Below are 54,107 nucleotides of genomic sequence, written 5' to 3'. Positions count from 1 at the left end.
CATCGGGCCGGTCGGCAACCCCGGGCGGGTGGCCGATTTCGAGCTGCATCCGATGCCGGCGGCCGGGGAGCCGGACCCGCGCGGAAGCGAACTCCTCGAGAACGCCATGCGCTCGACCGGCCCCGCCCTGCCGGTGCGGGTGACCCACAATGGCCGGGACGGGCAGTCGATCCTGTCGGTGCAGATCGACCCGCAGCGCTGGTTGTGGCTGCCGATGCCCGACCTGCCGGTGCCGCAGGGCGTGCCTTTGGCCTTCGCCGGCTGGATGCTGCTGCTGGTGCTGGGGGCGATCGGCATCGCGGTGATCGCCGCCGGCACGCTGATCCGCCCGCTGGCGCTGCTGGAGGCCACCATCGCCCGGATCGGCCCGGACGGCGCGCTGCCGGAGCTGCCGGAGACCGGCCCGGCCGAGATGAAGACCACCGCGCGGGCGCTGAACCGCCTGTCGGCCCGGCTGCGCGTGGCGATGGAGAGCCGGATGCGCCTCGTCGCCGCCGCTGGGCACGACCTGCGGACGCCGATGACACGGATGCGGCTGCGCGCCGAGTTCCTGCCGGACGAGGAGCGCGAGCCCTGGCTGAGGGATCTCGACGAGCTCGACCGCATCGCCGACAGCGCCATCCGGCTGGTGCGCGAGGAGGTCGAAGGCGGCGACGCGGAGCGTCTGCGCCTCGACCGGCTGGTCGAGACGGTCTGCACCGAGCTGGCCGAGCAGGCGCTGCCGGTGACGCTGGTCCGGGCCGAGCCGGTGTCGATCAAGGCCGGGCCGCTGGCGCTGAAGCGGGCGCTGCGCAACCTGGTGATCAATGCCGCCACACACGGCCAGGGAGCGGAGGTGGTGCTGGACGCCGCCGAGGGCGAGGCCCGGATCACCATCACCGACCGCGGCCCCGGCATCCCGCCGGAGCTGCTGGCCCGGGTGTTCGAGCCCTTCTTCCGGGTCGACCCGGCCCGGCGCCAGACCGTGCCGGGCGCCGGCCTCGGCCTCGCCATCGCCAAGGAGATCATCGACCGCACCGGCGGCCGCATCGAGATCGCCAACCGGCCCGAAGGCGGACTAATCCAGACCGTGACGCTGCCACGGGAGGTGGACGCCTGATCTGCCCGCTATTGTTGATCATCGAATTTTGATAAGATTGCGCTAAGTAATAAAGAAAATTTTATTCAGATTACTGCCTTCTCTTCACCTGCTTTTCATTGATGCCGCCCCCGACCTGTGCCTTAATTCCTACAGATCGATGAAAAGAGCCTGGGGGGATGGCGCCGGGGACGATCGTCGGAGTCCAAGAGGAGATTTTCTGATGAGGGATACGACCACGACCATGGATTCGATCCAGCGATGGCTCGTCGACTATGTCGCCCGCCTCCTGAAGCTTCCCGCCCACGGCATCGATGTCGACGAGCAGCTGGTCTATCTCGGCGTGTCCTCGAGCCAGGCCATGACGCTGACGGCGGATCTGGAGAAGCATCTGGGGCGCCCGATCGACCCGGCGCTGCTGTGGGAATTCCCGACCATCCGCCGGCTGGCGCAGCACCTGGGGCAGGAGACGTGAGGCCGCCGGGCACGGGGGAGAACGGAGATGGATAGCCCGGCATCCGCCATTGCCCGGGACGTGGGCAGGCCCGGGCTCCAGCACATTCTGCGAGAACGCGCGCGGTCGACGCCGACCGCGACCGCCGTCTCGTTCCTCAGCTATCCCAACGGGCAGCAGCAAACCCGGATTCTCAGCTACAGCCAGCTCGATCGCCGCGCCGGTTCCATCGCCGCCCGGCTGCTGGAGCGGGCCGCCCCCGGCGACCGGATCCTCCTGGCCCACGATCCCGGCCTGGCCTTCGTCGAGGCGTTCTTCGGCTGCCTCTACGCCGGCCTGGTCGCGGTCCCGCTCGCCCCGACCCATGCGCGCGATCCGGTGCGGATGGCGGCGGTCGCCAGGGACGCAGGCGCGCAGGTCCTGCTGCTGACCGGCGCACAGGTCGCCCGCTTCTCCGTGCCGGAGGATTCTCCTCTGACGATCCTGGACAGCGAGAGCCTGGCCGAGACGGAAGGCCACGCCTTTCTGGAGGCGCATCCGGACCGGGATCCCCTGGCCTTCCTGCAATACACCTCGGGCACCACCGGCGCCCCGAAGGGCGTAATGGTGCGCCAGAGCGGCCTGCTGACCAATCTCGGCCAGATCTGCGCCGCAGTCCAGATCGAGGTGCAGAGCTCAGGGGTCAGCTGGCTGCCGCATTATCACGATATGGGGCTGATCGCCGGGATCCTGACGCCGATCTACGCCGGCTATCCGGTCGCGCTGATGTCGCCCCTGAGCTTCCTGCAGCATCCGATCCGCTGGCTCAGGGCCATACACCATTACGGCCGCCGCTACGGCGAGATGATCTGCGGCGGGCCCAGCTTCGCCTACCAGCACTGCGTCGAGCGGGTGCCGGAGGAGTTGCGGAGCGGCCTGGACCTGTCCTGCTGGCGCATCGCCTTCTGCGGTGCCGAGCCGATCCGGGCCGAGACGCTGGACCGGTTCAGCCGGAGCTTTGCCGCGAACGGCTTCCGCGCTTCGAGCTTCTATCCTTGTTACGGCATGGCGGAGGCGACGCTCTTTCTCAGCGGCGGCCGGCCGGGCCAGGGAGCGCCTGCCGGGGACTTCGACCCGGTCGCGTTGGAGCAAGGGGAGGCCCGGCTGCACGATCCCGCCGCCGCCTCGGCACCGCGCCGCCTGGTCGGCTGCGGCGTCCCGAGCCCGGACACCGATATCCGCATCGTCGACGGCCAAAGGCAGGAGGTGCCGGAGGGGCGGATCGGCGAGATCTGGGCCAGCGGCCCCGGGATCGCCTCCGGCTACTGGGGCAAGGACGAGGCGACGCGCGAGACCTTCGCCGCCGCCCTGCCGCAGGCCCCCGGCAAGACGTTCCTGCGCACGGGCGATCTCGGCTTCCTCCATGAGGGCGAGCTGTTCATCAGCGGCCGGGCCAAGGACCTGATCATCATCGCCGGCCGCAACATCGCGCCGCAGGATCTGGAATGGACCGCCCAGGCGAGCCACCCGGCCGTGGTCCAGGCCGCCGCCTTCCCCGTGCTCCGCGACGGGACGGAGGGAGCGGCCATGGTGGCCGAGGTCGAGCGTCGCGGCACCGCCGTGGATGTCGTGGAGGTCAGCGCCGCGATCCGGCGGGCGGTCGCCGCGGCCCATGACGTGCCTCTGGCGGCGCTGGCCCTGGTCCGCCCCGGCCTTCTGCCCCGGACCACCAGCGGCAAGCTGGCGCGCCGCCAGTGCCAGCGCGACTACGCCGAAGGCCGGCTCAACCTGCTCCATCGCTGGCAGCCCGGCGCCGCTGCGACCGGAACCGGCACGGCGCTGCCGGAGACGCCCTGGCTGCTGCGCCGGGCGCCCCATCCCGGCCCCGCCCTGCGGCTGTTCTGCTTTCCCTATGGCGGCGGCAGCGCCAGCGCCTATGCCCGCTGGTTCCGGCATTTCGGCGAGGATGTCGAGGTCTGCCCGATCCTGCTGCCGGGCTGGGAGACCCGCCTCGCGGAGGAGCCGATCCGTCGTATCGAGCCCCTCCTCGCGCTGTTCGAGGATCTCGCGCCGAGGCAGGCCGGAATCCCCTTCGCCTTCTTCGGCTTCTGTCTGGGGGCGCACACCGCCTATGCCGTCGCCCGCCATCTGCAGCGCAAAGGTCTTCCGGGACCAGCCAGCCTGATCCTCGCGGCGAAGCACGCGCCCTCTCGGCGCCCGAAGCCGGCGGTCCCGACCCACCGGCTCGACGACCGGGGTTTCCTCGAGCACACCCTGCGGCTGATGCAACCGCCGCCCATTATTCTCAACAATCCCGACGCCCTGCATCGGTCACTGAATCTGCTTCGGGCATCGGCCGAGGCGGACGAGACGATGGAGTTCGCGGAGGGGCCGCCGCTGGACTGCCCGGTCACGGTCATCGGCAGCCGGGAGGACTGGTGGGTAACGATCGAAGACCTTGTGCCATGGATAGAGGCCAGCACGGGCCGCTTCACGCTGCAGATGGTCGACGGCCCGCACAACTTCTTCTACGAGCAGCAGGACACAATCCTGGCACAGGTCGTCCATGAATTGGCGCTGCTGAAAGCGTTTCAGTCGCAGAGGGCGCAGGCATGTTGAGGTATATGAACCCCGTCTCCTCCCGAGACCTGCCGGAGAGCTTCTTCCGGACCTACGACCACCACACGCCGGACTGCATACGCGAGCTGCACAACATGGCCCGGCAGGCGCATGAGAGGTGCCCGGTCTTCCGCTCCGACAGCCATGGCGGCTTCTACGTCGTCACCCGCTACGACGACATCATGGAGGTCGCGTGCAACCCGGCCATCTTCTCGTCGCGGCGCGGCTTCGAGATCCCCGAAGCCCGCGCGCCGATGCTGATTCCGCTCCACTGCGATCCTCCAGAGGTGACCGAGTACCGGCGCCTGCTCCATCCATACCTCACGGCCAGTGCTGTCGAGGGCCTCAGGGAAGACTTGCGGACCATCGTCATGCAGCGGATCGAGGACAGGCTGGGGCAAGGACGGCTCGACGTCATTCCAGACCTCGCCTTGCCGGCATCCGCCTCCATGGCCCTGAAGATCATCGGCTTCGATCCCGAACTCTGGGACGAATACGCGATGGCCTATCACAACCATATCTTCCGTCTGGTGCCGCCGGACCTCTCGTTCCATCAGATCTACCGGCTTTCATTGCGCATCATCGAGGATATCCGGCGGTTTCGAGAGGCACCCGCTGCCGGAACGCTCCTCTCCGATCTCCTGACCAAGAAATTTCGAGGGCGCCCGCTGACCGATGGGGAACTGACGGCCATCGTCAGCGCGCTGATCGTCGGCGGCACCGAGACCGTCCAGGCGACGATCGGCATGATGCTCGTCTATCTCGACGAGAACCCCGAGCAGCGGCAGCGATTGATCGAAAATCCGGGTCTGATTCCGAACGCGGTCGAGGAGCTTCTGCGAGTTCTGGCTACGCAGCCCGGCATGGCCCGCACGGTCACGAAGGACTACGTGCTCGGCGGCGTCCCTTTGAGCAAGGGGGACAAAGTCCTTCTCCTCTGGGCGGCGGCGAATTTCGACGCCGACAAGTTTCCCTCACCCTTCGAGGTCGATTTCTGCCGCCCCTCCAACTCACACCTGACCTTCGGGGCAGGAAGCCACAAATGCATCGGCCTGCACCTCGCCCGGATGGAGCTTGCGGTGTGTCTCGAAGTCATTCTCCAAAGAATCCCGAACTATCGCGTAAGACGCGATCAGTTGCGCGCGGCGCCGGGTTGTTCGCTGATCTTCGGCTTCGAGAGCGTCCCGATCGAATTTGAAGCGGAGCGGTCACCCGAACGACACGTTGTCTGCCCCAATCGCACAGGGGGCAGGTCGCAGGCAGCGCCGACATGCTGAGGTTCATGAACCCTTTCTCCTCCGAGGACCTGCCCGAGGACTTCTTCCGGACCTACGACCACCACGCGCCGGATCATGTGCGCGAACTGCAGACCATGGCGCGGCAGTCGCACGAGAAGTGCCCGGTCTTCCGTTCCGACAGCCATGGCGGCTTCCATGTCGTCACCCGCTACGACGACATCATGGAGGTCGTGCGCAACCCGGCGGTGTTCTCGTCCCGGCGCGGCTTCGAGATCCCGGAGCACCGCGCCCCCAGCCTGATCCCGTTCCACTACGACCCGCCGGAGGCGACCGAGTACAGGCGCCTCCTCAACCCGCATTTCTCGCCGAAGGCGGTCGCGGATCTTCGCGACGAGGTCCGCTCGATCGTGCTGCGCCGGATCGAGGACAAACGGCACCAGGGCCGCCTCGACGTCATCGCCGACTTGGCGCGGCCGGTCACCGCATCGAGCATCCTGACGATCATCGGCTTCGACCCGGAGCTCTGGACCGAATACGCCGTTCCCTATCACGATCTCGTCTTCCGTCTGGTGCCGCCGGATGTCGCCTATCGGCAGCTCTATGCCCTGTCGCAGCGCATTGCCGCGGATATCCGGCGGTTCCGGGAGGCGCCTCTCCCGGGGACCCTGATGGCGGATCTCCTGGTCAAGGAGTTCCAGGGGCGGCCCCTCACCGACGAGGAGCTCGGCTCGATCGTCGCCACCCTGCTCAGCGCCGGGTCGGAAACGGCCCAGGCCTCGATCGGCACCGCGGTCGTCTATCTCGACGAGAACCCCGACCAGCGCCGCCGGCTGCTCGCCGAGCCAGCGCTGATCCTGGGCGCGGTCGAGGAGCTCCTGCGCGTCCTGGCGGCGCAGCCCTGCATCGCCCGCACGGTGACGGCGGACACCACGCTCGCCGGCGTCAGGCTGAGGAAGGGCGACAAGATCCTCCTGTCCTGGGCGGCGGGCAATCTCGACGGCACCAGGTTCCCGTCACCCTTCGAGGTGGATTTCCGTCGCCGCCCCAACCCGCATCTCAGCTTCGGCGCGGGGATCCACAAATGCCTCGGCATGCACCTGGCGCGCATGGAGATCGCCGTGTGCCTCGAGGAGATCCTCGACAGGCTTCCGGAGTATCGAGTGCGGCACGACCAGCTGCGCCCGGCCCCGGACTGCTCGGTCGTCTTCGGCTTCGAGAGGGTGCCGATCGAGTTCGACGCCGCGTGAGTCGCCACGCCCTGCGCAGCAACGCAGCGCCCGATCCGCAAGGCTGCTCCCGGCCATTCGCCGCCCTCCCCGCTCCCTTGAGCCGCTAGGATGGCGTGCCCCGACTCGCGCGGGGCGGGAGGAAGCGGCAAGAATGAATCTCAGCCAGTCCGAGATCCACACCATCGTGCTCGGCGCCCTGCTGGCGCTGTTCCTGTCGGCGCTGGACCAGACCATCGTCGCCACCGCGCTCCCGTCGATCGGGCGCGAGCTCGGCGATTTCGAGCTGATCTCCTGGGTCGTCACCAGCTACCTGCTGACCTCGACCTGCGCCACGCCGATCCTCGGCAAGCTCAGCGACCTGTACGGCCGCCGGCTGATGCTGCTGGCCTGCCTGGTCGTGTTCCTGATCGCCTCGGCGCTGTGCGCCCTCTCCTCCTCCATGACCATGCTGATCGCGGCCCGGGCGCTGCAGGGGCTGGGCGGCGGCGGGCTGCTGACCCTGGCGCAGACCGTGATCGCCGACGTGGTGGCGCCGCGCGAGCGGGGCCGCTACGCCGCCTACTTCGCCACGGTCTGGGCCGGCTCCGCCCTGATCGGCCCGACGCTGGGCGGCGTCCTGACGCAATATGCCGGCTGGCCCTGGATCTTCTGGATCAACCTGCCGCTCGGCCTCGTGGCCCTGGCCATCGTCGAGCGGTCGCTGCGCAAGCTGCCGGTGCCGCGGGTGCGGTCGCGGATCGACTTCACCTCTGTCGGCCTGCTCTCCCTCGGCACCGTGGCCCTGCTGCTGGGCCTGTCCTGGGGCGGCACGGCCTTCCCCTGGGCCTCGACGCCGGTCGTCGCCGCGGCAGCGGTGGCCGCCGGCGGAAGCTGGCTGTTCTTCCGCCGCCAGGCGCGGGTGGAGGAGCCGGTGCTGCCGCCCCGCTTCCTGGGCGACGCCGTGGTCGGTCCGGTGCTGCTGTCGGTCTTCCTGGCCTTCGGCGGCTATCTGGCGCTGGCGGTGCTGGCGCCGACCTATCTGCAGGTGGCGCTGCGGGCCGAGACCGGCGAGGTCGGGCTGATGATGATCCCGCTGATGGTCTCGACCACCGTCACCGCCTCGCTGTCGGGCCGCTACATCACCCGCACCGGCACCTATCGCCGGCCGCCGGTGATCGGGCTGCCGGTCGCGATACTGGCGGTGCTGGCGCTGGCCGCGGTGGCGACCCAGGCCACGCCGCTCGTCGCCTCCGGCCTCCTGATGATCGTCGGGCTCGGCGTCGGGCCGATCTTCCCGGCCAGCATGGTGGCGGCGCAGAACGCGGCGCCGGTGCGCGACCTCGGCGCGGTGACCGGCGCCGTCGGCTTCTCCCGCGCCCTCGGCGGCGCCGTCCTGGTCGCCGCGGGGACGACCCTGGTGCTGGGGCTGATCGTCGCCTGGAGCCCCTCCGTCGCCTCGGTCTCGGGGCTGGAGGAGCTGGTGCGCCGGCCGCTGACCGAGGCCGAGCGCGGCGACGTGGCCCGCGCCTTCGCCGTGCTGTTCGCGGCGGTGGCGGCGGTCTTCGCGCTCAGCATGTTGGCCTATATGCGGGTGGAGCATCGGCCGCTGCGCAGCCAGACCCATAGCGGCAGCGAAGGCGGCGGGGCGGGTCAGGGCTGATACCGACGAGCCGGGCCTGTTGAAAAATCCACAACTTCGTCATCCCCGCGCAAGCGGGATCTCGTCACGCACTGACCGGAAGAGATTCCCGCTTTCGCGGGAATGACAGCAAAGGGAGGGAGCACGACCCGCGGCTCTCAACGCACCGGCCGCCTCTCCCAGATCGGCTCCCTGGCGAAGCGCTCGACCAGGAAGTCCACCACCGCGCGCACCTTGGGCGCCAGGTTGCGGTTGTGCGGCCAGACCGCATAGATCGCGCCGAACGGGTTCTCGTAGTCGGTCAAGAGCGGTACCAGGCGCCCGGCGGCGATGTCGGGGCCGACGATGAAGTCGGGCGACAGCGCCACCCCCGCGCCGGCCAGCAGCGCCGCCAGGGTCACCTCGGCGCTGTTGGCGCGCAGCCTTCCGTCGACCCGCACCGTTTCCACCCGGCCATCCGGGCCGACGAACTCCCATTCATTCTGGTCCGTGGCGTAGCTGTAGAGGACGCAGTCGTGGCGGGTGAGATCGGCCGGCACGCGGGGCACGCCGTGCCGTTCGAGATAGGCCGGCGCGGCGCAGACCAGCCGACGGCAGGGGGCGAGGCGACGGGCCACCAGGCTCGAATCCTGCAGCCGGGTGATGCGGATCACCAGGTCGAAGCCTTCGGCCACGACGTCGACGAAGCGGTCCTCGAAGATCGCCTCGACCCGCAGCTCGGGCCAGCGCGCCAGCATCTCCGGCACCAGCGGCGCCACATATTCCCGGCCGAAGCTGGCGGGCGCGTTCAGCCGCAGCACGCCGCGCGGCTCGGCCGAGAGATGGGTGATCGCCCGCTCCGCCTCCTCCACCTCGCGGGCGACGCGCAGGCAGCGTTCGTAGAAGTCCTGCCCGGCGTCGGTCGGGCTCAAGGTGCGTGTGGTGCGGTTCAGCAGCCGGGCGCCCAGCCGGTCCTCCAGCTTGGCGATCTGCTTGCTGACCGCGGATTTCGACAGGCCGAGCCGCGCCGCCGCGGCCGAGAAGCTGCGGCTGTCGACGACCTGGGCGAAAACGATCATGGCGCCGGGCATGTCCATGGTTCGCAAGCTCCATGAGCCGCGCTCCGGGGTCAATGATCGAAAGACCGGTCCGTTCGCAACGCAGCGGAGCGATCCGGCACGGCGTGATAGAATGTCTCTCTAGAGCATTGTAATTTCGTGACTTTTGCCCTTGAAAACCCACCCTGTCATCCCCATGTATTGGTCACGCCGGTTGCCTGCCCTGCCGGGGACCGGCGGTCCTGAGGGAGCTCCGGCTCTCCGGACCACCCTCAGCCCATGTTGCTCGTGTCGAGGATATGGAAGGAGGACCAAATGATGCGTGATCTGATTCCGTGGGGCCGCGGCGGCCGTTCGGCGATGCCCTATCGCGAGGACGAGAGCCCGCTCCTGTCGCTGCATCGGGAGATGAACCGTCTGTTCGATGAGGCTTTCCGCGGCTTCGATGCGCCCTCGCTGTTCGGCCGCACGGCTTGGCCGAACCTGGAGGTGACCGAGAATGACAAGGCCGTGACCGTGTGTGCCGAGATTCCCGGCCTGACCGAGAAGGATGTCGAAGTCACCCTCGCCGAGGGGATCCTGAGCATCCGCGGTGAGAAGAAGTCCGAGGTCGAGGACAAGGAGCGTCACTTCAGCGAGCGCAGCTATGGCCGCTTCGAGCGGCAGATCGCGATCGGCCGCGAGGTCGATGAGGATAAGGTCGAGGCGACGTTCAGGAACGGCGTCCTGACCGTCACCCTGCCGAAGACCGCGCCTGCCCAGAGTAAGATGCGCCGCATCACCGTCAGCGGCGAGAAGAAGGCGGGCGAGAAGAAGGCGGGCGAGAAGAAGGCGGCCTGATCAACTGATGCCAGATAGCGCCGGACGGTTCGCGCCGCCCGGCGCTTTCCTATGAGCGCTCCGCTGCCGCCTGCTGCAGCGCCGCGATGGTCTCGCGCAGGCCGCGGGCCAGCGGCTTGTCGCGGCGCAGCACCAGGCCGAGACGGCGGTGGAGCCGCGGCGACAGCGGATGGGCGGTCAGCCCCGGCGCCTGTGCCACCGCCATGCTCGGCAGCACGGCGCAGCCGAGGCCGGCGCCGACCAGCTCCTTGATCGCCTCGACGCTGCCCAGCTCCATCACCGGCTTCGGGCTGATCCCGGCCCGCGCGAACCAATCGTCGACGATGCGCCGCGTGTGCCCGCCCGGCTCGTACAGCACCACCGGGCGGCCGGCCAGCGCCGCCGGGGTCACCATCGGCGGCAGGTCGTCGGCCTCGGCCGGGGCGACGGCGACGAACTCCTCCTCCATCAGCGGCGTCACCGAAAAGGCGCGGCCCGGCGCTGGCAGGGTGACGAGGCCGAGGTCGAGCGCGTTCTCCTCCAGGAGGCGCAGGATGCCGGCCGTGTTGCCGGTGCTGACCACGATCTCCAGCGACGGCAGCCGCCGCCGCAGCGCCCGCAGCACCGGCGGCAGCAGATAGATGCAGGCGGTGGCGCCGGTGCCGAGACGCACCCGCCCGGCGGCGCCGCTGGCATGTTCCGCCATCGCGTCGACGGCCGCCGCGACCTCGGCCTCGATCCGCCCGGCATGGACCAGCAGCTCACGCCCCGCCGCGGTCGGCGTCGCCCGCCGCCCGACCCGCTCCACCAGCCGGACGCCGAGCCGGGCCTCGAGCTGCCGGATCTGCAGGCTGACCGCCGGCTGGGTCAGGTTCAGCCGGGCCGCGGCGCCGGAGAAGCTGCTGGCCCGGACCACCTCGGCGAAGGTGCGGAGCTGGTCGAGGTTGAGTTCGCGCATTCAAAGAAACCCTTATCATCTGCATTGAATATCCAAATTTCCCTTATCCGTCACAAAGCTGCAATCTCGTCGCGTCCGCCACCACGGCCGTGTCCGATGCCTTGCCTGTCCTTATCCGAGATGCTGCACTGGCTCGCCGGGTCGCCGCAGTCGCGCCGGCGCCAGGTCGAGATCCTGCGCGGGCTCGACGACCGGCGCCTCGCCGATCTCGGCATCACCCGCGGCGAGGCGCTGCGCGGACGCCCCGACCCCGACCGAGAGACCGAACCGATCATGCCCGACCGTCACCTCGCCTTCCCGCCCACCCCGATCATCGTCCGCGACGCGGCCGAGGCGGACCTGCCGGCGGTGCAGGCGATCTACGCCCGCCACGTGCTGCACGGCCTGGCCAGCTTCGAGGAGACGCCGCCGGACGTGGCCGAGCTGGCGGCGCGGCGGGCGGCGGTGCTGGCCCAGGGCCTGCCCTATCTGGCGGCCGAGATCGAGGGCTGGCTGGTCGGCTATGCCTATGCCGGCGCCTATCGGCCGCGCCCGGCCTATCGCTACACGGTCGAGGATTCGGTCTATGTCGCCGACGGCCAGGCCGGCCGCGGCATCGGCCGGGCCCTCCTGGCGGCGCTGATCGAGCGCTGCGAGGCGGGCCCCTGGCGGCAGATGGTCGCCGTGATCGGCGACAGCGGCAACACCGGCTCGATCACGCTGCATGAGCGGCTCGGCTTCCGGCGGGTCGGCCTGCTCCCGTCGGTCGGATTCAAGTTCGGCCGCTGGGTCGACAGCGTGCTGATGCAGCGGGCGCTCGGCCCCGGCGACGCCACCCCGCCCCTGTCGGGCCGCGGGGCGTGATCCGCCGCAGCGCCGTGCTGTGCCTCGGCCTGGCGCAGCTGATCAGCTGGGGCACCACCTACTACCTGATCGGCGGCTTCGGCCCGCGGATCATCGCCGAGACGGGCTGGAGCCACACCCTGGTGCATGGCGGCTTTTCCGCCGCCCTGCTGGTGATGGGGCTGTCCTCCGCCCGGATCGGGCGGTTGATCGACCGCCTGGGTGGCCGGGCGGTAATGACGGCGGGATCGGTGCTGTCGGCCCTCGGCTGCGTCGGCCTCGCCCTGGCGCGCGACCCGCTGCCCTATTACGCCGCCTGGCTGGTGCTCGGCCTGGCGATGCGCTGCACCCTCTACGACGCCGCCTTCGCCGCGCTGGCGCGGATCGGCGGGCCGGAGGCACGCAGGCCGATGGCGCAGATCACCCTGCTCGGCGGCCTGGCGTCGACCGCATTCTGGCCGATCGGCGAGAGCCTGGCGTCCGCCTTCGGCTGGCGCGGCGCGGTCTTCGCCTATGCCGGCTTCGCCCTGCTCACGGTGCCGCTGCACCTCGCCCTGCCCGCCGGCAGCCACAATTATAGCGCGCGGCCGCGGCATGCGGCGCCCGCCCCCTTGGCCGGAAGCCGGCGCGAGCACTGGATCGCCGGCGCGCTCTACGCCCTGATCGTGACCCTGACCAACATCCTGAATGCCGGCATGTCGGCGCATATGATCGGCATCCTGGCCGGGCTGGGCCTGGCGGCGCCGGTCGCGGTGTGGATCGCGACTTTGCGCGGCATCGGCCAGTCCGGCGCCCGGCTGGCCGAGGTGCTGTTCGGCGGCGGGCTGTCGCCGCTGGCGCTGACCGTGGGGCGGCCGCCGTGCTGCCGGTCTGCTTCCTGGCCGGGCTGTGGGGCGGGCAGGTGCCGGCGGCGGCGATCGCCTTCGCCTTCCTCTACGGCGCCGGCAACGGCCTCCTGACCATCACCCGCGGCACGCTGCCCCTGGTGCTGTTCGATCCGCGCCGCTACGGCGCCATCGCCGGTCGGCTCTTGGTGCCGGGCTTCCTCTGCTCCGCCGCCGCGCCGATCGCCTATGCCGCGCTGATCGAATGGGCGGGCGAGGCCGCGGCGCTGTGGCTCTCCGCCGCGCTGGCGGCCGTCACCCTGGCCGCGGCGGCGGGGCTGAGCGCCACCTTTCGCACCGGCCGGGCCGCGTTCCGAGCCTAGCCCCGGTGGCGCAGCGCCTCGACCAGCAGGCCGAACGCCGCCGAAGACTGGCGCCGGCTCGGGTAGTACAGGTGATAGCCCGACCAGGGCGGCGACCAGCCTTCGAGCAGCCTTTCCAGTCGGCCCGCGGCGAGATGGGGCAGTGCCAGATCCTCCGGCACATAGGCCAGGCCGAAACCCGACACCGCGGCCTTCAGGACCTGGAAAACGCCGTTGAAGACCAGCTGGCCCTCCACGCGCACCTTGAGCTCGCGGCCGTCCCGTTCGAACTCCCAAGCGTATAAGCCGCCATAGGTGGGAAGGCGCTGATTGATGCAGCTGTGCGCCAACAGGTCCTGCGGCGTCCGTGGCCGCGGCCGGTTCGCGAGATACGATTTGGCGCCGACCACGGCAAAGCGGATATCGGGGCCGATGCGCACCGCGATCATGTCGCGGGCGACCTGCTCGCCCATGCGCACGCCGGCGTCGTAGCGCTCCGCGACGATGTCGGTCAGCCCGTTGTCAATGGCGACCTCGACCTTGATGTCGGGATAGTTCGGCAGGAACTTCTCCAGCTTCGGCCAGAGGATCGTTTCGGCCGGGTGGTCGCCGGCGGTGATGCGGATCGTGCCGGCGGGCTTTTCCCGGAGCTCGCTGACCGCCGCCAACTCGGCATCGATCTCCTCCAGCCGCGGGGCGACGGTGCGCAGCAGCCGTTCGCCGGCTTCGGTCAGGCCGACGCTCCGGGTTGTCCGGGTCAGGAGCCGGATGCCGAGGCGGGCCTCGAGCTGGCGGATGGTCTGGCTCAGCGCCGATTGCGAGACGCCCAGCTTCGCCGCGGCGTTGGTGAAGCTCCGCTCCCGCGCCACCGCGACGAGAACCACCAGGTCATCCAGGCTGCCGCGCTGCATTCATCGCCGACGCTTATAGGTCCGAGTGGATTATACCAGAAGGTCCTGAACTGATCGTCATCCCGTGCGCGTTGCGGCGCGGAGTGCCGCAGCGCAGACACGGGATCTCGGTGCCAGTCTCGAAGAGATCCCGGTTCTGCGGCGCATCACTCCGTGCTGCGCCGCGCCCGGGATGACGAGGTGGCAAGAGTCCGATGACGAGCCCTTTGATCAAACCACCTCCGGCAGCCGGTCGAGGAACTTGTCGAGCGTGATCGGATAGTCGCGGACGCGCACGCCGGTGGCGTTGGTGATCGCGTTGGCGACGGCCGCGCCGACCCCGCAGATGCCGAGCTCGCCGACGCCCTTGGCCTTCATCGGCGAGGCGATCGGATCGGTCTCGTCGAGGAAGATCACCTCCTGGTGCGGGATGTCGGCATGGACCGGCACCTCGTAGCCGGCGAGGTCGTGGTTGACGAAGAAGCCGTGCCGCTTGTCGACCGCGAGCTCCTCCATCAGCGCCGCCCCGACGCCCATGGTCATTCCGCCGATCACCTGGCTGCGCGCCGATTTCGGGTTGAGGATGCGGCCCGCGGCGCACACCGCCAGCATCCGCCGCACACGGATCTCGCCGGTGGCGGCGTCGACCGCCGCCTCGACGAAATGCGCCCCGAAGGTCGATTGCTGGTACCGCTTGTCGAGATCGCCGTACTCGATCATGTCCTCGGCGACGAGACCCTCCGCACCGGCGGCTTCGCCCAGCGGAACGTTGCGGTTGCCGGCGCGGACCACGCCGTCGGCGAAGACCGCGTCGGCGGAGTTGAAGCCGAGCTTCGTCGCCACCGCCTCGCGCAGCTTCACGCAGGCGGCATAGACGCCGGAGGTCGAGTTGGCGGCGCCGAACTGCCCGCCCGAGCCGCACGAGACCGGGAAGCGGGAGTCCCCCAGACGGACCACGACCTTGTGCAGCGGCACGCCCATCATCTCCGCCGCGGTCTGGGCGATGATGGTGTAGCTGCCGGTGCCGATGTCGGTCATGTCGGTCTCGACCGTCACATCCCCGCGATGGTCGAGCCGGACGCGGGCGCCGGACTTCATCAGCAGGTTGTTGCGGAGCGCGGCAGCCACGCCCATGCCGACCAGCCAGCGCCCGTCGCGAGTCCGGCCGGGCTGCGGGTTGCGCCGGTCCCAGCCGAAACGCTCCGCGCCCGTGCGCAGGCACTCGACGAGGCGGCGCTGCGAGAAGGGCCTTTCGGGATTCTCGGGATCGACCTGGGTGTCGTTGAGGATGCGGAACTCGACCGGGTCGAGGCCGAGCTTCTCCGCCATCTGGTCGATCGCGACCTCCAGCGCCATCAGGCCCGGCGCCTCGCCCGGCGCCCGCATGGCGTTGCCCTCCGGCAGATCGAGCACCGCGAGCCGCGTCGCCGTCATCCGGTCGGCGCCGGCATAGAGCAGCCGGGTCTGGTAGACCGCGGCCTCCGGCCCGCCGCCCGGCAGGTCGCCCGACCAGCTCTCGTGGCCGATCGCGGTGATCCTGCCGTCCCGGGTGGCGCCGATGCGGATGCGCTGGATCGTCGCCGGACGGTGCGTGGTGTTGTTCATCACGAACGGCCGCGGCAGCGCCAGCTTCACCGGCCGCCGCGCGGCGCGGGCGCCGAGGGCCGCGAGCAGCGCATCGGACCGCAGGAACAGCTTCCCGCCGAAGCCGCCGCCGATGAAGGGCGAGACCAGGCGGATATTCTCCTTCGGAATGCCGAGCGTCTTCGCCACGTCGCCCACGCCCCAGTCGATCATCTGGTTCGAGGTCCAGAGCGTCAGCTTGTCGCCGTCCCAGGCCGCGATCGAGGCATACGGCTCCATCATCGCGTGCGACTGGTCGGGCGTGGTGTAGGTCTCATCGAGCTGGACCGGCGCCGCGGCGAAGGCGCCGGCGAAGTCGCCGACGGCGGAGTCGGCCGGGCCGCCGAACCCGGCTTTCTCGATGGCGGAGTCCTTCGCCGCCGCAAGATCGAAGGCGCCCTCGGCCCGGGCATAGTCGACGCGGACCAGCTGCGCCGCGGCGCGGGCCTGCTCGAAGGTCTCCGCGACGACCACCGCGATCGCCTGGTGATAGTGCTGGATCTCGGGGCCGCCGAGCAGCCTGGCCGTGTTGAAGTCGCCCTTGCCGAGCGTGCCGGCGTTCTCCGCGGTGACGATGGCGATCACCCCGGGCGCGGCCTTCGCATCGCCGAGGTCGATCGAGGCGATCCGGCCCTTGGCGATGGCGGCGCCGACCACATAGCCATAGGCCGGGTTGCGCACGGCATCGTGCCGCTCATAGGCATAGGGCGCCGTGCCCGTGGTCTTGAGCGGGCCGTCGATCCGGTCGGTCGGTCGGCCGACGACCTGGAGCCGGTCGATCGGATTGGTGGTGGCGGGGGTGTCGAACTTCATGTCTCAGGCCCTCGCTTCGGCCAGCACCGCGGCGAGCGTGCGCTCGGCCAGCGGCAGCTTGAAGGCGTTCTCAGGGGTCGGCTTGGCGCCGGCGAGCAACTGTTCCGTGACGGCCTTGGCGCCGCGCGGCAGCTCGGCCTCGGCGGCCTCGACGCGCCACGGCTTGTGGGCGACTCCGCCCAGGGCGACGCGCCCGGTGCCGTCGGGCTGCACGATCGCGCCGACCGAGACCAGCGCGAAGGCGTAGGAGGCCCGGTCGCGCACCTTGTGATAGATCTGCGTGCCGCCGACCGGCCTGGGCAGCGTGACCGCGGTGATCAGCTCCCCGGCTTCGAGCGCCGTCTCGATCTGCGGCGTGTCGCCGGGCAGGCGGTGGAACTCGGCGATCGGGATGCTGCGCGTCGCGCCGTCGGCCTTCACGGTCTCGACCGTCGCGTCGAGCGCGCGCATCGCCACCGCCATGTCGCTCGGATGGGTCGCGATGCAGGCCTCGCTGGTGCCCACCACGGCATGCTGACGGCTGAACCCGCCGATCGCGGCGCAGCCGCTGCCGGGCTGGCGTTTGTTGCACGGCTGGTTGGTGTCGTAGAAGTACGGGCAGCGCGTGCGCTGCAGCAGATTGCCCGCGGTCGTCGCCTTGTTGCGCAGCTGGCCGGAGGCGCCGGCGAGCAGCGCCCGCGACAGCAGGCCGTAGTCGCGCCGCACGCGCTCATCGGCGGCGAGGTCGGTGTTGCGCACCAGCGCGCCGATGCGCAGGCCGCCCTCCGGCGTCGCCTCGACTTTGTCGAGCGCGAGGCCGTTCACGTCGACGAGATGCGTCGGCGTCTCGATCTCAAGCTTCATCAGGTCGAGCAGGTTGGTGCCGCCGGCGATGAACCTGGCGCCTTCGGTGCGCGCGGCCGCAGCGGCGGCCTCGGCGGGGGTGCGGGCGCGCTCATAGGTGAAGGATCTCATGCCTCCCTCCCCGCGACCTCGGTGATCGCCTCGACGATGTTGGAATACGCGCCGCAACGGCAGATGTTGCCGCTCATCCGCTCCCGCAGCTCGGCCTCGGTGAATTGCGGCCGGGCGGTGAGGTCGGCGCTCACATGGCTGGGGATTCCGGCCTTGATCTCGTCCAGCATCGCCACGGCCGAGCAGATCTGGCCCGGCGTGCAGTAGCCGCACTGGTAGCCGTCGTGCTTGACGAAGGCGGCCTGCATCGGATGCAGGCTGTCGGGCACGCCCAGCCCTTCGATCGTGGTGACGCTGTCGCCCTCATGCATGATCGCCAGCGTCAGGCAGGCGTTGATCCGCCGGCCGTCGACCAGCACCGTGCAGGCGCCGCACTGGCCGTGATCGCAGCCCTTCTTGGTGCCGGTGAGGTGCAGGTGCTCGCGCAAGGCGTCGAGCAGCGTGGTCCGGGTGTCCAGCTCGAGGTGACGGACCTGGCCGTTCACCGAGAAGGACACCTTCGACAAGGTCTGCGCGCCGGCGGCGCCGGCCTGCGCCTCGGCGACGGACGGCGCCGCCGTCATCGCCGCGGAAGCGGCGGTTCCAATCATCAGATCGCGCCGCGTCATCGCGAGCTCTCCAGGGTGGTGCATGTGGCGTCCCAATCTGTTCTTGGTCGGCTGTTGGTGACCGGCCGCCGACCGGTCACGATTGCCTTGGCGGCAGCCCAGGCGTCGGGGCGACCTCGCTGCGCGAAGGTCGCGGCCGCTCCGCCCTGCGAATGTGGCGGGGGAATTGGCGTATGATTAGGGGCCCGGATCCGAATGAGCTTATAAGCACCCCTTCTTAATGGGGCCTATCATCGCTTGCCTCGAAGACCGGCTCCGCCGGAACGCCGGCTCATGAACGCCAGCAACGCCGAGCCGCACAGAAGCGGCGCTTGCGCCGAAGGTGGCCTGGTAGCCGCTCAGGTCGAACAGCAGCCCGCCGAACGAAGCGCCCGCGGTGATCGCCAGCTGAATGGTGGCGACCATCAGCCCACCGCCGGCTTCCGCATCGTCCGGCAGCGTCCGGCTCAGCCAGGTTCCCCAGCCGACGGGCGCCGATGTGCCGAGCAGGCCCCATCCGCCCAACAGCACCGCGCCCCCCAGCGGCCAGTGGCCCAGCGCGATCAGCGCGACGGCGATCGCGGCCATGCCCAGTGGGATCGCGATCAGGACGCCGTGGAGATGCGCCTTCAGGGCGAAGCCGATCAGATAGGTTCCGACCAGACCCGCGACGCCGAGGACCAGCAGGATCAGGGACAGCGTCGAGACGTCCACGCGCGTCACCGTCTCGAGGAACGGCCGCAGATAGGTGAACAGCGCGAACTGCCCCATGAACAGAAGCATGACCGCCAGCATGCCGGACGGTACCTGCGGGCGACGCAGGACCCTGAACACGGCCCCGGCGTCGAACCGGCGCGCCGACGGCATCGACGGCAGGCTCGCCATCTGCCAGGCGAAGGTCAGGGCGGCCAAGGGGACCACACAGAAGAAGGCGCCCCGCCACCCGAGATAGGTGCCGAGGAAGCTGCCGAGCGGCGCCGCCACCGTCGTCGCCAGCGCGTTGCCGCCATTCAGGACGGCCAGCGCGCGCGGCACGGCATCCGCGGGTACGAGGCGCATGACCGTGGCCGTGGACATCGACCAGAAGCCGCCGATCGCGACCCCGAGAAGCGCGCGCCCGGTCATCAGGACGGCGAAGTTCGGCGCGAGGGCCACGATCGCGCCCGAAGCGACCATCAGCATGGTGAAGGAGAGCAGCACGATGCGGCGATCGAGCCGGCGCGTGGCCGCCGACACGAAGAGGCTGGTCAGGACGGCGAAGATGCCGGACACGGAAATCGCCTGGCCCGCCTGCCCTTCGGTCATGTGAAGATCGGAGGCGATCGGGGTCAGGAGGCTGACCGGCATGAATTCCGATGCGATGAGCGCCGAAACGCAGAGCGTCATCGCGAAGACCGCCCCCCAGGCCGGGGGACGCGAGGATATGACGTCGCTTTCCGCGGCGATTGGCACGCTCATCGATGTCCTCGAGACTGCTGAACTGCTTAACGGTCGCGGGCCAGCCGCTAACCGCGGGCGCGGTCGGTTCGGAGGCCTGCCGGATCAGCAGCGGGATATAGAGGGCGCCGTGGCTGGCGATTAGCCGGCAAGATATGCATGAACTTAGAAGCCGGCCTTATAAGAGGCCGCAAGCGCGGCGTCTTGTTGCCACCAGTGCCGGCTTTAGGGAATGTCTGACTCACAGATCCTTCGGCACTATCCGATTGCCTCTCCCGCGTGCGGGAGAGGTCGGAGACGCGAAGCGGCTCCGGGTGAGGGGAGTTTGTCGAGGCCGGGACCAGCCCTCACCCGGACATCCTGGCGGATGTCCGACCTCTCCCGCGTCCGGCGGGAGAGGCAATACAAAGCCAGCCGCATCGGCCACACGCCGTCCGATGCCCCAGAACCGTATCAATTGTGCGGCAGGATATTATGCCGAACGGGCCCAGTAGGCCTCGCGGCGATCCACCACCAGGTCGTGGCGCGGGCTGCGGCCGACATCCTTCCGGTCGCCCTTGACGTGGTCCATGAAGCGGCCGAGGCAGGAGTTGATCAGCACGTGCTTGGCGCGCGCGCCGATGCCGTCGGCGATGTCGTGCGACCTGTGGCCGGCTTGCTCCATCTGGCGGCGCACCACGTCGAACAGATAGGCGTCGTGGAACTCGTACTGCCGGAACAGCTCGTCCTCGGTGTACAGCCGCTCGAAGGCCGCCAGCATCTGCCGCGTCGCCGGGTGGCGCAGGTTGTAGGCGATGAAGCCGCACTCCGAATAGGTCGGCCGCTTCAGGCAGCCGACGAAGCAGTCCGGCGGGACGAAGCTCTCCAGCTCCTCCCAGCGCGGCGCGGCGAAGAACAGGCTGTCGGCGTCGACCCAGATCAGCACGTCGGTGTCGGTGTGGGCGGCGGCGTGGAAGATGGCGAAGGCCTTGTGAGCGAAGCGCACCGCATCCCAGCGGAATCCCGATCCCCAGTTCCGCTCGCCCAGCTTGATCCGGTTCTTGTAAGGGTTGCGCGACAGCCGGAAGCGGTAGCGCTGGGTCTGGCCATGCGCCAGCGGGTTGTCGGCGTGCCGGCGCTTGAACGCGACCAAGTCCGGGCAGCTCTCGATCAGATCCCGCACGATGATCCGGTCGCTCGGCACCTCCGGTTCGAAATTCTCCTGATAAAGGATCAGGGGAATCGCCTCCGGCCAATGCCGATCGAAGGTTTCGATCATGCGTTGGCCGTACTCGGCGTAGCCGGCAGCGTGGCAGGTGGTGACGACTGAGAATGTCCGCATGGGCTCGGGTCAGGGCGACGTAGGATCGCCGTCATCTGGATTGCGCAGGATCTTCGGGCTCGAAACGCTCGGAGGCGCGCTGCGTTCCCGAAGCTTTGCAGTGCGGGACCATAGCGGTTCGGATCGCCGCCGGTGAAATTACCCTTTGGTAATGGGGAAATGCGCGGCCGTCCGCTGGCCGCGGAGCCCGCTATGACGCCGCTCCGGCCCCCTTCGTCCTGCGCGCATTTGTCACGACCGAGTCGAGCAGCCCCGGGAACTTCGCCTCGAGATCGTCCAGCCGCAGCGAGATGAAGCGCTGCGTCCCCTCGATCCGCGTCCGGGTGACGCCGGCCTCGCGCAGTTTGGCGTAGTGGTAGGACAGGGCGGTTTTGGTGGCGGCGTCGCCGAAGCTGCTGCAGGAGACCTCGCCCACCTCGGACAGCGTGACCACGATCCCCAGCCGGGTCGGGTCGCTGAGCGCGGCCAGGATGGTCACGAGATCGAGCTGGTCGCGATTGGGATGGTAGGGCGGACGCATGCCGCAGATCTAGTCGATCCGCCCCGGCCGTTCAATGTTCAATGACTTTTGAACAATCCGCTTGACGGGCGCTCCGGAAGCAGCGGTATAGTTCAACAATCATTGAACAATGGAACATCCTCGATGCCCGCCTCCCTGGTCTGGCTCGCGATCGGCGCCTTCGCCATCGGCACCGAAGCCCTGATGATCGCCGGGCTGCTGCCGGCGATCGCCGCGGATTTCCACAGCTCCGTCGCCGCGGCGGGGCAGTTGATCACCATCTTCGCCCTCGCCTATGCCGTCGGCTCGCCGATCCTCTCGGCCCTGCTCGGCGGCCTCGACCGGCGCCGTCTGCTGGTCTTCGCCCTGCTCGCCTTCACCCTGGCCAACCTGCTGGCGGCGGTGAGCCAGAGCCTGTGGCAGCTGGTCGCCGCCCGGGTGCTGCTGGCGCTCAGCGCCGGGCTGTTCATGCCGACCGCCTATGCCGTCGCCGCCTCCCTGGTTCCGCCCGACCGGCGCGGCCGGGCGATCGCCACGGTGACCAGCGGCATGACCATCGCGACCGCGCTGGGCGTGCCGCTCGGCGCCTGGATCGGCAGCCATGCCGACTGGCGGTCGACCTTCCTGATCGTCGCCGGCCTCGGCCTGGCCGGGGTGGCGGGGCTGCGCTTCGGCCTGCCGGCGAAGCTGCCGCTCGGCGCCTCGACGCTGGCCGAGCGGCTGGCCGTCGCCCGCCGGCCGGCGGTGCTGCAGGCCCTGCTGGTGACCTTCTTCTGGATCGCCGCGGCCTTCGTCCTCTACACCTTCATCGCGCCCTATCTGGAGCGCACGGCCGGTCTCGGCCCCGACGGCGTCAGCCTGATGCTGTTCCTGTTCGGCGTCGGCTCCGCCATCGGCAACGCCATCGGCGGCCAACTCACCGACCGGATCGGCCCGGTCCGGCTGCAGCTCGGCGCCCTCGCCGTCCTCACGCTCGCCCTGGCCGGCCTGTCCGCCGCCACCGCCCTGCCGGCCGGCCAGGCGCTGGTCGCGGTGGTGCCGCTGATGCTGGCCTGGGCCGTCGCCGGCTGGGCCTTCCACCCGGCGCAGACGACGCGGCTGATCCGGCTGGCGCCGGAGGTCGGGATGATCGCGGCGTCGCTCAACGCCTCGGCGCTCTATGCCGGCATCGCCTTCGGCTCGGCGCTGGGGGCCGCGACCCTGGCCTGGGGCGGCGTCACCATCCTCGGCTGGGTCGGCGCTCTGTCCGCCGCGATCGCCCTCGCCCTGCTGGCGGCGACGGCGCGGCGCCGGGCGGCCTCCCCGGCCGCGAGCCAGCCGGCGTGAAGGACGCTCACCCTTCGGCCGCCTGCCGCCGGCGATAGGCCCGCCACTCCTCGCGGGTGATCTCCCACAGCTCGGAGGTCAGGCGGCCGGAGACATAGTCCTTCTCCACCGTCGCGATCACCCGCATGCCGCATTTCTCCGAGATCCGGCGCGACGCCGTGTTCTCGATCGCCTTGGGTACGCGCAGCACGGGGAAGCCGAGATCCTCGAACCAGTAGTCCGTCACCCGGTCGCTGGCCTCGGTCATCAGGCCCTGGCCCTGCCAGGGCAGGCCGAGCCAGAAGCCGCGATTCTCGGTCTCCCCGGCGATCAGACTAATGCAGCCGATCAGCTGGTCCAGAGCGGTCCTGAGGCGCAGCGACCAATGCCAGGACTCACCCCGCGCCATGCCGGGCAGCAGCACATCGCGCAGATGGGTCAGCGCCCCGTTCGGCGGATACGGCCAGGGAACCTGGGCGTTGAGATGGCGCACGATCTCCCAATGCGGGAACAGCCGCTGCACCGCCGCGGCGTCGGCGAGCTCAAGCGGGCGAAGGATGAGACGGCGGGTCTCGAGGACGGGGATCGTGGTCGTCATGCGGGAACGATAGCAGATCACCGGACCCGATCGTCTCCTTCCGGGAAACAATCCTGTTCCGCATCGGCGGGTTATCCCGCTTCGCCCCGAAGGTTACCTTTCACCCGCAGCACAGGCTGCCTGCTCGAAGGGAAACCATCCGATGACGAAGGTCCTGGTCCTCTACTACAGCTCCTACGGCCATATCGAAACCATGGCGACGGCGGTGGCCGAAGGCGTCCGCGAGGCGGGCGGCGAGCCCACGATCAAGCGCGTGCCCGAGCTGGTGCCGGAGGAGATCGCCCGTGCCTCCCATTTCAAGCTCGACCAGGCGGCGCCGATCGCCACCATCGACGAGCTGGCCGATTACGACGCCATCATCTTCGGCGTCCCGACCCGCTTCGGCATGATGGCCGCGCAGATGAAGAACTTCCTCGACCAGGCCGGCGGCTTGTGGATGAAGGGCGCCCTGATCGGCAAGCCCGGCAGCGTCTTCACCTCGTCCGCCACCCAGCATGGCGGCCAGGAATCGACCATCCTGAACTTCCACACCGTGCTGCTGCACCAGGGCATGGTGGTGGTCGGCCTGCCCTATTCCTTCCAGGGCCAGATGACGCTGGACGAGATCACCGGCGGGTCGCCTTACGGCGCGTCGACCATCGCCGGCGGCCAGGGCCAGCGCCAGCCGAGCGCCAACGAGCTCGCCGCCGCCCGCTTCCAGGGCGCGCATGTCACGAAGATCGCCTCGAAGCTGAGAGGCTGAGGCCGTAGGATCAAGGCAATCGCTTAAGCTGTGTATGTCGGCGCCTTGCATCGCCTCTCCCGCGTGGCGGGAGAGGTCGGGCTCGCGCAGCGAGACCGGGTGAGGGCTGGTCCCGGCCTCGACAAAATCCCCTCACCCGGAGCCGCTTCGCGTCTCCGACCTCTCCCGCAAGCGGGAGAGGCAATCGGACAGCGCCCCATGCGCTACCGGAGACGCTGCAAGCAATTGCACTAACTGTAGAATGGCACCGCCAAGTCCGCCCGGCGGCCGAAGGAGGAGACGATGGGTCTGCTGATCGAAGGCCGCTGGACCGACCAGTGGTACGACACGAAATCGACCGGCGGGCGCTTCGTGCGGCAGGAGAGCGCCTTCCGCGGCAAGGTGACGGCCGACGGCAGCTCCGGCTTCAAAGCCGAGCCCGACCGCTATCATCTCTACGTCTCCTACGCCTGCCCCTGGGCGCACCGCACCCTGATCGTGCGGGCGCTGAAGAAGCTGGAGGACGTGATCTCGGTCGATGTGGTCGACCCGTTCATGGGCGCCCAGGGCTGGACCTTCGACGACATCCGCACCGGCATCCGGTCGCCCGGCGCGACCGGCGACCGGGTCAATGGCAAGGCCGCGCTGCACGAGGTCTACACCCTGGCCAAGCCGGACTACACCGGCCGGGTCACAGTGCCGGTGCTGTGGGACAAGCAGACCCGCGCGATCGTGAACAATGAATCGGCCGAGATCATCCGGATGCTGAATTCGGAGTTCGACGAATGGGCCGAACGGTCGGTCGATCTATCGCCGGCCGATCTGCTGCCCCAGATCGATGCGATCAACGCCGAGGTTTACGATCGCGTGAACAACGGCGTGTACAAGGCCGGCTTCGCCACCGACCAGGCGGTCTATGAGGAGGCGGTGACCGGGCTGTTCGAGATGCTGGACCGGCTGGAGGCCCATCTGTCGGCGCATCGCTGGCTGGTCGGCGACCAGCTGACCGAGGCCGACATCCGGCTGTTCACCACCCTGCTGCGCTTCGACCCGGTCTATCACGGCCACTTCAAGTGCAACCTGCGGGCGCTGCGGGAATACCCGGCGCTGTGGGGCTTCACCCGCGAGATCGCGCAGCTGCCCGGCGTGGCCGCGACGATCGAGATGACGCACATCAAGCGGCACTATTACGAGAGCCACCGCACCATCAACCCGACCGGCATCGTGCCGAAGGGCCCGGTGCTGGACCTGACGGCGCCGCACGGCCGGGAGCAGCTGCCGGAGATGCGCTGACAGCGATCACGCCGGCTCGGACCGGCTGGCACCTCTTTTTCGGCGCTCCTCCTCCGCCAGCTTCTCGTACTCCTCGCGGATCTGGCGGATCTCCTCCTCGGAATGCTCCTCGAGGTCGAGCAGCGAGTTGCGGGCCGTCTTGGTGGCGCGGATCAGCTCGTCCAGCTTGATCTGCAGCGCGGCGGTGTCGCGGTTCTGAGTGCTCTGGATCAGGAACACCATCAGGAAGGTCACGATCGTCGTAGCGGTGTTCACCGTGAGCTGCCAGGAGTCGGAAAAGCCGACGAACGGCCCGACCGCGGCCCAGACGATTATCACGCCCGCCGCCACGCTGAAGGTGGCGGGATGGCCAGCGAATTGCGAGATCCGGGTGGCGAAGCGGTCAAACCAGGGACTGTCCTTCACGGCATCCTCCGGACAAAGGTGGATGCCATGAGAACAGGGCGACCGAGCGGCGCGTGCCGGACCGGGGGCGGTACCGGCTGGAGGATTGAGGTGCGTGGAGGTCCTCCGGGCCCCCCAAGCTGTCATGCCCGGGCTTGACCCGGGCATCCAGTGGGTGTCGACGCTCTCTGGATTGCCGCGTCAAGCCCGGCAATGACAATCAGGGGTTGGCCTGCCCTAGCTATGGGCAGGACGATCACTTCCCCTGGTTCAGCGCCACCGGCAGCTTGTTGGCCTGCAGGCCGTACTTGGCCAGGATCTGGTCGTAGGTGCCGTCGGCCTGCAGCTTCTCCACCGCCGCCTTCACCGCGTCGCGCAGCTGCGGCTCGCTCTTCAGCACCGGGATGCCGACCAGGGACTCCGTGAAAGCCTCGCCGATCGGCACGTAGGTGTTGGGCTCCAGCGTCTGGAAATAGGGCAGCGTCTCGTTGCCCTGGGCCGCGGCCTGCAGGCGCTGGGTCTTCAGCTGGGTGCGGGCGTCGGCCGAGCCTTCGGTGCCGACCACGGTGATCGCCGGCTTGCCCTTGGCGACGCAGTTGGCGTCGCTCCACTCGCCGATCTGCTGCGGCCAGTTGGTCGAACGGCTGGCGCCCACCGTCTTGCCGCACAGATCGTCGGTCGACTTGATCTCACCCGCCAGGGCCGTGATCGTGTAGAACTGCGCGCCGGATTTCATGTAGTCGACGAAATCGGCGATGTCGCGCCGCGCCGGCGTGTCGCTCATCCCCGCCATCACCATGTCGATACGCCCGGTCTGCAGCGACGGCAGCATCTGGGCGAAGGCGATCTCCTGGAACTCGACCTCGACGCCGAGCTGCTTGGCGATCGCCTTGGCGAGGTCGATGTCGACGCCCTGCAGCTCGTTCGTCGCCGGGTCCTTGAAGATGATCGGCGGGTAGTTGTTATTGGTGCCGACGACGATCTTGCCGGCCTGCTTGATCCGGGCCGGCAGGTCCTGGGCGCCGGCCGGCATCGCGGCGAGAACGGCCGCGGCGGCGGCGAGCAGGGCGAAACGGGTCATGGTGAGCCTCTCCTGTTGATGTGAATTCCGCCGGTCACGACAGGACGGCGGCGATGAAGTCGCGGGTGCGCGCCTCGCGCGGGCTGCCCAGCACCTGCTGCGGCGGGCCCATCTCGACGATCCGGCCGCGGTCCATGAACACGACGCGGTTCGCCACCTCGCGGGCGAAGCCCAGCTCGTGCGTCACCACGATCATGGTCATGCCGCTGGCGGCGAGGTCGCGCATCACCGCCAGCACCTCGCCCACCAGCTCGGGGTCGAGGGCCGAGGTCGGCTCGTCGAACAGCATCAGCTTCGGCTTCATCGCCAGAGCGCGGGCGATGGCGATGCGCTGCTGCTGTCCACCGGACAGCTCGGCCGGATAGGCGTCGCGCTTGTCGGCCAGGCCGACGCGCTGCAGCAGCGTCATGGCCTCAGCCACCGCCTCGGCCTTCGGCCGCTTCTGCACCGTGACCGGGCCTTCGATGATGTTGGCCAGCACGGTCATGTGCGCGAACAGGTTGAAGCGCTGGAACACCATGCCGCTGGCCAGGCGCTGGCGCGCCACCTCGCGGTCGGTCAGGGCATAGAGCGCGTCGCCGTCGCGGCGGAAGCCGGCCAGCTCGCCGTCGACCCAGACGGCGCCGCCGTCGACGCTCTCCAGCTGGTTGATGCAGCGCAGCAGCGTGCTCTTGCCCGAGCCGGACGGGCCGATGATGCACAGCACCTCGCCCCGCTCGACCTGCAGCGACACGCCCTGCAGCGCGTGCAGCGACCCGAAATGCTTGTGGACATCGGCGGCGACCACCATCGGCGGCATGGCTCAGGCCTCCTTCGGCTGGTCGACGAAGGTCCGCCTGCGGGTGCTGCCGCCGCGGCCGCGGGCGAAGTGCTTCTCCAGGAAGTGCTGGCCGATGCTGAGCAGCGTGACTACGACCAGGTACCAGATCGCGGCGACGATCAGCAGCTCGATCACCCGGGCGTTGGCGTAGTAGATGGTCTGGGCGTTGCGCAGGATCTCGGCGTATTGGATGACGCTGGCGACCGAGGTCAGCTTGACCATGCTGATCACCTCGTTGCCGACCGGCGGGATGATCACCCGCATCGCCTGCGGCAGCACGATCCGGCGCAGCGCCACCAGCCGGGTCATGCCGATCGCCTTGGCCGCCTCGGTCTGGCCGAGATCGACCGACAGGATGCCGCCGCGCACCACCTCGGCCGTGTAGGCGCCCTGGTTGATGCCGAGGCCCAAGAGCGTCGCCACGAAGGGCGTCATCACCTCGACCGTCCGCGCCTCGAACAGGCCGGGGATGCCGATCACCGGGAACACCAGCGCCAGGTTGAACCACAGCAGCAGCTGCAGCAGCAGCGGCGTGCCGCGGAAGAACCAGATGTAGCCGACCGCGACCGCCTTCAGCACCGGGTTGGGCGACATCACCATGATGGCGAAGAGGACGCCGAGCGCGATGCCCAGCGCCATGGCGCAGGCCGTCATCAGGATGGTGTTGACCAGGCCCGACAGGATCGCCGGGGCGGTGAGGAACTGTCCGACCACCGGCCAGGCGATCTGGCCCTCGGCGAAGGCCTTCACGATCGCCGCCAGGGCCAGCAGGATCAGCGCCGCCGCGACCCAGCGGCCATAGTGCCGGCGCGGCACGTGGCGGAGATGGGCGATGGAATAGGTCGTGTCGGTCATCGCTGCCCCCTCCCTCACTCAGGCCCGCGGACCGCTGTAGGCCCGGGCCCAGCTGCCCTGCTCGACCAGCAGCTCGCGCAGCCGCGCCAGCTGCTCGCGCACCCGGTCGGGCGCGGTGCCGCCATGGCCGCTGCGAGCGGCCACCGCCGCCTCCGGCGTCAGGCAGGACCGGATCTCCGGCGCCAGCCGCGGATCGATCGCCGCCAGGTCGGTATCCTCCAGATCCTCCAACCCGATGCCGCGGTCCTCGCAGCGGCGGACCAGGGCGCCGGTGATCTCATGCGCCTCGGCGAAGGGCACGCCGCGCCGGGCCAGCCAGTCCGCCACCTCGGTCGCCAAGGTGAAGCCCTCGACCGACTGGCGCCGCAGAGTCTCGATATTCACCCGCATGGTCCGCACCATCCCGGCCATGGCCGGCAGAACGGCGTCGAGCGTGTCGACCGCCTCGAAGGCTGCGCGCTTGTCCTCGACCAGGTCGCGGTTGTAGGCGAAGGGCAGCCCCTTCAGCGCTGTCAGCATCGCCGTCAACCCGCCGATCAGCCGGGCGGCGCGGCCGCGCGTCAGCTCGGCGATGTCGGCGTTCTTCTTCTGCGGCATGATCGAGGAGCCGGTGGCGTAGGCATCGTCCAGCTCCACCCAGCGGAACTGGCGCGACGACCACAGGAACACCTCCTCCGCCAGCCGCGAGAGGTGCACCGACAGCATCGCGGCGACGAACAGGAACTCCGCCACATGGTCACGGCTGCCGACGGCATCGATCGAGTTCTCGCAGGGGCCGTCATAGCCGAGCTCGGCGGCCGACAGGTCCGGTCGCAGGGCGATGGCGGAGCCGGCCAGCGCCGCGGCGCCGAGCGGCGAGCGGGCGCTGCGCCGGTCCCAGTCCTGCAGCCGCTCGATGTCGCGGGCGAAGGTCTGGGCATGGGCCAGCAGCTGGTGGGCGAAGGTGACCGGCTGGGCCGGCTGCAGATGGGTGAAGCCCGGCGCCAGCGTTTCGACATGCGCCTCGGCCTGTGCCACCAGCGCCTGCTGCAGCGTCAGGACATGGCCGGCCAGGCGGCGGGCGACGTCGCGCAGGTATAGCTTCAGGTCGTTGGCCGCCTGGTCGTTGCGCGACCGGCCGGCGCGCAGCTTGCCGCCGAGCGGGCCGAGCCGCTCGGTCAGCGCGCGCTCGAGGAAGGTGTGGACGTCCTCGTCGGCGTCGTTCGGGGCCACCGCACCGGTGGCGACGTCGCGCGCCAGCTCGGCCAGCGCCGCCGCGACCGTCTCGCCCTCGGCCCCGGTCAGGATGCCGGTGCGCACCAGCTCGCGCGCATGCGCGGCCGAGGCGGCGAGGTCGTAGGGCGCCAGACGGAAATGGCTGGGGTCGGAGCGCGACAGGGCCATCAGCTCCGGCGCGGGCGCGGCGCGGAAGCGGGCGCCCCAGAGGCGGGTCGGTTCGGTCATGCTTGCCCCCTGTTCAGGGGCCGGATGCTGGCAACCCGCGGGGGAAGCCACAATGGAAATGATTTCCCCGGGATAGTCGGAAATGGAATATCGTGCGCGCCAGTCCAAACGGTCATAGCCGGAGACATGCCGCCGAGCCCCCTGCCCTCCACCACCGCGCTGCGCGTCTTGGCCGCGCTGGTCGAGCACGGCTCGGCCTCCGAGGCGGCGAAGAGCGTGAACCTGACGCAGAGCGCGGTCAGCAAGCAGCTGCGCACCCTGGAGGAGATCGCCGGCATGCCGCTGTTCACCCGCACCGGCCGCGGCCTGGTGCCGACCGAGGCCGGGCGGATCTTCGTCACCCAGGCGCGGATCGCGCTGGGCGCGCTGGAGATCGCGGCGGGGCGCATCGCGGCGCTGCGCGGATCGCCCAACGTGATCCGGCTGCATGTCCTGCCGATCCTGGGCGACCGCTGGCTGGTGCCGCGCCTGTCGCAGCTGGCCAGGGCGCGGCCGGAGCTGGATGTGCAGTTCACCACCCAGGCCACCGGCGACACGATCGAGGAGGCCGATGGCGTGTTCCGCTTCGGCGAGGGCGACTGGCCGGGCCAGCAGCAGGCGGACTATCTGTTCGGCCGCAACGTCGCCCTGGTCGGGGCGCCGTCGCTGCTGGCCCGGATGGGCGGCATCCGGACGGCGGAGGATGTGCGCCGCTACACCGTTCTGGACCACCGCCACACGCCGCTGCGCTGGAGCGAGTTCGCCGAGGCGCAGGGGCTGGCCGAGTTCGCGCCGGCGCATATGGTGCATTTCGGCTTCTACGCGCTGGTGATCCGCGCCGCCATCGCCGGCCAGGGCCTGGCCCTGGTGCCGCGCTGCCTGATCGAGGAGGAATTGCTGACCGGGCGGTTGGTCAATCCGGAAGGGCTCGGCTTCCACAGCCGGCACGGCTATTGGTTCACCGTGCCGGCCGACCGGACGCCGCGCCCCGGCCTGGTCGCCTTCCGCGACTGGCTGCTCGACGAGGCGCAGAGGCTGGGGCCGGACTTATAGGAGAGCGGCTGCGCCCACCCTAAGATCGTCATGGCGAGGCGCGCAGCGCCGTGGCCATCCAGGGCCGGTGCGAGCGGCCCTGGATGGCCACGCCCCTTCGGGGCTCGCCATGACGGTTGTGGGATATGGTTACCAAAGCACAACAGGACCGAGACCAAAGGGAGAACGCCATGAATCCCGTCATCGACCGCCATGAATGGGCCGAGGACCCGAGCGCTGGCACGGCGAGATCCAGCTCGGCCGCTACGGCGCCGGGGTCTCGGTGATCTTCTTCGACCGGGCCGAGCCGGGCGGCGGGCCGAAGCTGCACCGCCACCCCTATCCCGAGACCTTCATCATCCGGGAGGGCCGTGCCCGGTTCACGCTGGGCGCCCGAGAGATCCTGGCCGAGGCCGGGCAGATCGTGGTGGTGCCGCCGAACACGCCGCACAAATTCACCAATGCCGGCCCCGGCCCGCTGCAGACCATCGACATCCACGAGAACGGCACCTTCATCACCGAATGGCTCGAATGAGCCGATCGCGCTGGCCGAAGCCGGCCAGGGCCGCTAGGACAGACGGACGAAAGATGTGAGGCGACCGGCATGGATGCGCGTGTGCAGGGTTTGACGATCAAGGCGCCGGGCCGCCCGCTGATCGGCCGGGTCACCCCGCCGGGGTCGAAATCGATCACCAACCGCGTCCTGCTGCTGGCGGCGCTGGCCCGCGGCACCAGCCGCCTGACCGGGGCGCTGAAGAGCGACGATACGAAGCTGATGGCCCAGGCCCTGCGCGCCATGGGCGTGGCGATCGACGAGCCGGACGACACCAGCTTCACGGTCACCGGCACCGGTCGGCTGCAGGCGCCGGCCGAACCGCTGTTCCTGGGCAATGCCGGCACGGCGACGCGCTTCCTGACCGCGGCGGTGACCATGGTCGACGGCACCGTGGTGGTGGATGGCGACGCGCATATGCGCAAGCGGCCGATCGGGCCGCTGGTGCAGGCGCTGCGCTCACTGGGCATCGACGTCACCGACACCAACGGCTGCCCGCCGGTCACGGTGCGCGGCCGCGGCCCCTTCGCCGCCGGCCGGGTCGAGATCGATGGCGGCCTGTCCAGCCAGTACATCTCCGCCCTGCTGATGGCCGCGGCCTGCGGCACCGGGCCGGTGGAGATGGCGCTGACCGGCAAGGAGATCGGCGCCCGCGGCTATGTCGACCTGACGGTCGCGGCGATGCGGGCCTTCGGCGCCGAGGTCGAGCAGCTCGACGAGGCGACCTGGCGGGTGCAGCCGACCGGCTACCGCGCCGTCGACCACCGGATCGAACCCGACGCCTCGGCCGCGACCTATCTGTGGGGCGCCGAGGTGCTGACCGGCGGCGCCATCGATCTGGGCGTGCCGGCCGAGGCCTTCACCCAGCCCGACGCCAAGGCGCAGGCGCTGATCGCGCGGTTCCCGCATCTGCCGGCCGTGATCGACGGGTCGCAGATGCAGGATGCGGTGCCGACGCTGGCGGTGCTGGCGGCGTTCAACCAGACCCCGGTGCGCTTCACCGGAATCGCCAATCTCCGGGTCAAGGAATGCGACCGCGTCGCCGCGCTGGCGACCGAGCTGTCACGCATCCGCCCTGGCCTCGGCCGCGAGGAGGGCGACGACCTGATCGTGGCCTCGGACCCCGCCCTGGCCGGCCAGGTGCTGCCGACCCGGATCGAGACCTATGCCGACCACCGCATCGCCATGAGCTTCGCGCTCGCCGGGCTGAAGATCGGCGGCATCACCATTCTCGACCCCGGCTGCGTCGCCAAGACCTATCCTGGCTACTGGGATGCGCTGGCCTCGCTGGGTGTCACCTACGACGAGGTGGCCTGACCGGTCGATCGGTCAAAGATACGGCGCACCATCGCGAACAGCCGGCCGTCGAGGGCGATCAGGCCGAGCGCGATCAGCGCCATGCCGAGCCAGGCGCGCAGCGACAGGGCCTCGGCGAGCACGAGGTGGCCGAGCAGCATCGCGCTGGGCGGGATCAGCAGCGTCACCAGCGCCGTGTTGGTGGCGCCGACCCGCGACAGCAGCCGGAAATAGAGGACATAGGCGAGAGCGGTGCTGAGCAGCGCGAGGCCGATCAGCGACAGCACCGTGCCCCAGCCCGGCGCCGGCAGGGTCCAGGGCCGGTCGACGAGGCAGACCACCGGCAGCATCATGATGCTGGTGGCGCCGACCTGGCCGGTGGCGGTGACCACCGGCGGCAGGGCGCGGAAGCGGCGGCCGAAGATCCCGGCGAAGGCGTAGGACAGGGCGGCGCCGAGCACGGCAAGCTGGGCCACGACCTCTCCCCCGAGCCCGCCCAGCGCCTGCGGGCCGATCATCACCCCCACCCCGGCGAGGCCGAGCAGCACGCCCGCGAGCCGCCGCGGCGTCAGCTTCTCGTCGGCGGTCAGGACATGGGCGACCAGCACGGTGAACAGCGGCGTGGTGGCGTTGAGGATGGCGGCGAGCCCGCTGCCGATCCGGATCTGGCCCCAGAAGATCAGGCTGAACGGGATCAGGTTGTTCAGCAGCCCCATGCCGAAGAAGGCGGCCCAGACCCGCCGGTCTCGCGGCATGGCCTGGCCGATCAGTCGCAGCACCAGCAGAAGGGCGACGGCCGCCAGCCCGACCCGGACCAGGACGATGCTCAGCGGCGGCACCTCGGCCACCGCCACCCTGGCGAAGAAGAACGACCCGCCCCAGACGACCGACAGGGCGATCAGCAGCAGCCAGTCGGCGAGGTCCATGGGCGGCGGCGCTGCGGGGCGCGGGAGGCGCGGAGAGGTGGAGGCCATAGTCCTGTTCTCGCCGCAGCCGCGGGCCTGTGCCACCCGGATCTTGCGGTGAAATTGCGCTGCGTGCCGAGGCCCCGCCTGGCGATGAGAGTTGGCCGGTGGTTATCCTTCTCCTCACCTGAACCGGCACATGCGGCCCGTCCGGAGGTGCGCCGGCCGCAGGCTTCATGTCGGGATTAAGCAAATTAACACTCACGGAAATTTACTTTCCAGCGCGATATTTCTTATTTTCTTCAGGCCGGTTCTAAAATCATTCTTGCAAGTATGCACTATCCGACAGATACATCAGTCAAATCAGCACTCGATACCGCAGATCCGAAACACAGATTTTCTATAGTCCGGCGAGGCAATTTCGAATCCACCATTCCGAGAGAGTAACGACCGTCGATCCGGACCGCCAACAGCGCGCCCCCTGCCCTGCTGATCCTGCCGTTCCGACCAGGCGGCCGCCCGCCACCGATACGCGGCGCGGTCGAGGAGAGTTTTGATGATGAGTTTGCTCGCCAAAGCCGAGACGTATCTGGACAGTCATCCGAACGCCGCCATCGCCGTGGCCGTGGCCGCGGCCCTTCTGGCCCTGGCCGCCTGGCTGTGGGGACCGGCGCTGCTGACGTCGCGACACAAATACGAGTCGCGCAAGGAGCGCGCCGAGGACGCAGATCGCTACCGCCGCAACATCGGGCAGCTGCTCACCGTCCCCATCCTGGTCATCGCTGCCCTCTACACCCTGCACCAGGCGGCCCGGGCCGCGCGCGAGAGCGCCGAGAAGAGCCACCAGGAGAAGTACAGCTACGGCTTCGAGGCCCTGGCGAGCGACACCATCGCCACGCGGCTGAACGGGATCCATGCCCTGGCGCAGCAGATGGGCGGCGATCGCCCGGATGTGCTCTGCCCCGACGGCAACCAGAAACCCCTGTCCTCGAACGGCGGCAGGGCCGCCCCCGCCGCGAATGCCCCCGTCTCCTCCATCGAGAACCAGCTCTATCGGGTGGCGCTGGAAGGCATCGCCGCCCATGCCGTCGCCTCTTCCCATCTCGCGCAGACAGACGGAGAGACGGCCCGCCGGGCGCAGGAAGAGGTATCGCACGAGGTGGCGATCAACGCTGACACCCAAGCGGCCCTCGCCGTCATCGCCCTGCGCGGCTGCGAGCCCTATACCAAGGAAGTGCCGCTCAACCTGTCGCGCGGATATTTCCGCGGCGCCGCCATGGCCTACGCCCAGCTGATCCGGTCCGACCTGCGGAGCTCAGATCTCTCGGCGTCCGAGCTGTACCTGGCGAATTTCTATTGGGCGAGCCTGGACAAGGCCGATTTCGGCGGGTCGAACCTGACGCGGGCGAGCTTCGCGAACGCGTCCCTGGCGGGGGCGAATTTCGGGCCCGACGAGAATCTCGCCTCCCCCGGGCTGCCCCGGCTGCCCCATCTGCGGACGCAGCTCGGCGGTGCCCAGATCGTCACCGCCAACGCGCAGGGGGCCAATTTCTGGTGCGCGATGATGAATGACGCCCGTCTCGACGACTCGCAGCTCGGCGGGGCGGATTTCGGGCGCGCCACGCTCAGCCGGGCCACGTTCCTGGGTGCCAAGGGGGTGGGCGCCAGGTTCAACGCCGCATGCGCCCCCAGGACGAATTTTTCCGATCTCCCCTCGATCTCCACCCCCAGCCGCACTCAGGCGCGGCGATCCGATTTCTCCGGGGCCGATTTCTCCGACGGCTTCTTCCGGTCGGCCCGGTTCGACAACGCCCATCTGCGGGACGCGATCTTCGTCCGGGCCGATCTGACGGAGGCCAGCTTCGTGAACACGGACCTGAGCAATGCGGATTTCCGCGGCGCGAACCTGACCGGAGCCAAGTTCGACGGGGCGAACCTGACCGGCGTCAAGATGGGGGGCGCCCTCATCTGCAACGTCAGCGGCCTGCCGGAGACGGTCGCGCCCGAGAATTGCGGGGCGCTGTTCCTGCCCCTCGAGGCCGGCCGGTTCGGGGAGGGCTGCCTTCCGGCGGTCGAGGCGGGCATCGGACCGAACAAGCAGTGCCCCTATGAAAGGGGCACGGCGGTCGAGGTGGCCGGCCCGATCGCGGCCAACTGAACCCGGGGGGGCCGGCGTCAGCCCGCCAGCGGCCGCTCGAATTCCGTGCGGATCGCGAATTCGCGCCAGCCGGCCCGGCGGAAGGCGTTGGCCATCGGCGTGTTGCGGGTGTCGGCATCGGCCTTGACCGGCCAGCGGCCGATGCGGGCCAGCGTCGCCGTCCCGCGCGCCAGGAGGGTGTGGATGTGGCCGCGCCCACGTTTCTCCGGCACCACGCCGACATAGCCGATCGTCGCCATGCTGGGCGCCAGCGCCGGCATCACCAGCCCGACCAGCGTGCCGTCCGGCTCACAGGCCAGCTCCCACCAGCCCGGCTCGTGCTCCAGCCCCTGCATATCGGCGAAGATGTCCTCGTCGCCGATGCGGCGGTCGAGCGTGCCGGCCGTCACCCGGTCGGTCGCGGCGCGGAACGCGGCCTCCCCCACCTCCGCCATCGACCGGAAGACCAGCCCACCGGCCGCCGACGGGGCGGGCGTGCCCGGATCGAGCTCGAAGCGGACGGTCTCGCGGAGGATCGCGAAGCCGCTGCCGGTCAACAGCGCGCGGCGCCGGTCCGGCTCGGCCTGCCACTGCGGCGCCTGAAGCGGCGTGTCGAGGACATGGCCCAGCGCCCCGGCGCCGAGCGACCGCGCCCGGTCCGCCGCCTGCCGCAGCATCGCAGCGCCGATCGCCTCGGCCTCCGGCGCCGACCAGGGCAGGTCGAACAGGACGATGTCGCTGGGCGCCGCCGACCCCGGCAGGGTCCAGAAGGCGATACGGCCGACGGCCTGTCCGTCCCGCTCGGCTAGGAAGCACCAGTCCCGGCGCAACGCGCCCTTTCCGAGCAGGTCGTCGACATAGCGCCGCACGTCGTCCAGATGAGCCGGGTCAGTGGCGGCGGAGACGAAGGCGGCGAGCTCGCCCTCGGCGATCGGGCGCAGATGGATCTCGGATGTCACGTCGGTGTCAGCCTCCGGCCGTGATCACGATCGACTCCGCTGAGCGCGCCGCCGGGCCGTGATACACCGCCTCGATGTTGTTGCCGTCGGGATCGAGCGCGAAGGCGCCGTAATAGCCCGGATGATAGTGCCGCTCGCCCGGCCCACCATTGTCGCGGCCGCCGGCGGCCAGCGCCGCGGCGTGGAAGCGGTGGACGGTGTCGCGGTCGGCGGCCTGGAACGCCAGATGGACGTGGCTGATCGCCTCGCCCGGGCTGACGAACAGCTCGTCCGAGGTGAAGAAACCCGGCCCCTCACGGGTGATGCCGCGGCCGACCGCGGCCAGCACCGCGGCGTAAAAGCGCCTGCTGGCCTCGAGGTCGCGCACCACCAAGTGGACGTGGTCGATCAGCCGGCCCTGATGGAACTGCATCGTCTCCTCCCCTTGATATCGGCCCGTCAGGCGCTCCGGCCCTCGATCACCTCGAAATGCTCGACCTCCGGGTCGAAGCGGGTGAGGAAGTCGCGGTCGCGCGGGTAGTAGCGGGCCTTCCCGTAGTCCTCGCCGGCGAAGGCCTTGATCGCCTCCACCGACTCCCACATCGTCAGGGTCAGGAACTCCACCTCCTCGCCCTTGTCCTGGCACAGCAGCCAGACGCCGCGGTTGCCCGGCGTCTTCGCGTAGTCGTCGAGGCCGGTCTCCCGCAGATAGGCGACATAGGCGTCCTTCTTCGCCTTCGGCACCGGGCCGCGCCACATGCGTGCAATCATGTCGGGTCCTCCCCTCGGGTCAGGTCCAAGCGGACGATCGGCCGGGTCGGGCTGCGCCGCGCCACCTCGCGGAAGCCGAGGTCGAGGAAGGGGCGCAGCACGCCGGTGTAGATCTCGCCCGATCCCAAATGCCGCGCGGCGTCGATCGGATAGGCTTCCAGCGCCGGGGCGCCGCGCGACCGCGCCAGTCGCGCCGCCGCCGCGACCAGCGGGCGCAGGAGGCCGGTGCGGCGATGCGCCTTGGCGGTGACGAAGCAGGTGATCGACCAGACCGGCAGGCCGTCGACCGGCGCCAGGTTGCGCGACCGGACCAGCCGCGGCTGGTCCGGTCGCGGGGCGACGCCGCACCAGGCAACGGGGCCGCCGTCGCGATAGCCGATCAGCCCCAGCGGCTCGCCGGCCTCGACCAGGCTGCGGAACAGGGCGCGATTGCTGCCGTCCCGCATCCCGGCCCGGAAGTCCCGGCGTTCCCGACGCCAGAAGGCACACCAGCAGCGATTGGCATCGGCGCATTCTGCGAACACCGCCTCGACATCGCCGAGCCGGTCCGGCGTCACCGGCCGGCATTCGAGCGTCGCGTCGCGATCGGTTGTCGGCATCCCTAACCCCCGTACCGGTTGGCCGACGATGCCGGGCTTGCCCCGGAGAAGTCAACCGGTAGGATGGTTAGGCGATGCAGACCCAGGCCCCCTCCTACGCGCTGCGGCCGCCGAAGCGGATCGGCGGCTCGCTCAGCCTCGACTTCGTCAACACCGAGATGTGGCGCGGCGACGTCCCGCAGCGCGGCGAACGGTTGACCAGCTATGGCGAGCTGGCCCTGTGGGCCGGCCATCTCGGCATCCTCGATCGGGCGGGGGTCCGCCGGCTGACGCAGGAGGCGGGGCAGCGCCCGGAGGCCGCGGCCGCGGTGCTGGCCACGGCGCTGCGCCTGCGCGCGGCGCTGGGCCGGATCCTGACGGCGCCGGGCGGCGCCTCAGGGGACGATCTCGCGGTGCTGAACGCCCTCCTGGCCCGGGCCCCGATCCGCACCGGCCTCGCGCCGACCAGGGCCGGCTTCGCCTGGACCATGAGCGAGACCGATCCGCTGGAGCAGCCGCTGTGGCCGGTGGTGTGGGACGCGGCCGAGCTCTTGGTCTCCGGCCGCGCCGAACGGGTCGGCAGCTGCTCCGACCCCGACTGCGCCTGGGTGTTCCTCGACACCTCGCGCAACCGCAGCCGGCGCTGGTGCTCGATGGCCGATTGCGGCAACCGGCACAAGGCGCGGCGGCACTATGAACGGACCCGCAGCCCGGCTGCGAGCTAGCCGATCGACGCGCGCACGATCTTGCCCTGACCGTCGACCTCCACGGTCAGGCGGTCGGCGCGGAAATCCATGGTCACCGGCTCGCCCGGCCGGACGACTCGCAGCATCAGGCCCTTCAGCTTGTCGAGCTCGGCCTGGGACACGGGCGGCTGCGGCTCCGTGCCGGCCGGCGATGCCGCCTGGCTGCGGGCGCAGGCCGCGGCGAGGCCGCCAGCAGCGCCGGCCACGGCAAGCCCGAGAAGATGGCGGCGGGAGGATTCGGTGCTCATGCTGCCTCGCATTCCTGATCCGATCGGCCGGTGATGGCGCGGAAAAAAGGCGACGTCGTGACGCGCTTTACGTTCCAGCTGGAGGAAGCTTCAGATTCGCGTCAACGCCGACCGAACGAGGTTCCGACCGTGACCGCCCTGACCCGCCGCCGCTTCCTGTCCGGTGCCGCAGCATCAGCCCTTGGCGCCGTGCTGACCGGCACCTTGCCCCGACTCGCTCGCGCCGCTGCGCCCACCGAGCTGACCATCGGCACCCGCAGCCTGGAGGTGGTGGGGCGGCCGGCCACGGTGTTCGGCATCATGCAGCCGGATGGCGCCCATGGCCTGCAGGCCACGGCCGGCGACGCCTTCCGGGTGCGGCTGGCCAATGCGCTGTCCGAGCCGTCGCTGGTGCATTGGCACGGGCTGACGCCGCCCTGGCGCCAGGACGGCGTGCCCGGCGTGACCCAGGACCCGCTGCCGCCGGGCGCCGGCATCGATTACGACTTCCCGCTGACCCGCCCGGGCACCTACTGGATGCATTCCCATCTCGGGCTGCAGGAACAGGCGCTGCTGGCGGCGCCGCTGATCATTGCCGACCCGGCCGAGGCCGGGCTGGACGAGCAGCAGGTCGTGCTGATGCTGCACGATTTCAGCTTCCGCGACCCGGCCGAGATCATGGCCGGGCTGCGCGGCGGCCAGGGCCACGGCATGGCGGGGATGGATCACGGCGGCATGAATCAGGGAATGGCCGGCATGGACCACAGCGGCCACGGCATGGGCGCGACTCAGGCCATGCCGGGGATGCAGCACGGCATGCCGGGCGGCATGGCCATGGACCTGAACGACGTCGAATACGACGCCTATCTGGCCAATGACCGCACCCTGGCCGACCCGGAGGTGGTGCGGGTGGAGCGCGACGGCCGGGTGCGGCTGCGCATCATCAACGGCGCCGCGGCCACCAACTTCCACATCGATCTCGGCCCCGTGGAGGGCACGCTGGTGGCGGTCGACGGCCAACCGGTCGCGCCGGTGACCGGCCGGCGTTTCCCGATCGCGCTGGCCCAGCGCCTCGACATCCGCCTCACCGTCCCCGCCGGCCAGGCGCTGCCGGTGCTGGCGCTGCGCGAGGGCGACCGGCAGCGCACCGGCCTGGTGCTGGCCGCCCCCGGTGCCGCGGTCACGCGCATCGCCGAGCTGGGCGAGGAGAAGACGGCGCCGCTGGACCTCGCGCTGGAGTCGCGGCTGCGGACGACGCAGCCGCTGTCGGCGCGGCCGGCCGACCGGCGCCTGGCGGTCGAGCTGGGCGGCGACATGGCGAGCTATGTCTGGACCCTGAACGGCAAGGTGCACGGCCAGGACACGCCGCTGTCGGTGCGGCGCGGCGAGCGGGTGGAGATCGTCATGACCAACCCGTCGATGATGGCCCATCCGATGCATCTGCACGGCCACCATTTCCAGGTGGTGGCGATCGACGGCACGCCGCTGTCCGGCGCCCTGCGCGACACGGTGCTGGTGCCGCCGGGGAAGGCCGTCACCATCGCCTTCGACGCCGACAATCCCGGCCGCTGGGTCTTCCACTGCCATCACCTCTACCACATGGAGGGCGGCATGATGACGACGGTGGAGTACGAGGGGATCGGCTAAGTCCCATCCATACGCCGTCATCGCGAGGAGCGAAGCGACGCGGCGATCCAGCGGCTCGATTCCTGGATGGCCACGCCCCTTCGGGGCACGCCATGACGGTTCGGAGGCGGAGCGGTCGTGGAGGCTTCTAGACCGCCTCCGCCACCTCGGCCTGCAGCCAGTCGCGGAACAGGCGGATCTTGCACACCGAGCCCTGCCCGGGCGCGTGCAGCAGGTAATAGGCGCTGGCGGGCTGCATGGTGTGGTCGAGCGGCTGCACCAGACGGCCGGCGGCGACGTCGCCGCGCGCCAGGAACAGCGGCAGCAGCGCCAGCCCCATGCCGGCCGCCGCCGCCTCGGCCAGCATGAAGAAATGCTCGAAGCCGGGGGAGCCCGAGACGTCGGGCGGCGCCAGGCCGAGCGAGGCGAAATACTCGGCCCAGGCCGCGGGCCGGGTGGTGTGCACCAGCAGGCGATGGTCGCGCAGATCGGCGGGTCCGGCGATCGCACCGTGCCGGCGCAGCAGCTCGGGCGCGCAGAACACGCCAACGGTCTCGTTCATCAGCAGCGTCGCCTCCGCCCCCGGCCAGCTGCCGGTGCCGTTGCGCAGCGCCAGGTCGATCGGGTCGGCGCCGAAATCGATGACCTCCTCCGACGCCGATAGGTCGACCTGGATCTCGGGATGGCGCTCGTGGAAGCGCGGCAGGCGCGGCACCAGCCAGCGCAGGGCGAAGGTCGGCAGCACGCTGAGCGACAGGATGCCGTCGCGCTCCGGCCGCCGCAGGGCGCGGGTGGCGGCGGCAATCTGCGCCAGCGCGTCCGCGACCCGGGCGTGATAGGCGGCGCCGGCGGGCGTCAGCTCGATACCGCGGCCGACCCGGCGGAACAGGGGCGTGGCGAGTTCCGCCTCCAGCGCCTGCACCGCGCGGCTGACCGCGCCCTGGGTCACCCCCAACTCCTCCGCCGCCGCGGTCAGGTTCAGATGCCGCCCCGCCGCGGCGAAGCTGCGGATCCCGTTCAGCGACGGCAGCCGGTCCGTGACCGGCCGGCGATATCCATGAGCGGAGCTCATCGATCCGGGATCCTTTCTCGATTGTCGGGCTGCAGACTCTCCGCTTAATTCCGGCCCCGGCGCAAGGGGCGCCCGACGACCTTCAGCAAGGACCCATGAGAATGGTGATGCCGTTTCATATCGCTTTCCCGGTGCGGGACCTGGCCGCCGCGCGCCATTTCTACGGCACCGTTCTCGGCTGCCCCGAGGGCCGCAGCTCCGACAGCTGGATCGACTTCGACCTCTACGGGCACCAGATCGTCGCCCATCTGAAGCCGGCCCCCGAAGGCGAGGAGGCCCTGCACCACAATCCGGTCGACGGCCACGACGTGCCGGTGCCGCATTTCGGCGTGGTGCTGGAGATGTCGGATTGGGAAGTCCTGGCCGAGCGCCTGAAGGCGGCAGGCATCCGCTTCGTGATCGAGCCCTATGTCCGCTTCAAGGGACAGGTGGGCGAGCAGGCGACGATGTTCTTCCTCGACCCGTCCGGCAATGCGCTGGAATTCAAGGCCTTCGCCGACATGGGCCAGCTCTTCGCCAAATAGCGCTCCGAGGTCAGGCGGCGGGAGAATCCGGCCAGGCCGCCGCCTCGGCCAGCAGCCGGATCACCTCTTCGTCGGTGGTCTGGGTGAAATCGTCGTAGAACCGGCCGACCGCGCCGAAGAAATGCGGCGCCGAAAGGCAGACCACGTCGTCCGCCAGCTGGGACAACGTCTGCAGCACGTCCGGCGGCGCCACCGGCACCGCGAGCACCAGCCGGGCCGGCTGCGCCGCCGCCAGCCCCTGCAGGGCCGCGGTCACGGTGCCGCCGGTGGCGATGCCGTCATCGACCAGGATCACGGTGTGGCCGGCAATGGAGGGCGCCGGCCGGTCACCGCGGTAGAGGCGCCGCCGGCGCTCGATCTCGACCAGCTGGCGCTCGGTCTCCGCCTCGACATAGCCGGGGCGCGGCGCCACCTCGCGCATGACTGCGTCGTTCAGCACCACCCGCGGATTCTTCCCGTCGATCACCGCGCCGATCCCCAGCTCGGGATAGCCCGGCGCCCCGATCTTGCGCACGAGGAGGACATCGAGCGGCGCCGCCAGCGCCCGCGCCACCTCGAACGCCACCGGCACCCCACCGCGCGGCAGCGCCAGCACGATCGGGTGGGCGTCGCGATACCGGGCGAGCGCCCCGGCAAGCCGCCGCCCGGCCTCCGTCCGGTCCCGGAACCGCATCGCCGACATGATCATCCTCCGCCTCTCGCCGCCAGATAGCGGCCGAACCAGAGCGTCGCCTGCCGCACCACCTGGTCGAGCGTGCCCGGCTCCTCGAACAGATGGCCGGCGCCCGGCACCACGACCAGCTCCTTCTCCCCTGGCAGCCGTTCATAGGCCTCGCGGTTGAGCTCGAGCACCTGTTCGTCGAGGCTGCCGACCAGCAGCAGTGTCGGCGCCCGCACCCGTTCGAGGGCGCTGCCCGCCAGATCCGGCCGGCCGCCACGCGACACCACGGCGTGGACCCGGGCCGCACCCTTCGCCGCCGCCACCAGCGCCGCGGCGGCCCCGGTGCTGGCGCCGAAATAGCCGACATGCAGCGCCGAGGTCTCGGCCGCCCGCGCCGCCCAGTCGGTGGCGAGGTCGAGCCGTTCCGCCAGCAGCGGGATGTCGAAGATATTGGCGCGATCCCGCTCCTCCTCCGGGGACAGGAGGTCGAGCAGCAGCGTGGCGAGGCCGGCCGAGCGCAGCCCGGCCGCGACATGGTTGTTTCGCGGGCTGTGCCGGCCGCTGCCGCTGCCATGGGCGAAGATCACCAGGCCCTCGGACCGGTTCTTCGGCATGCCGAGCAGCCCCTGCAGACGTTGGGGGCCGATCTCGACGGGATGGACGATGTCGCGTGTCATGGTCAAAGCCCGAACGGATAGGTGTCCGGCACGCCCTGCGGCCGGGCGGGGCCCAGAGGCGTCACCGCCTGCGTCTCCTCGAACCAGACATAGGCGTCGAACTGTTCGGCCAGCACGGCCGGGAAGTAATGGCTCGCCAGCTCCGATTCCGGCCGGTAGACGACGCCGATCGCACGCTCAAGCAGGACGCCGGACAGCGCTGCGGTCAGGGTGGGATGGGCGAGGCCGCGCCAATCGGTCAGCGATCGGGAGAGGCGGGAGCGGCGGAAGGCGTGCTCCCAGCTGTCCGGACGGGCCGGGCGGACGGTCTTGATCTCCATCGGCTCGTCCCAGTCGGACGCCGCCGCCACCGTGCCGCGGGCGGTGCCGAAGCCGATCAGCACGGCATCCTCGCCGTAGGCGGTGCGGCAGAGCTCGCCGATGTTGAACTCGCCCTGCCAGCCCATTCCGGTCGCCGCGGCATTGCCGATATGCGAGTTGTGCGCCCACACCACTGCCTTCGCCCCCTCGCCGCCGGCGGCGAGCAGGGCCTGAAGCGTCTCGAACATGTGCCGGTCGCGCAGGTTCCAGGACTCGGTCGAGCCGCGATACATCAGGCGGTAATACTGCTCGGCCGCGCGGACGATGCGGGCGTTCTGCGCCGCGTCGAAATGGGCCTCGCCGTCGAGCTCCGCCAAGCGGCTGTCGAGCAGCGCCCGCAGCTGGGCCACCGCCTCGTCCTCACACGGCTCCTGGCGGCCTGTCAGCACCGCCCGGCCGTAACGCGCCGGCTCGCCCTGCCACGGCGTCAGGCAGGCGTAGCGCCGCCGCGCCTCGGCCGCGGCCTCCGGGTCGACCCGGTCGAGATAGCGCAGCACCGCCTCGATCGACGCGCCCAGGCTGTAGACGTCGAGGCCGCGGAACGCGACCCGGCATTCGGCCGGCCGCGCCTCGTTGAAGGCGCGCAGCCACTCTGCGAACTCCAGCACCTCGGCGTTGCGCCACATCCAGGTCGGGAAGCGGGCGAAGGCCTGCTCACGCGACGGCTCGGGCGAGAGATGCCGGACATAGCGGTCGATGCGGGCGGCGTCGGGCCAGTCCGCCTCGACCGCGACGATGGAGAAGCCGTGCTCGGCCACCAGCATGCGGGTGATGGCGGCACGTGCCCGGTAGAATTCGGCGGTGCCGTGGGTGGCCTCGCCGAGCAGCAGGACCCGGGCGTCGCCGAAGCGACGGAACGGCGCGCCGAATGCCTCGGCATTGTCCGGCGAGGGAATCGGCTCGCCGTGCCGGCTCAGCTGAGCCACGACATCGGCCTGGGCCTCGGCCCGGGCGCGTTCGGACACTCTCGGATCGGCCATCGCTGTCTCCGTTCGATCCGCCGGACCGGGCCGTCAGAGCCAGAACCGGGCCAGCAGGACGAAGAGGACGAGGAGAACCAGCCCGGCGATGAAGATCACGCGCTGTGTGCGGGTGCGCAGGATGATCTCGCCCTGACGCGCCTTCTCCGCCGGATAGGCCGGCGGCTCCCGCTTTCGGGGATCCTGATCCGGCATGCGGTCCTCGCTCGCTCATCTGGGCAACAGGAGGCGGCGGAGGAAGTTCCGGCGGTCGCGGAGCGAGAGATGCCTAGTGACGGGAGCCTTCGGGCGGCGGGCCGGCAGCCAGGAGTTGAGCGCGGGCGGCCGCGATGCGCCTGGCCCGCTCCGCTTCGAGCTTCTCGCGCCGGCGCCGGTACTGCTGGCGCAGCTTGTGTGACTGGGCGACGGCCCGGAGCACCTGGTCAGAGAGCTGCATGAAGCGGTCGCAGGTCTCCATGAGCTTGTCGGGCTCCTTCGACAGAGCCTCGGCCTCCGCCATGCAGCTCTCGGCCAGCTCATGCAGCGATTGCATTCGTCGCTCGAGCCGCACCAGCTCCGGATCGGACGCGATGGTGAGGGCGATGGCGGGCGGCTTGGCTCCGGTCATGAACAAATCATGAACGGAATGCATCGTGGCGTCAAGCCCTGCGCGCCGGGGCTAGCCGGCCGCCGCCGGCCGCCGCGCCGGCCACAGGCGCCAGCCGAGCGTCACCGCCAGGCTGGCCAGCGCGATCAGCCCCATGCCGGCTGCCTGCTCCAGCCCCAGGCGGTGGCCGTAGACCAGCCAGTCGCTGAGGATCGCCGAGGCCGGGTAGACGAAGGCGAGCACCGCGATCACCGGCGTCGGCAGCTTCGGATAGGCGGCGTACATCAGCACATAGACCAGGCCGGTGTGGACGGCGCCGAGCCCGACCAGCCAGCCCCAGGGGCCGGGCGTCGCCGGCATCTCCGCGACGCCGACGAAGGGCGCCAGCAGCAGGATGCCGGTGGCGGCGTGGATCATCGCCGTCAGATGCGGCCGCACCCCGCGCAGCGCCTTGGTCGACAGCACCGTGCCGGTGTAGAGCAGCGAGGCCAGCACGGCGAGGCCGGCGCCGAGCAGCCGTCCCGGCTCCACCCCCTCGGACCCGATGCCGGTGGCCAGGGCCAGCCCGGCGAAGGCGAGGACGATCCAGCCCAGCTTCTGGCCGCTGAGCCGCTCGCCGAACAGCACGGCGCCCGCCAGCACCACCCAGAAGGGCTGGACGTGGTAGACGATGGTGGCGAAGGCGATCGAGGTGTGGCGGATCGCGGCGAAGAACGCGACCCAGTTCAGCACGATGCAGACGCTGCCGAACAGGATTAGGCCCCATTGGTGCGGGGACAACCGCAGGTCGCGCAGCCAGCCGCGGGCGGCGCAGAAGGCCACTAGGACCAGCGCCCCGAAGACGCAGCGGAAGAACACCGCGTTGATCGGCCCCTGCCCCGATTCCTCCATGAACACGCCGACGGTGCCGACCACCGCCATGCCCAGGCTAAGCTGCAGGATCCCCGTCCGCCGTTCCGCCGCCGTCTCGATGCCCATCGTCGCCTCCACGATCCGATGGAGGGACGCTGCGCCCAGAGCGCCCTTCAATCAAACGAATAGATTTGAAGACGGCCATCACATGGATTTATGATCCGGCCATGGACAGACGGCTCGATCTGGACGTGCTGCGCACCCTGGTGGCGATCGCCGAGGGCGGCAGCTTCAGCTTGGCCGCGTCGCGGGTCGGGCGCACCCAGTCGGCGGTCAGCATGCAGGTGCGGCGGCTGGAGGAGGCCGTCGGCAAGCGGCTGTTCGACCGCAGCAGCCGACAGGTGCGGCTGACCCCGGCCGGCGAGAGCCTGCTGGGCCACGCCCGGCGGATGCTGCGGCTGGAGGAGGAGGCCTGGGCGGCGCTGGTCGAGCCCGATCTGCGCGGCCGGGTGCAGCTCGGCATCCCCGACGACTACGCCTATTCGCTGCTGCCGCCGATCCTGTCGCGCTTCGCCGCCAGCCACCCCCAGGTCGAGGTCGAGCTGATCTGCGAGCAGACGACCTTCCTGGACCGGCGCCTCGCCGCCGGCGAGATCGACCTTGCCGTCATCACCCGTGGGCCGGGCCGCGACGGCGAGCTGCTGCGGCGTGAGCCGCTGGTCTGGTTCGGGTCGCCGGACCACGACCCGCATCTGGAGGATCCGCTGCCGGTGGCGCTGTACGAGCCCGGCTGCGTCGCCCGCGGCGTCACCCTGGAGGCGCTGGCCGCGACGCAGCGCCGCCACCGCATCGCCTATTCGAGCCCCAGCCTGGTCGGCCTCCTGGCCGTGGTGCGCGCCGGCCTGGCCGTGGCGGTGGTGGTGGAGTGCAGCCTGCCGCCCGGGATGCGGGTGCTGGGCGAGCGCGACGGGCTGCCGCCCCTGCCGGCACTGGAGATCGGCCTGGCCTGGGGCGCGCGGCCGCGGACGCCCGCGGTGACCCGGCTGGCGGAGCAGATCCACGGCGCCATCGGCCGGCCGGAGGCGCTGGCGGCGTGAGCACCGGTCAGGGCACGGCCCAGGCCTTGCCGTCCGTGGCCTGGCAACCATGGGGCGGCAGGCCGTTGCCGAAATGCGCCTTCAGCTGGGCGCAGCCCCAGTCGCGCAGCGGCGCCGGCATATGGCTGTTCAGCGCGATTCCGATCTCGTCAAAGGGGCTCTCGGTGTTGGTGACGTAGCGATACCAGGTGAAGCCGGACACGACGGCGGCGCCGATCACGACGCCGATCAGCACGCTGAGAAGCTTGCCCATTCTCGATTTCCTGTTGCGAAGCGAAGCGATTCGGGAGTCTCTCTGATGGGAAGCCAGTCCCGCGGCGGCCGCAAGGCACGATTGTCGCGGCCACGGGTTGATGGTGCAATCTGCGTGGGCTTGCTGCGCTGATCGAGGGGGATCGGATGCGTCGTTTCACCGGACTGATCGTGATCGTCGTCCTGGTCGTGCTGGTGGCCCTGTGGGGCGGCAGCGCCTACAACCGCTTCCTGGCGGGCGACGAGACCGTCAAGGCCGCCTGGTCCGAGGTGCTGAACCAATACCAGCGCCGGGCCGACCTGGTGCCGAACCTGGTCGAATCCGTCAAGGGCTACGCCGGCCAGGAGAGGGACGTGCTGACCCAGGTGACCGAGGCGCGGGCCAAGGTCGGCAGCATCCAGGTGACGCCGGAGACGCTGAACGATCCGGCGGCGCTGCAGAAGTTCCAGGCGGCACAGGGTGAGCTGTCCTCCGCCCTGTCGCGCCTGCTGGTGGTCACCGAGAACTACCCGCAGCTCAAATCCGACGCCCTGTTCCGGGACCTGATGACGCAGCTGGAAGGCACCGAGAACCGGATCACCACGGCGCGCAACCGCTCGATCCAGGCGGTGCAGGAGTACAATGTCGGCGTCCGCCGCTTCCCCGGCAACCTGCTGGCCGGCGTCCTCGGCTTCTCCGCCAAGCCCAATTTCAGCGTCGAGAACGAGGCCGCGATCTCGACCGCGCCCAAGGTCGATTTCGGGAATTCGTCGGCCCCGAAGCCTTGAGGCTCACAGCCCTGAGCATGGCCGCGATGCTGCGCCGGCTGGCCCTCCCGTGCTGGCTGCTGATCTTCGCCGTGGCCCCGGCGCCGGCGCAGCAGTCGGTCGCGGTGCCGCAGCTGAGCGAACGCGTCACCGACCTGACCCGCACCCTGTCCGCTGCCGAGCGGCAGGCGCTGGAGACCAAGCTGGCGGAGGTCGAGCGGCGCAAGGGCGCGCAGATCGCCATCCTGATCGTGCCGACCACCGGCGCCGACACCGTCGAGCAATATGCCCGGCGCGTCTTCGACCAGTGGCGGCTGGGGCGCAAGGGCGTCGACGACGGGGTGCTGCTGCTGGTCGCCAAGGACGACCGCACCGTGCGGATCGAGCCCGGCTACGGCCTGGAAGGCGCGATCCCGGACATCACCGCCGGCCGCATCATCCGCGAGCAGATCGCGCCGGCGTTCCGCCAGGGGGACTATGCCGGCGGCCTGGGCAATGCGGTCGACAGCCTGATCCGGCTGATCGACGGCGAGCCGCTGCCGCCGCCCCCGCCCGAGAGCCGATCATCGGACAACGCCCCGCAGGACATCTTCCAGATCGTCATCCTGGCGATCATCGGCGGCGTCGTGGTCCGCGGCTTTCTTCGCGCCGCCGGGCTGCCGATGCCGCTGCCCGTCGGCGGCAGCGCGCTCGTCGCCGGCGGCATCGGCTGGGCGCTGTCCGGCCTGATCTTCTTCGGCGCGTTCTGCGCCATCGGCGCGGTGATCCTGGGCGGGATCGGCGGCAGCTTCGGCGGGCCGGGCGGCACCTACAGCTCGCGCCGCGGGTCCGGGGGCTTCGGCGGCGGTTTCGGTGGAGGCTTCGGCGGCGGATCGCGCGGAGGCGGTTTCGGCGGCGGTTCGGGCGGAGGTGGCTTCAGCGGCGGCGGCGGATCGAGCGGAGGCGGTGGTGCATCCGGGAGTTGGTAGAGCCCTGCGGCGGCTGCGTCCCGTCGCCGAATGGCATGGCCAGCGGCTGCTGCGCCGGCATTTCGGGCCGGCGGTGATGGCCCGGCTGCACGAGGCGATCCGCGGCAGCGAGCGCGGGCACCTGGGCGAGATCGTGGTCGCGGTCGAAGCCGCCGCCCCGCCGCATATCCGCGACAGCCGCGAACGGGCGCTGGAGGTGTTCGGCCGCCTCAGGGTCTGGGACACGGCGCAGGCGACCGGCGTGCTGCTGTACCTGCTGCTGGCCGACCACAGGATCGAGATCGTCGCCGACCGCGGCGTCACCGCCCGGGTCGACGACGCGGTCTGGCCGCGGATCTGCGCCGCGCTGCGCGACCGGTTCCAGGCGGGGCGGTACGAGGAGGGCGTGCTGGAGGCGCTGGCCGCCATCGAGGCCGAGCTGCTGCGGGCCTGGCCGGCGCCGCCCGGCGAAGCCAACGCCGAGGAGCTGCCGGACGGCCCGGTCATCCTGTGAACCGTTACAGGATCTCGCGACGGCGCTTGTGAAAGCCGCACCGCCTATGATACCCCCGGCGCTATTGACTCCGGGAGCAGCGACGCGTGACGGCGATCCAGTCGGACCGGCCGACGGTCCTCATCCTCAACGGCCCCAATCTCAACATGCTGGGCGTGCGCCAGCCTGAGATCTATGGCCGCGACACGCTCGCCGACATCGAGCAGGCCTGCACCGACGAGGCCGAGCAGCTCGAGCTCGAGATCGACTTCCGGCAATCGAACCATGAGGGAGAGCTGGTCACCTGGATCCAGGAGGCCCGTACCGCGCATGATGGCATCATCGTCAATGCCGGCGCCTACAGCCACACCTCGGTCGCCATTCTCGACGCGCTGAGCGCCGCGGAACTTCCGGTGATCGAGGTCCATCTCTCCAATATCTTCCGCCGCGACGCGTTCCGGCATCATTCCTATGTCTCGCTGGCGGCGACGGGGGTGGTGTGCGGGTTGGGCGTGCACGGCTATCTTCTGGCCCTGCAGGCGATGGCGCGGCTCCTTGAAACCGACCGGTGAACCCCAGATGAGCACCTTCAACCTCGATCCCGAATTCGTTCGCGGCCTGGCCAAGCTTCTCGACGAGACGGGCCTGACCGAGATCGAGTTCTCGGAGGGCGACCGCCGCATCCGGCTGAACCGCCAGCCGGCGCCGGTGACCGCCTATGCGCCTGCCCCCGCGGCCGCCCCGGTCGCCGCCGCCGCGGCCCCGGCCGCCGCCCCCGCCACCCCGGCCGGCCCGCCGAAGAACGCGGTGACCTCGCCGATGGTCGGCACCGTCTATCTGTCGCCCGAGCCCGGCGCCGCGCCCTTCGTCAAGGTCGGCGATACGGTGGCCGAGGGCGCCACGCTCTTGATCGTCGAGGCGATGAAGGTGATGAACCCGATCCGCAGCCCGCGCGCCGGCACCGTCCGCGCGGTGTTGGTCGAGGACGCCCAGCCGGTCGAGTTCGGCGAACCGCTGGTCGTGATCGACTGATGTTCGAGAAGGTTCTCATCGCCAATCGCGGCGAGATCGCGCTGCGCATCCATCGCGCCTGCCGCGAGATGGGCATCCGCACCGTGGTCGTGCATTCGACCGCCGACAGCGACGCCATGGCCGTGCGCCTGGCCGACGAGGCGGTCTGCATCGGCCCGCCATCGGCGCGCGACAGCTATCTCAACATCCCGGCGCTGCTCTCTGCCGCGACCATCACCGGCTGCGACGCGATCCATCCGGGCATCGGCTTCCTGGCCGAGAACGCCCGCTTCGCCGAGATGGTGGAGGAGCACGGCTTCGTCTTCATCGGCCCGACCGCGCAGCACATCCGGGTGATGGGCGACAAGATCGCCGCCAAGGACGCGGTCAAGGCCGCCGGCCTGCCGGTGGTCCCCGGCTCCGACGGCGCCGTCGACACGGTCGAGGAGGCGATGAAGCTGGCCCGGGACATGGGTTTCCCGGTGCTGATCAAGGCCACCGCCGGCGGCGGTGGCAAGGGCATGAAGGTGGCCCGCGGCGAGGCCGAGCTGGCCGAGGCCTACAGCATGGCCCGGAACGAGGCCCGCGCCGCCTTCGGCAACGACAGTGTCTATGTCGAGAAGTATCTCGATCATCCGCGCCACATCGAGATCCAGCTGCTGGCCGACACCCATGGCAACGTGGTGCATTTCGGCGAGCGCGACTGCTCGATCCAGCGCCGGCACCAGAAGGTGATCGAGGAGGCCCCCTCGCCCGCGCTCAACGCCGAGGAGCGCGCCTTCATCGGCGGCCTGGCGGCGGAGACCGCGCGCAAGCTGGGCTATCGCGGCGTCGGCACGATGGAGTTCCTGTACCAGGACGGACAGTTCTACTTCATCGAGATGAACACCCGCCTGCAGGTCGAGCACCCGATCACCGAGGAGATCTCGGGCATCGACCTGGTGCGCGAGCAGATCCGCGTCGCCACCGGCGCGCCGCTCGGCTACGGCCAGCAGGACATCGAGTTCCACGGCCACGCCATCGAGTGCCGGATCAACGCCGAGGACCCGGAGAGCTTCACCCCCTCCCCCGGCCGGATCGACGGCTACCACGCGCCGGGCGGGCTGGGCGTGCGGGTCGACAGCGCCATCTATGACGGCTATCGCATCCCGCCGCATTACGACAGCCTGGTCGCCAAGCTGATCGTGCGCGGCACCACCCGCAACGAGTGCCTGATGCGGCTGCGCCGGGCGCTGGAGGAATACGTCATCGACGGGGTGAAGACGACCCTGCCGCTGCACGCCCGGCTGATCGCCGAGCCGGACTTCATCAACGGCGACTACGACATCCGCTGGCTCGAGCGGCTGATGGCGAAGTGACGGCCACCGGCCTGAATTCAGCCCAATTCTAGGAATAACAATGGATGAGCGTCCCGGGCATCGCGCTCGGGACCGGCGATCGAGGGGATGTGATCGCTGTCGCAGGTTCCGGCTTGGCCTGCGGGTCCGGTGCCGCCCCGTTTTGCGAGGAGATGCTGATGAGCGTGTTTCGTGCTTCGACGGCGGCGGCGCTGGTCGCGCTGGTCGCCGCCCCGGCCCTGGCGGCTGAAGTGCCGTCCGACCCGGTCGAGCGCTGCAAGGGGCTCCTGACCATCGCCCCCGACGACTCGCCGATGCACAACGCCCAGGCCGGCTCGATCGAATCCTACGGCGAGTCCGGCTGCAAGTTCACCGACCTGAAGATGACCGAGCCGGCCGACAAGGTGGAGGCGGGCGCGACGCCGACGACCATCTCGATCGCCGAGGTCACGCTCGACAAGCTCGACTTCACCAAGGCCTATGACGGCAAGCCGTCGGACACGCTGGTGGCGCAGGCCAAGGGCATCTCGATCGACAATCCGGAGGCGCAGAAGTTCTTCGGCGACGCCAAGTCCTTCGACCTGGTGGTCGATTATGCGCTCGACGCCGCCAGCAAGCAGTTCACGCTGAATCAGTTCCAGCTCAGCGGCGACGCGCTCGGCCAGCTGGCGCTGACCGGCGCGTTCGACGGCATCAGCGCGGACGACGCAGGCACGGCCGCCGACCCGAGCCAGCTCTTCGGCACGGCCTCGCTGCGCAAGATCAAGCTGCATTTCGAGAACAAGGGCATCATCGACAAGGCCATGGCCTTCGCCGCGGCCCAGGGCGAAGACCCGAAGGCCGCGGTCGAGCAGGGCAAGAGCCAGGCCGTGCTGGGCATGGCGGCGCTGTCGGCCTTCGGCGTGCCGGAGATCGCGGTGAAGAGCCTGATGTCCTTCGTCCAGGACTTCCCGGCGCCGAAGGGGCCGCTGACCATCTCGATCGACCCGGCCGCGCCGGTGCCGCTGGCGCAGTTCGCCACGATCAAGCCGGGCGACGCCAAGTCGATGGATCTGGTGAAGAGCCTGAACGTCGCCGTCAGCTACTGATCGGCGACATTCACCCGCGTCTTAGGTTGGGTTCGCGTGCCGCGAACCCAACCGACGTGAAGTGGCGTGTGGCCCCTCACGGTCGCACCAGCCCGAACACGCCGCGCACCGCCTCCAGGGTCCGGGCCGCCTGCTCCCGCGCCGCTTCGGTGCCGCGGCGCAGGATGGCGCGGACCTCGCCCGGGTCGCAGGCGAAGGCCGCGCGGCGCTCGCGGATCGGGGCCAGCAGCGCCTCCAGAACCTCCTCCAGCCGCCGCTTCACCGCCATGTCCGGCAGCCCGCCGGCGCGGTAGCGCCGCTTGAGCTCCGCCACCGCCGCCCGGTCCGGGTCGAAAGCATCGAGATAGGCGAAGACGACATTGCCCTCGACCTTGCCCGGATCCTCGACCCGAAGATGGCCGGGATCGGTGTACATGCGGCGGATCTTGGCGCGCACGGTGTCGGCGTCGTCGCGCAGATCGATGGCGTTGCCAGCCGATTTGCTGGCCTTGCCCTGGCCGTCCAGGCCCGGCAGCCGCGGCGTGTTCGACAGCAGGATGCGCGGCTCCGGCAGCACCGTTGCGCCGGCCAGGCGGTTGACCGCGCGCACGATCTCGACCGTCTGCTCCAGCATCGGCGCCTGGTCGGCCCCGACCGGCACCAGCGTCGCCGCCACCGCGGTGATGTCGGCCGCCTGGCTGACCGGATAGCACAGGAAGCCGGCGGGCAGGTCGCGGGCGAAGCCGCGCTGGCGGATCTCGTCGCGCACCGTCGGGTTGCGCTCGAGCCGCGCCATGGTGACCAGGTTGAGGTACAGCATCGCCAGCTCGGCCATCTCCGGCACCGCCGACTGCAGCACGATGGCGCTGCGCGCCGGGTCGAGGCCGATGGCGAGGTAGTCCAGCGCCACCTCCGTCACGTTGCGGCTGACCCGGCCGGGATCGCCGGCATTGTCGGTCAGGGCCTGCAGGTCGGCGATCAGCACGAATTGCCGG

Annotated in this window: 58 protein-coding genes (2 of these 58 only partly in view); 28 read left to right on the top strand and 30 right to left on the bottom strand. The window is 70.2% G+C overall.

Translation table 11 applies throughout. The features are described from left to right. The 6 genes from KXR53_RS02950 to KXR53_RS02925 form a co-directional block, all read left to right on the top strand. On the top strand, nucleotides 1–1,099 hold the 3' portion of the coding sequence (locus tag KXR53_RS02950; protein ID WP_437373224.1) for an ATP-binding protein. The gene continues 170 nt to the left of window position 1, outside the view; 1,099 of the gene's 1,269 nt are visible here — the last part of the coding sequence; the start codon falls outside the window, past its left edge; the stop codon is at nucleotides 1,097–1,099. Between the two features lie 202 nt (nucleotides 1,100–1,301). Next, on the top strand, nucleotides 1,302–1,553 hold the full coding sequence (locus KXR53_RS02945) for an acyl carrier protein (protein WP_437373222.1): 252 nt from the start codon (nucleotides 1,302–1,304) through the stop codon (nucleotides 1,551–1,553). 27 nt (nucleotides 1,554–1,580) lie between these two features. Beyond that, nucleotides 1,581–4,130, top strand: a complete 2,550-nt coding sequence (locus KXR53_RS02940; RefSeq protein WP_437373220.1) for an AMP-binding protein — start codon at nucleotides 1,581–1,583, stop codon at nucleotides 4,128–4,130. A 5-nt stretch (nucleotides 4,131–4,135) separates the two neighbouring features. Then, nucleotides 4,136–5,407, top strand: a complete 1,272-nt coding sequence (locus tag KXR53_RS02935) for a cytochrome P450 (protein ID WP_437373219.1) — start codon at nucleotides 4,136–4,138, stop codon at nucleotides 5,405–5,407. Between the two features lie 5 nt (nucleotides 5,408–5,412). Beyond that, nucleotides 5,413–6,615 carry a cytochrome P450 gene (locus tag KXR53_RS02930; protein ID WP_437373217.1) on the top strand — a complete coding sequence of 401 codons (1,203 nt, stop codon included), beginning with the start codon at nucleotides 5,413–5,415 and terminating at the stop codon, nucleotides 6,613–6,615. A 133-nt stretch (nucleotides 6,616–6,748) separates the two neighbouring features. Then, nucleotides 6,749–8,236: an MDR family MFS transporter gene (locus KXR53_RS02925; RefSeq protein ID WP_437373216.1), complete on the top strand. Its 1,488-nt coding sequence runs from the start codon at nucleotides 6,749–6,751 to the stop codon at nucleotides 8,234–8,236. A 137-nt stretch (nucleotides 8,237–8,373) separates the two neighbouring features. Here KXR53_RS02925 and KXR53_RS02920 read toward each other — a convergent pair whose 3' ends face one another. After that, entirely contained in the window at nucleotides 8,374–9,291 is a 918-nt protein-coding gene (locus tag KXR53_RS02920) for a LysR family transcriptional regulator (protein WP_437373215.1), read from the bottom strand. 276 nt (nucleotides 9,292–9,567) lie between these two features. Between KXR53_RS02920 and KXR53_RS02915 the strand changes: the two genes are divergently transcribed. Further along, the gene (locus KXR53_RS02915) at nucleotides 9,568–10,092 is read left to right on the top strand and encodes an Hsp20/alpha crystallin family protein (protein ID WP_437373214.1); all 525 of its coding nucleotides are present in this window, start codon (nucleotides 9,568–9,570) and stop codon (nucleotides 10,090–10,092) included. Between the two features lie 49 nt (nucleotides 10,093–10,141). On the opposite strand, the gene KXR53_RS02910 is transcribed toward KXR53_RS02915, so the two are convergent. Then, the gene (locus KXR53_RS02910; protein ID WP_437373213.1) at nucleotides 10,142–11,029 is read right to left on the bottom strand and encodes a LysR family transcriptional regulator; all 888 of its coding nucleotides are present in this window, start codon (nucleotides 11,027–11,029) and stop codon (nucleotides 10,142–10,144) included. 96 nt (nucleotides 11,030–11,125) lie between these two features. Here KXR53_RS02910 and KXR53_RS02905 point away from each other — a divergent pair, with 96 nt between their 5' ends. The 3 genes from KXR53_RS02905 to KXR53_RS02895 are packed head-to-tail and all read left to right on the top strand — an operon-like array spanning nucleotide 11,126 to nucleotide 13,058. Then, complete coding sequence (locus KXR53_RS02905) at nucleotides 11,126–11,872, top strand: GNAT family N-acetyltransferase (RefSeq protein ID WP_437373211.1); 747 nt, start codon at nucleotides 11,126–11,128, stop codon at nucleotides 11,870–11,872. Then, nucleotides 11,869–12,810, top strand: coding sequence for an MFS transporter (locus KXR53_RS02900; protein ID WP_437373209.1), 942 nt, complete (start codon nucleotides 11,869–11,871; stop codon nucleotides 12,808–12,810). Before KXR53_RS02905 ends, KXR53_RS02900 begins: the two co-directional genes overlap by 4 nt. Continuing rightward, nucleotides 12,711–13,058, top strand: coding sequence for a hypothetical protein (locus KXR53_RS02895; protein ID WP_437373207.1), 348 nt, complete (start codon nucleotides 12,711–12,713; stop codon nucleotides 13,056–13,058). Before KXR53_RS02900 ends, KXR53_RS02895 begins: the two co-directional genes overlap by 100 nt. Here the strand turns inward: KXR53_RS02895 and KXR53_RS02890 are convergent. From KXR53_RS02890 to KXR53_RS02860, 7 genes are all read right to left on the bottom strand, one after another. After that, complete coding sequence (locus tag KXR53_RS02890) at nucleotides 13,055–13,921, bottom strand: LysR family transcriptional regulator (RefSeq protein WP_437373205.1); 867 nt, start codon at nucleotides 13,919–13,921, stop codon at nucleotides 13,055–13,057. The genes KXR53_RS02895 and KXR53_RS02890 overlap by 4 nt on opposite strands. A gap of 237 nt (nucleotides 13,922–14,158) precedes the next feature. After that, the gene (gene paoC / locus KXR53_RS02885) at nucleotides 14,159–16,363 is read right to left on the bottom strand and encodes an aldehyde oxidoreductase molybdenum-binding subunit PaoC (RefSeq protein WP_437373203.1); all 2,205 of its coding nucleotides are present in this window, start codon (nucleotides 16,361–16,363) and stop codon (nucleotides 14,159–14,161) included. Between the two features lie 3 nt (nucleotides 16,364–16,366). Beyond that, nucleotides 16,367–17,317, bottom strand: coding sequence for an FAD binding domain-containing protein (locus tag KXR53_RS02880; protein ID WP_437373201.1), 951 nt, complete (start codon nucleotides 17,315–17,317; stop codon nucleotides 16,367–16,369). After that, nucleotides 17,314–17,925, bottom strand: coding sequence for an aldehyde dehydrogenase iron-sulfur subunit PaoA (paoA, locus tag KXR53_RS02875; RefSeq protein ID WP_437373199.1), 612 nt, complete (start codon nucleotides 17,923–17,925; stop codon nucleotides 17,314–17,316). The genes KXR53_RS02880 and paoA overlap by 4 nt, the downstream gene beginning before the upstream one ends. Nucleotides 17,926–18,126: 201 nt before the next feature. Then, nucleotides 18,127–19,362, bottom strand: coding sequence for an MFS transporter (locus tag KXR53_RS02870; protein ID WP_437373197.1), 1,236 nt, complete (start codon nucleotides 19,360–19,362; stop codon nucleotides 18,127–18,129). Nucleotides 19,363–19,813: 451 nt separating this feature from the next. Then, complete coding sequence (locus KXR53_RS02865) at nucleotides 19,814–20,662, bottom strand: hypothetical protein (protein WP_437373195.1); 849 nt, start codon at nucleotides 20,660–20,662, stop codon at nucleotides 19,814–19,816. Between the two features lie 190 nt (nucleotides 20,663–20,852). After that, nucleotides 20,853–21,182, bottom strand: a complete 330-nt coding sequence (locus KXR53_RS02860) for an ArsR/SmtB family transcription factor (protein WP_437373193.1) — start codon at nucleotides 21,180–21,182, stop codon at nucleotides 20,853–20,855. 123 nt (nucleotides 21,183–21,305) lie between these two features. Between KXR53_RS02860 and KXR53_RS02855 the strand changes: the two genes are divergently transcribed. Next, on the top strand, nucleotides 21,306–22,487 hold the full coding sequence (locus tag KXR53_RS02855) for an MFS transporter (protein WP_437373191.1): 1,182 nt from the start codon (nucleotides 21,306–21,308) through the stop codon (nucleotides 22,485–22,487). 7 nt (nucleotides 22,488–22,494) lie between these two features. Here KXR53_RS02855 and KXR53_RS02850 read toward each other — a convergent pair whose 3' ends face one another. Then, nucleotides 22,495–23,064: a GNAT family N-acetyltransferase gene (locus KXR53_RS02850; RefSeq protein ID WP_437373189.1), complete on the bottom strand. Its 570-nt coding sequence runs from the start codon at nucleotides 23,062–23,064 to the stop codon at nucleotides 22,495–22,497. 142 nt (nucleotides 23,065–23,206) lie between these two features. On the opposite strand from KXR53_RS02850, the gene wrbA reads away from it, so the two are divergent. Beyond that, entirely contained in the window at nucleotides 23,207–23,806 is a 600-nt protein-coding gene (wrbA, locus tag KXR53_RS02845; RefSeq protein ID WP_437373187.1) for an NAD(P)H:quinone oxidoreductase, read from the top strand. Between the two features lie 282 nt (nucleotides 23,807–24,088). After that, nucleotides 24,089–25,078 carry a glutathione S-transferase family protein gene (locus KXR53_RS02840; RefSeq protein ID WP_437373185.1) on the top strand — a complete coding sequence of 330 codons (990 nt, stop codon included), beginning with the start codon at nucleotides 24,089–24,091 and terminating at the stop codon, nucleotides 25,076–25,078. A gap of 6 nt (nucleotides 25,079–25,084) precedes the next feature. Here KXR53_RS02840 and KXR53_RS02835 read toward each other — a convergent pair whose 3' ends face one another. From KXR53_RS02835 to argH, 5 genes are all read right to left on the bottom strand, one after another. After that, the gene (locus KXR53_RS02835; RefSeq protein ID WP_437373183.1) at nucleotides 25,085–25,483 is read right to left on the bottom strand and encodes a low affinity iron permease family protein; all 399 of its coding nucleotides are present in this window, start codon (nucleotides 25,481–25,483) and stop codon (nucleotides 25,085–25,087) included. A gap of 235 nt (nucleotides 25,484–25,718) precedes the next feature. Next, on the bottom strand, nucleotides 25,719–26,543 hold the full coding sequence (locus tag KXR53_RS02830; protein WP_437373181.1) for an ABC transporter substrate-binding protein: 825 nt from the start codon (nucleotides 26,541–26,543) through the stop codon (nucleotides 25,719–25,721). Nucleotides 26,544–26,577: 34 nt separating this feature from the next. Further along, nucleotides 26,578–27,342: an amino acid ABC transporter ATP-binding protein gene (locus KXR53_RS02825; RefSeq protein WP_437373179.1), complete on the bottom strand. Its 765-nt coding sequence runs from the start codon at nucleotides 27,340–27,342 to the stop codon at nucleotides 26,578–26,580. Nucleotides 27,343–27,345: 3 nt separating this feature from the next. Then, entirely contained in the window at nucleotides 27,346–28,218 is an 873-nt protein-coding gene (locus KXR53_RS02820; RefSeq protein WP_437373177.1) for an amino acid ABC transporter permease, read from the bottom strand. A gap of 18 nt (nucleotides 28,219–28,236) precedes the next feature. Beyond that, nucleotides 28,237–29,661: an argininosuccinate lyase gene (argH, locus tag KXR53_RS02815; RefSeq protein WP_437373176.1), complete on the bottom strand. Its 1,425-nt coding sequence runs from the start codon at nucleotides 29,659–29,661 to the stop codon at nucleotides 28,237–28,239. A gap of 126 nt (nucleotides 29,662–29,787) precedes the next feature. Here argH and KXR53_RS02810 point away from each other — a divergent pair, with 126 nt between their 5' ends. The 3 genes from KXR53_RS02810 (at nucleotide 29,788) to aroA (ending at nucleotide 32,542) form a co-directional block, all read left to right on the top strand. Further along, the gene (locus tag KXR53_RS02810) at nucleotides 29,788–30,693 is read left to right on the top strand and encodes a LysR substrate-binding domain-containing protein (protein ID WP_437373175.1); all 906 of its coding nucleotides are present in this window, start codon (nucleotides 29,788–29,790) and stop codon (nucleotides 30,691–30,693) included. A gap of 196 nt (nucleotides 30,694–30,889) precedes the next feature. Next, a complete protein-coding gene (locus tag KXR53_RS02805; protein ID WP_437373173.1) occupies nucleotides 30,890–31,207 on the top strand; it encodes a cupin domain-containing protein in 318 nt (105 codons plus the stop codon). A 69-nt stretch (nucleotides 31,208–31,276) separates the two neighbouring features. Further along, a complete protein-coding gene (gene aroA, locus KXR53_RS02800) occupies nucleotides 31,277–32,542 on the top strand; it encodes a 3-phosphoshikimate 1-carboxyvinyltransferase (protein ID WP_437373171.1) in 1,266 nt (421 codons plus the stop codon). On the opposite strand, the gene KXR53_RS02795 is transcribed toward aroA, so the two are convergent. Continuing rightward, nucleotides 32,524–33,447, bottom strand: coding sequence for a DMT family transporter (locus tag KXR53_RS02795; RefSeq protein ID WP_437373170.1), 924 nt, complete (start codon nucleotides 33,445–33,447; stop codon nucleotides 32,524–32,526). The two genes, aroA and KXR53_RS02795, sit on opposite strands and share 19 nt — an antisense overlap. A 535-nt stretch (nucleotides 33,448–33,982) precedes the next feature. On the opposite strand from KXR53_RS02795, the gene KXR53_RS02790 reads away from it, so the two are divergent. Further along, nucleotides 33,983–35,584, top strand: a complete 1,602-nt coding sequence (locus tag KXR53_RS02790; protein WP_437373169.1) for a pentapeptide repeat-containing protein — start codon at nucleotides 33,983–33,985, stop codon at nucleotides 35,582–35,584. A gap of 17 nt (nucleotides 35,585–35,601) precedes the next feature. On the opposite strand, the gene KXR53_RS02785 is transcribed toward KXR53_RS02790, so the two are convergent. From KXR53_RS02785 to KXR53_RS02770, 4 genes are read right to left on the bottom strand one after another with little or no spacing between them, the layout of a single operon-like run. Continuing rightward, nucleotides 35,602–36,522, bottom strand: a complete 921-nt coding sequence (locus tag KXR53_RS02785; RefSeq protein WP_437373168.1) for a hypothetical protein — start codon at nucleotides 36,520–36,522, stop codon at nucleotides 35,602–35,604. A gap of 7 nt (nucleotides 36,523–36,529) precedes the next feature. Further along, nucleotides 36,530–36,934 carry a VOC family protein gene (locus KXR53_RS02780; protein ID WP_437373167.1) on the bottom strand — a complete coding sequence of 135 codons (405 nt, stop codon included), beginning with the start codon at nucleotides 36,932–36,934 and terminating at the stop codon, nucleotides 36,530–36,532. 26 nt (nucleotides 36,935–36,960) lie between these two features. After that, a complete protein-coding gene (locus KXR53_RS02775; RefSeq protein WP_437373166.1) occupies nucleotides 36,961–37,272 on the bottom strand; it encodes an antibiotic biosynthesis monooxygenase family protein in 312 nt (103 codons plus the stop codon). After that, complete coding sequence (locus KXR53_RS02770) at nucleotides 37,269–37,871, bottom strand: GNAT family N-acetyltransferase (RefSeq protein ID WP_437373164.1); 603 nt, start codon at nucleotides 37,869–37,871, stop codon at nucleotides 37,269–37,271. The genes KXR53_RS02775 and KXR53_RS02770 overlap by 4 nt, the downstream gene beginning before the upstream one ends. 74 nt (nucleotides 37,872–37,945) lie before the next feature. Here KXR53_RS02770 and KXR53_RS02765 point away from each other — a divergent pair, with 74 nt between their 5' ends. Next, complete coding sequence (locus tag KXR53_RS02765) at nucleotides 37,946–38,575, top strand: CGNR zinc finger domain-containing protein (RefSeq protein WP_437373162.1); 630 nt, start codon at nucleotides 37,946–37,948, stop codon at nucleotides 38,573–38,575. Here the strand turns inward: KXR53_RS02765 and KXR53_RS02760 are convergent. After that, nucleotides 38,572–38,844 carry an I78 family peptidase inhibitor gene (locus KXR53_RS02760; protein WP_437373161.1) on the bottom strand — a complete coding sequence of 91 codons (273 nt, stop codon included), beginning with the start codon at nucleotides 38,842–38,844 and terminating at the stop codon, nucleotides 38,572–38,574. The genes KXR53_RS02765 and KXR53_RS02760 overlap by 4 nt on opposite strands. A 129-nt stretch (nucleotides 38,845–38,973) precedes the next feature. On the opposite strand from KXR53_RS02760, the gene KXR53_RS02755 reads away from it, so the two are divergent. Then, on the top strand, nucleotides 38,974–40,470 hold the full coding sequence (locus KXR53_RS02755; protein WP_437373160.1) for a multicopper oxidase family protein: 1,497 nt from the start codon (nucleotides 38,974–38,976) through the stop codon (nucleotides 40,468–40,470). Between the two features lie 127 nt (nucleotides 40,471–40,597). Here KXR53_RS02755 and gcvA read toward each other — a convergent pair whose 3' ends face one another. Then, nucleotides 40,598–41,521: a transcriptional regulator GcvA gene (gene gcvA, locus KXR53_RS02750; protein ID WP_437373158.1), complete on the bottom strand. Its 924-nt coding sequence runs from the start codon at nucleotides 41,519–41,521 to the stop codon at nucleotides 40,598–40,600. 95 nt (nucleotides 41,522–41,616) lie between these two features. Between gcvA and KXR53_RS02745 the strand changes: the two genes are divergently transcribed. Beyond that, a complete protein-coding gene (locus tag KXR53_RS02745; protein ID WP_437373157.1) occupies nucleotides 41,617–42,045 on the top strand; it encodes a VOC family protein in 429 nt (142 codons plus the stop codon). Between the two features lie 10 nt (nucleotides 42,046–42,055). On the opposite strand, the gene KXR53_RS02740 is transcribed toward KXR53_RS02745, so the two are convergent. The 6 genes from KXR53_RS02740 to KXR53_RS02715 form a co-directional block, all read right to left on the bottom strand. Next, nucleotides 42,056–42,727 carry a phosphoribosyltransferase gene (locus tag KXR53_RS02740; RefSeq protein ID WP_437373155.1) on the bottom strand — a complete coding sequence of 224 codons (672 nt, stop codon included), beginning with the start codon at nucleotides 42,725–42,727 and terminating at the stop codon, nucleotides 42,056–42,058. 2 nt (nucleotides 42,728–42,729) lie between these two features. Then, nucleotides 42,730–43,383: a dienelactone hydrolase family protein gene (locus KXR53_RS02735; protein ID WP_437373154.1), complete on the bottom strand. Its 654-nt coding sequence runs from the start codon at nucleotides 43,381–43,383 to the stop codon at nucleotides 42,730–42,732. Nucleotides 43,384–43,385: 2 nt separating this feature from the next. After that, entirely contained in the window at nucleotides 43,386–44,723 is a 1,338-nt protein-coding gene (locus KXR53_RS02730; RefSeq protein WP_437373152.1) for an erythromycin esterase family protein, read from the bottom strand. Nucleotides 44,724–44,756: 33 nt separating this feature from the next. Beyond that, the gene (locus tag KXR53_RS02725; RefSeq protein ID WP_437373151.1) at nucleotides 44,757–44,918 is read right to left on the bottom strand and encodes a hypothetical protein; all 162 of its coding nucleotides are present in this window, start codon (nucleotides 44,916–44,918) and stop codon (nucleotides 44,757–44,759) included. 73 nt (nucleotides 44,919–44,991) lie between these two features. Beyond that, nucleotides 44,992–45,330 (bottom strand): hypothetical protein, encoded by a 339-nt coding sequence (locus KXR53_RS02720; RefSeq protein WP_437373149.1) that lies wholly within the window; start codon nucleotides 45,328–45,330, stop codon nucleotides 44,992–44,994. Between the two features lie 51 nt (nucleotides 45,331–45,381). Then, the gene (locus KXR53_RS02715) at nucleotides 45,382–46,287 is read right to left on the bottom strand and encodes a DMT family transporter (RefSeq protein WP_437373147.1); all 906 of its coding nucleotides are present in this window, start codon (nucleotides 46,285–46,287) and stop codon (nucleotides 45,382–45,384) included. 101 nt (nucleotides 46,288–46,388) lie between these two features. On the opposite strand from KXR53_RS02715, the gene KXR53_RS02710 reads away from it, so the two are divergent. After that, nucleotides 46,389–47,258 carry a LysR substrate-binding domain-containing protein gene (locus KXR53_RS02710; protein ID WP_437373145.1) on the top strand — a complete coding sequence of 290 codons (870 nt, stop codon included), beginning with the start codon at nucleotides 46,389–46,391 and terminating at the stop codon, nucleotides 47,256–47,258. A gap of 7 nt (nucleotides 47,259–47,265) precedes the next feature. Here KXR53_RS02710 and KXR53_RS02705 read toward each other — a convergent pair whose 3' ends face one another. Then, on the bottom strand, nucleotides 47,266–47,511 hold the full coding sequence (locus tag KXR53_RS02705) for a hypothetical protein (protein WP_437373143.1): 246 nt from the start codon (nucleotides 47,509–47,511) through the stop codon (nucleotides 47,266–47,268). A gap of 146 nt (nucleotides 47,512–47,657) precedes the next feature. Here KXR53_RS02705 and KXR53_RS02700 point away from each other — a divergent pair, with 146 nt between their 5' ends. From KXR53_RS02700 to KXR53_RS02670, 7 genes are all read left to right on the top strand, one after another. Then, nucleotides 47,658–48,278, top strand: a complete 621-nt coding sequence (locus tag KXR53_RS02700) for a LemA family protein (RefSeq protein WP_437373141.1) — start codon at nucleotides 47,658–47,660, stop codon at nucleotides 48,276–48,278. A gap of 17 nt (nucleotides 48,279–48,295) precedes the next feature. Next, nucleotides 48,296–49,225 (top strand): TPM domain-containing protein, encoded by a 930-nt coding sequence (locus KXR53_RS02695; RefSeq protein WP_437373139.1) that lies wholly within the window; start codon nucleotides 48,296–48,298, stop codon nucleotides 49,223–49,225. Continuing rightward, nucleotides 49,206–49,718: a TPM domain-containing protein gene (locus KXR53_RS02690; protein ID WP_437373137.1), complete on the top strand. Its 513-nt coding sequence runs from the start codon at nucleotides 49,206–49,208 to the stop codon at nucleotides 49,716–49,718. Before KXR53_RS02695 ends, KXR53_RS02690 begins: the two co-directional genes overlap by 20 nt. A gap of 86 nt (nucleotides 49,719–49,804) precedes the next feature. After that, nucleotides 49,805–50,269 (top strand): type II 3-dehydroquinate dehydratase, encoded by a 465-nt coding sequence (aroQ, locus tag KXR53_RS02685; RefSeq protein WP_437373135.1) that lies wholly within the window; start codon nucleotides 49,805–49,807, stop codon nucleotides 50,267–50,269. Nucleotides 50,270–50,276: 7 nt separating this feature from the next. Then, complete coding sequence (gene accB, locus KXR53_RS02680) at nucleotides 50,277–50,729, top strand: acetyl-CoA carboxylase biotin carboxyl carrier protein (RefSeq protein WP_437373133.1); 453 nt, start codon at nucleotides 50,277–50,279, stop codon at nucleotides 50,727–50,729. Next, the gene (gene accC / locus KXR53_RS02675) at nucleotides 50,729–52,066 is read left to right on the top strand and encodes an acetyl-CoA carboxylase biotin carboxylase subunit (RefSeq protein WP_437373132.1); all 1,338 of its coding nucleotides are present in this window, start codon (nucleotides 50,729–50,731) and stop codon (nucleotides 52,064–52,066) included. Before accB ends, accC begins: the two co-directional genes overlap by 1 nt. 158 nt (nucleotides 52,067–52,224) lie before the next feature. Next, a complete protein-coding gene (locus tag KXR53_RS02670) occupies nucleotides 52,225–53,133 on the top strand; it encodes a hypothetical protein (protein WP_437373130.1) in 909 nt (302 codons plus the stop codon). Between the two features lie 76 nt (nucleotides 53,134–53,209). Here the strand turns inward: KXR53_RS02670 and trpS are convergent, their stop codons facing one another. After that, nucleotides 53,210–54,107: the 3' portion of a tryptophan--tRNA ligase gene (gene trpS, locus KXR53_RS02665; protein ID WP_437373128.1), read on the bottom strand. Its footprint extends 149 nt past the window's final position; only the last 898 of its 1,047 coding nucleotides appear in the window; its start codon lies off the right edge, out of view — the gene reads right to left on this strand; the stop codon is at nucleotides 53,210–53,212.

It is taken from the genome of Inquilinus limosus (assembly GCF_051487185.1).
Classification (GTDB): Bacteria; Pseudomonadota; Alphaproteobacteria; order DSM-16000; family Inquilinaceae; genus Inquilinus; species Inquilinus limosus_F.
The sequence above is the reverse complement of the archived record's forward strand: the minus strand, read 5'-3'. Positions and strand labels throughout refer to the sequence as shown.

Bases quoted from the DNA above. Each gene is read 5' to 3' on its own strand.
- KXR53_RS02945 (WP_437373222.1), top strand. From the start codon at position 1,302: ATGAGGGATACGACCACGACCATGGATTCGATCCAGCGATGGCTCGTC.
- KXR53_RS02940 (WP_437373220.1), top strand. From the start codon at position 1,581: ATGGATAGCCCGGCATCCGCCATTGCCCGGGACGTGGGCAGGCCCGGG.
- KXR53_RS02935 (WP_437373219.1), top strand. From the start codon at position 4,136: ATGAACCCCGTCTCCTCCCGAGACCTGCCGGAGAGCTTCTTCCGGACC.
- KXR53_RS02930 (WP_437373217.1), top strand. From the start codon at position 5,413: ATGAACCCTTTCTCCTCCGAGGACCTGCCCGAGGACTTCTTCCGGACC.
- KXR53_RS02925 (WP_437373216.1), top strand. From the start codon at position 6,749: ATGAATCTCAGCCAGTCCGAGATCCACACCATCGTGCTCGGCGCCCTG.
- KXR53_RS02920 (WP_437373215.1), bottom strand. From the start codon at position 9,291: ATGGACATGCCCGGCGCCATGATCGTTTTCGCCCAGGTCGTCGACAGC.
- KXR53_RS02915 (WP_437373214.1), top strand. From the start codon at position 9,568: ATGATGCGTGATCTGATTCCGTGGGGCCGCGGCGGCCGTTCGGCGATG.
- KXR53_RS02910 (WP_437373213.1), bottom strand. From the start codon at position 11,029: ATGCGCGAACTCAACCTCGACCAGCTCCGCACCTTCGCCGAGGTGGTC.
- KXR53_RS02905 (WP_437373211.1), top strand. From the start codon at position 11,126: ATGCCTTGCCTGTCCTTATCCGAGATGCTGCACTGGCTCGCCGGGTCG.
- paoC (WP_437373203.1), bottom strand. From the start codon at position 16,363: ATGAAGTTCGACACCCCCGCCACCACCAATCCGATCGACCGGCTCCAG.
- KXR53_RS02880 (WP_437373201.1), bottom strand. From the start codon at position 17,317: ATGAGATCCTTCACCTATGAGCGCGCCCGCACCCCCGCCGAGGCCGCC.
- paoA (WP_437373199.1), bottom strand. From the start codon at position 17,925: ATGACGCGGCGCGATCTGATGATTGGAACCGCCGCTTCCGCGGCGATG.
- KXR53_RS02870 (WP_437373197.1), bottom strand. From the start codon at position 19,362: ATGAGCGTGCCAATCGCCGCGGAAAGCGACGTCATATCCTCGCGTCCC.
- KXR53_RS02865 (WP_437373195.1), bottom strand. From the start codon at position 20,662: ATGCGGACATTCTCAGTCGTCACCACCTGCCACGCTGCCGGCTACGCC.
- KXR53_RS02860 (WP_437373193.1), bottom strand. From the start codon at position 21,182: ATGCGTCCGCCCTACCATCCCAATCGCGACCAGCTCGATCTCGTGACC.
- KXR53_RS02855 (WP_437373191.1), top strand. From the start codon at position 21,306: ATGCCCGCCTCCCTGGTCTGGCTCGCGATCGGCGCCTTCGCCATCGGC.
- KXR53_RS02850 (WP_437373189.1), bottom strand. From the start codon at position 23,064: ATGACGACCACGATCCCCGTCCTCGAGACCCGCCGTCTCATCCTTCGC.
- wrbA (WP_437373187.1), top strand. From the start codon at position 23,207: ATGACGAAGGTCCTGGTCCTCTACTACAGCTCCTACGGCCATATCGAA.
- KXR53_RS02840 (WP_437373185.1), top strand. From the start codon at position 24,089: ATGGGTCTGCTGATCGAAGGCCGCTGGACCGACCAGTGGTACGACACG.
- KXR53_RS02830 (WP_437373181.1), bottom strand. From the start codon at position 26,543: ATGACCCGTTTCGCCCTGCTCGCCGCCGCCGCGGCCGTTCTCGCCGCG.
- KXR53_RS02825 (WP_437373179.1), bottom strand. From the start codon at position 27,342: ATGCCGCCGATGGTGGTCGCCGCCGATGTCCACAAGCATTTCGGGTCG.
- KXR53_RS02820 (WP_437373177.1), bottom strand. From the start codon at position 28,218: ATGACCGACACGACCTATTCCATCGCCCATCTCCGCCACGTGCCGCGC.
- argH (WP_437373176.1), bottom strand. From the start codon at position 29,661: ATGACCGAACCGACCCGCCTCTGGGGCGCCCGCTTCCGCGCCGCGCCC.
- KXR53_RS02810 (WP_437373175.1), top strand. From the start codon at position 29,788: ATGCCGCCGAGCCCCCTGCCCTCCACCACCGCGCTGCGCGTCTTGGCC.
- KXR53_RS02805 (WP_437373173.1), top strand. From the start codon at position 30,890: ATGGGCCGAGGACCCGAGCGCTGGCACGGCGAGATCCAGCTCGGCCGC.
- aroA (WP_437373171.1), top strand. From the start codon at position 31,277: ATGGATGCGCGTGTGCAGGGTTTGACGATCAAGGCGCCGGGCCGCCCG.
- KXR53_RS02795 (WP_437373170.1), bottom strand. From the start codon at position 33,447: ATGGACCTCGCCGACTGGCTGCTGCTGATCGCCCTGTCGGTCGTCTGG.
- KXR53_RS02790 (WP_437373169.1), top strand. From the start codon at position 33,983: ATGATGAGTTTGCTCGCCAAAGCCGAGACGTATCTGGACAGTCATCCG.
- KXR53_RS02780 (WP_437373167.1), bottom strand. From the start codon at position 36,934: ATGCAGTTCCATCAGGGCCGGCTGATCGACCACGTCCACTTGGTGGTG.
- KXR53_RS02775 (WP_437373166.1), bottom strand. From the start codon at position 37,272: ATGATTGCACGCATGTGGCGCGGCCCGGTGCCGAAGGCGAAGAAGGAC.
- KXR53_RS02770 (WP_437373164.1), bottom strand. From the start codon at position 37,871: ATGCCGACAACCGATCGCGACGCGACGCTCGAATGCCGGCCGGTGACG.
- KXR53_RS02765 (WP_437373162.1), top strand. From the start codon at position 37,946: ATGCAGACCCAGGCCCCCTCCTACGCGCTGCGGCCGCCGAAGCGGATC.
- KXR53_RS02760 (WP_437373161.1), bottom strand. From the start codon at position 38,844: ATGAGCACCGAATCCTCCCGCCGCCATCTTCTCGGGCTTGCCGTGGCC.
- gcvA (WP_437373158.1), bottom strand. From the start codon at position 41,521: ATGAGCTCCGCTCATGGATATCGCCGGCCGGTCACGGACCGGCTGCCG.
- KXR53_RS02745 (WP_437373157.1), top strand. From the start codon at position 41,617: ATGAGAATGGTGATGCCGTTTCATATCGCTTTCCCGGTGCGGGACCTG.
- KXR53_RS02740 (WP_437373155.1), bottom strand. From the start codon at position 42,727: ATGTCGGCGATGCGGTTCCGGGACCGGACGGAGGCCGGGCGGCGGCTT.
- KXR53_RS02735 (WP_437373154.1), bottom strand. From the start codon at position 43,383: ATGACACGCGACATCGTCCATCCCGTCGAGATCGGCCCCCAACGTCTG.
- KXR53_RS02730 (WP_437373152.1), bottom strand. From the start codon at position 44,723: ATGGCCGATCCGAGAGTGTCCGAACGCGCCCGGGCCGAGGCCCAGGCC.
- KXR53_RS02725 (WP_437373151.1), bottom strand. From the start codon at position 44,918: ATGCCGGATCAGGATCCCCGAAAGCGGGAGCCGCCGGCCTATCCGGCG.
- KXR53_RS02720 (WP_437373149.1), bottom strand. From the start codon at position 45,330: ATGACCGGAGCCAAGCCGCCCGCCATCGCCCTCACCATCGCGTCCGAT.
- KXR53_RS02715 (WP_437373147.1), bottom strand. From the start codon at position 46,287: ATGGGCATCGAGACGGCGGCGGAACGGCGGACGGGGATCCTGCAGCTT.
- KXR53_RS02710 (WP_437373145.1), top strand. From the start codon at position 46,389: ATGGACAGACGGCTCGATCTGGACGTGCTGCGCACCCTGGTGGCGATC.
- KXR53_RS02705 (WP_437373143.1), bottom strand. From the start codon at position 47,511: ATGGGCAAGCTTCTCAGCGTGCTGATCGGCGTCGTGATCGGCGCCGCC.
- KXR53_RS02700 (WP_437373141.1), top strand. From the start codon at position 47,658: ATGCGTCGTTTCACCGGACTGATCGTGATCGTCGTCCTGGTCGTGCTG.
- KXR53_RS02695 (WP_437373139.1), top strand. From the start codon at position 48,296: ATGGCCGCGATGCTGCGCCGGCTGGCCCTCCCGTGCTGGCTGCTGATC.
- accB (WP_437373133.1), top strand. From the start codon at position 50,277: ATGAGCACCTTCAACCTCGATCCCGAATTCGTTCGCGGCCTGGCCAAG.
- accC (WP_437373132.1), top strand. From the start codon at position 50,729: ATGTTCGAGAAGGTTCTCATCGCCAATCGCGGCGAGATCGCGCTGCGC.
- KXR53_RS02670 (WP_437373130.1), top strand. From the start codon at position 52,225: ATGAGCGTGTTTCGTGCTTCGACGGCGGCGGCGCTGGTCGCGCTGGTC.